43 protein-coding genes and 2 pseudogenes are annotated in these 57,671 nt (G+C 43.1%); 37 read left to right on the forward strand and 8 right to left on the reverse strand.

Annotation, left to right across the window (positions count from 1 at the left end):
- The 4 genes and pseudogenes from R8N47_RS00560 to R8N47_RS00575 all read left to right on the forward strand — a co-directional run.
- Window positions 1-591 (forward strand): annotated as a pseudogene (locus tag R8N47_RS00560) (hypothetical protein); the annotation flags it as partial.
- A 768-nt stretch (window positions 592-1,359) separates the two neighbouring features.
- A complete protein-coding gene (locus R8N47_RS00565) occupies window positions 1,360-3,078 on the forward strand; it encodes a hypothetical protein (RefSeq protein WP_064354666.1) in 1,719 nt (572 codons plus the stop codon).
- Window position 3,079: 1 nt separating this feature from the next.
- Window positions 3,080-4,315, forward strand: a complete 1,236-nt coding sequence (locus R8N47_RS00570; RefSeq protein ID WP_064354667.1) for a TolB family protein — start codon at window positions 3,080-3,082, stop codon at window positions 4,313-4,315.
- Window positions 4,308-8,999: an OmpA family protein gene (locus R8N47_RS00575; protein WP_064354668.1), complete on the forward strand. Its 4,692-nt coding sequence runs from the start codon at window positions 4,308-4,310 to the stop codon at window positions 8,997-8,999. The genes R8N47_RS00570 and R8N47_RS00575 overlap by 8 nt, the downstream gene beginning before the upstream one ends.
- A 133-nt stretch (window positions 9,000-9,132) precedes the next feature.
- On the opposite strand, the gene R8N47_RS00580 is transcribed toward R8N47_RS00575, so the two are convergent.
- A complete protein-coding gene (locus R8N47_RS00580) occupies window positions 9,133-10,761 on the reverse strand; it encodes a sigma-54-dependent Fis family transcriptional regulator (RefSeq protein ID WP_064354669.1) in 1,629 nt (542 codons plus the stop codon).
- Window positions 10,748-13,426: a type VI secretion system ATPase TssH gene (gene tssH / locus R8N47_RS00585; RefSeq protein ID WP_154204443.1), complete on the reverse strand. Its 2,679-nt coding sequence runs from the start codon at window positions 13,424-13,426 to the stop codon at window positions 10,748-10,750. The genes R8N47_RS00580 and tssH overlap by 14 nt, the downstream gene beginning before the upstream one ends.
- 456 nt (window positions 13,427-13,882) lie before the next feature.
- Between tssH and R8N47_RS00590 the strand changes: the two genes are divergently transcribed.
- The 13 genes from R8N47_RS00590 to tssG all read left to right on the forward strand — a co-directional run bounded on the left by R8N47_RS00590 (window position 13,883) and on the right by tssG (window position 29,403).
- Window positions 13,883-14,401, forward strand: a complete 519-nt coding sequence (locus R8N47_RS00590) for an Hcp family type VI secretion system effector (RefSeq protein ID WP_005373415.1) — start codon at window positions 13,883-13,885, stop codon at window positions 14,399-14,401.
- Between the two features lie 72 nt (window positions 14,402-14,473).
- A complete protein-coding gene (gene tssI, locus R8N47_RS00595; RefSeq protein WP_064354670.1) occupies window positions 14,474-16,552 on the forward strand; it encodes a type VI secretion system tip protein VgrG in 2,079 nt (692 codons plus the stop codon).
- Window positions 16,553-16,554: 2 nt separating this feature from the next.
- Window positions 16,555-17,037 (forward strand): hypothetical protein, encoded by a 483-nt coding sequence (locus tag R8N47_RS00600; protein WP_064354671.1) that lies wholly within the window; start codon window positions 16,555-16,557, stop codon window positions 17,035-17,037.
- A gap of 94 nt (window positions 17,038-17,131) precedes the next feature.
- A complete protein-coding gene (locus tag R8N47_RS00605) occupies window positions 17,132-18,451 on the forward strand; it encodes a hypothetical protein (RefSeq protein WP_064354672.1) in 1,320 nt (439 codons plus the stop codon).
- Window positions 18,432-19,424 carry a DUF2169 domain-containing protein gene (locus tag R8N47_RS00610; RefSeq protein ID WP_064354673.1) on the forward strand — a complete coding sequence of 331 codons (993 nt, stop codon included), beginning with the start codon at window positions 18,432-18,434 and terminating at the stop codon, window positions 19,422-19,424. Before R8N47_RS00605 ends, R8N47_RS00610 begins: the two co-directional genes overlap by 20 nt.
- The gene (locus R8N47_RS00615) at window positions 19,417-20,361 is read left to right on the forward strand and encodes a hypothetical protein (protein ID WP_033906406.1); all 945 of its coding nucleotides are present in this window, start codon (window positions 19,417-19,419) and stop codon (window positions 20,359-20,361) included. Before R8N47_RS00610 ends, R8N47_RS00615 begins: the two co-directional genes overlap by 8 nt.
- Before the next feature lie 237 nt (window positions 20,362-20,598).
- Window positions 20,599-22,599, forward strand: coding sequence for a serine/threonine protein kinase (locus R8N47_RS00620; RefSeq protein ID WP_053307564.1), 2,001 nt, complete (start codon window positions 20,599-20,601; stop codon window positions 22,597-22,599).
- Window positions 22,586-24,160, forward strand: coding sequence for a type VI secretion system protein TssA (gene tssA, locus R8N47_RS00625; protein ID WP_064354674.1), 1,575 nt, complete (start codon window positions 22,586-22,588; stop codon window positions 24,158-24,160). The genes R8N47_RS00620 and tssA overlap by 14 nt, the downstream gene beginning before the upstream one ends.
- A 26-nt stretch (window positions 24,161-24,186) precedes the next feature.
- The gene (tssB, locus tag R8N47_RS00630) at window positions 24,187-24,693 is read left to right on the forward strand and encodes a type VI secretion system contractile sheath small subunit (protein ID WP_005373381.1); all 507 of its coding nucleotides are present in this window, start codon (window positions 24,187-24,189) and stop codon (window positions 24,691-24,693) included.
- A gap of 8 nt (window positions 24,694-24,701) precedes the next feature.
- Window positions 24,702-26,177: a type VI secretion system contractile sheath large subunit gene (gene tssC, locus R8N47_RS00635; protein ID WP_005373378.1), complete on the forward strand. Its 1,476-nt coding sequence runs from the start codon at window positions 24,702-24,704 to the stop codon at window positions 26,175-26,177.
- Window positions 26,178-26,238: 61 nt separating this feature from the next.
- Complete coding sequence (gene tssE / locus R8N47_RS00640; RefSeq protein ID WP_005373376.1) at window positions 26,239-26,649, forward strand: type VI secretion system baseplate subunit TssE; 411 nt, start codon at window positions 26,239-26,241, stop codon at window positions 26,647-26,649.
- A gap of 10 nt (window positions 26,650-26,659) precedes the next feature.
- Window positions 26,660-28,408, forward strand: coding sequence for a type VI secretion system baseplate subunit TssF (tssF, locus tag R8N47_RS00645; RefSeq protein WP_017820373.1), 1,749 nt, complete (start codon window positions 26,660-26,662; stop codon window positions 28,406-28,408).
- Window positions 28,405-29,403: a type VI secretion system baseplate subunit TssG gene (gene tssG / locus R8N47_RS00650; RefSeq protein ID WP_042523537.1), complete on the forward strand. Its 999-nt coding sequence runs from the start codon at window positions 28,405-28,407 to the stop codon at window positions 29,401-29,403. Before tssF ends, tssG begins: the two co-directional genes overlap by 4 nt.
- A gap of 54 nt (window positions 29,404-29,457) precedes the next feature.
- Here tssG and R8N47_RS00655 read toward each other — a convergent pair whose 3' ends face one another.
- The 3 genes from R8N47_RS00655 to R8N47_RS00665 are packed head-to-tail and all read right to left on the reverse strand — an operon-like array spanning window position 29,458 to window position 34,672.
- Window positions 29,458-29,910: an Lrp/AsnC family transcriptional regulator gene (locus R8N47_RS00655; protein WP_005373369.1), complete on the reverse strand. Its 453-nt coding sequence runs from the start codon at window positions 29,908-29,910 to the stop codon at window positions 29,458-29,460.
- Between the two features lie 31 nt (window positions 29,911-29,941).
- The gene (gene tssM / locus R8N47_RS00660; RefSeq protein ID WP_054574681.1) at window positions 29,942-33,331 is read right to left on the reverse strand and encodes a type VI secretion system membrane subunit TssM; all 3,390 of its coding nucleotides are present in this window, start codon (window positions 33,329-33,331) and stop codon (window positions 29,942-29,944) included.
- 27 nt (window positions 33,332-33,358) lie between these two features.
- The gene (locus R8N47_RS00665; RefSeq protein WP_005386112.1) at window positions 33,359-34,672 is read right to left on the reverse strand and encodes a type VI secretion system ImpA family N-terminal domain-containing protein; all 1,314 of its coding nucleotides are present in this window, start codon (window positions 34,670-34,672) and stop codon (window positions 33,359-33,361) included.
- A 503-nt stretch (window positions 34,673-35,175) separates the two neighbouring features.
- Here R8N47_RS00665 and R8N47_RS00670 point away from each other — a divergent pair.
- The 10 genes and pseudogenes from R8N47_RS00670 (at window position 35,176) to R8N47_RS00715 (ending at window position 45,570) form a co-directional block, all read left to right on the forward strand.
- Complete coding sequence (locus R8N47_RS00670) at window positions 35,176-35,775, forward strand: hypothetical protein (protein ID WP_053307569.1); 600 nt, start codon at window positions 35,176-35,178, stop codon at window positions 35,773-35,775.
- 9 nt (window positions 35,776-35,784) lie between these two features.
- Window positions 35,785-37,278 carry a type VI secretion system-associated FHA domain protein gene (locus R8N47_RS00675; RefSeq protein ID WP_064354675.1) on the forward strand — a complete coding sequence of 498 codons (1,494 nt, stop codon included), beginning with the start codon at window positions 35,785-35,787 and terminating at the stop codon, window positions 37,276-37,278.
- Window positions 37,271-37,771 (forward strand): type VI secretion system lipoprotein TssJ, encoded by a 501-nt coding sequence (tssJ, locus tag R8N47_RS00680; RefSeq protein ID WP_005386118.1) that lies wholly within the window; start codon window positions 37,271-37,273, stop codon window positions 37,769-37,771. Before R8N47_RS00675 ends, tssJ begins: the two co-directional genes overlap by 8 nt.
- 11 nt (window positions 37,772-37,782) lie before the next feature.
- Window positions 37,783-39,108 carry a type VI secretion system baseplate subunit TssK gene (gene tssK / locus R8N47_RS00685; protein ID WP_064354676.1) on the forward strand — a complete coding sequence of 442 codons (1,326 nt, stop codon included), beginning with the start codon at window positions 37,783-37,785 and terminating at the stop codon, window positions 39,106-39,108.
- Window positions 39,105-39,896 carry a type IVB secretion system protein IcmH/DotU gene (gene icmH, locus R8N47_RS00690; RefSeq protein ID WP_064354677.1) on the forward strand — a complete coding sequence of 264 codons (792 nt, stop codon included), beginning with the start codon at window positions 39,105-39,107 and terminating at the stop codon, window positions 39,894-39,896. The genes tssK and icmH overlap by 4 nt, the downstream gene beginning before the upstream one ends.
- Window positions 39,897-40,043: 147 nt before the next feature.
- Window positions 40,044-40,611, forward strand: a pseudogene (locus tag R8N47_RS28820) (DUF4150 domain-containing protein); the annotation flags it as partial.
- 902 nt (window positions 40,612-41,513) lie between these two features.
- Window positions 41,514-43,670, forward strand: coding sequence for a hypothetical protein (locus R8N47_RS00700; protein ID WP_318070293.1), 2,157 nt, complete (start codon window positions 41,514-41,516; stop codon window positions 43,668-43,670).
- A complete protein-coding gene (locus tag R8N47_RS00705; RefSeq protein ID WP_064354680.1) occupies window positions 43,663-44,421 on the forward strand; it encodes a hypothetical protein in 759 nt (252 codons plus the stop codon). Before R8N47_RS00700 ends, R8N47_RS00705 begins: the two co-directional genes overlap by 8 nt.
- A gap of 31 nt (window positions 44,422-44,452) precedes the next feature.
- Window positions 44,453-44,956, forward strand: a complete 504-nt coding sequence (locus R8N47_RS00710; protein ID WP_005373343.1) for a hypothetical protein — start codon at window positions 44,453-44,455, stop codon at window positions 44,954-44,956.
- A 203-nt stretch (window positions 44,957-45,159) separates the two neighbouring features.
- On the forward strand, window positions 45,160-45,570 hold the full coding sequence (locus R8N47_RS00715) for a hypothetical protein (protein WP_005373341.1): 411 nt from the start codon (window positions 45,160-45,162) through the stop codon (window positions 45,568-45,570).
- Window positions 45,571-45,684: 114 nt separating this feature from the next.
- Here the strand turns inward: R8N47_RS00715 and R8N47_RS00720 are convergent, their stop codons facing one another.
- The gene (locus R8N47_RS00720; protein ID WP_064354681.1) at window positions 45,685-46,821 is read right to left on the reverse strand and encodes a multidrug effflux MFS transporter; all 1,137 of its coding nucleotides are present in this window, start codon (window positions 46,819-46,821) and stop codon (window positions 45,685-45,687) included.
- Between the two features lie 99 nt (window positions 46,822-46,920).
- Between R8N47_RS00720 and R8N47_RS00725 the strand changes: the two genes are divergently transcribed.
- Complete coding sequence (locus R8N47_RS00725) at window positions 46,921-47,694, forward strand: AraC family transcriptional regulator (RefSeq protein WP_213913550.1); 774 nt, start codon at window positions 46,921-46,923, stop codon at window positions 47,692-47,694.
- 90 nt (window positions 47,695-47,784) lie between these two features.
- On the opposite strand, the gene R8N47_RS00730 is transcribed toward R8N47_RS00725, so the two are convergent.
- Window positions 47,785-48,693, reverse strand: a complete 909-nt coding sequence (locus R8N47_RS00730; protein WP_005373334.1) for a LysR family transcriptional regulator — start codon at window positions 48,691-48,693, stop codon at window positions 47,785-47,787.
- Between the two features lie 135 nt (window positions 48,694-48,828).
- Here R8N47_RS00730 and R8N47_RS00735 point away from each other — a divergent pair, with 135 nt between their 5' ends.
- From R8N47_RS00735 to mnhG, 9 genes are all read left to right on the forward strand, one after another.
- Window positions 48,829-49,548, forward strand: coding sequence for an SDR family oxidoreductase (locus R8N47_RS00735; protein ID WP_064354683.1), 720 nt, complete (start codon window positions 48,829-48,831; stop codon window positions 49,546-49,548).
- A gap of 393 nt (window positions 49,549-49,941) precedes the next feature.
- The gene (locus R8N47_RS00740) at window positions 49,942-50,877 is read left to right on the forward strand and encodes a universal stress protein (protein ID WP_005373330.1); all 936 of its coding nucleotides are present in this window, start codon (window positions 49,942-49,944) and stop codon (window positions 50,875-50,877) included.
- Window positions 50,878-50,986: 109 nt separating this feature from the next.
- Window positions 50,987-51,178, forward strand: a complete 192-nt coding sequence (locus tag R8N47_RS00745) for a hypothetical protein (protein ID WP_005373328.1) — start codon at window positions 50,987-50,989, stop codon at window positions 51,176-51,178.
- A gap of 164 nt (window positions 51,179-51,342) precedes the next feature.
- Window positions 51,343-54,012, forward strand: coding sequence for a hydrogen gas-evolving membrane-bound hydrogenase subunit E (mbhE, locus tag R8N47_RS00750; RefSeq protein ID WP_141135669.1), 2,670 nt, complete (start codon window positions 51,343-51,345; stop codon window positions 54,010-54,012).
- Window positions 54,012-54,365, forward strand: a complete 354-nt coding sequence (locus R8N47_RS00755) for a Na+/H+ antiporter subunit C (protein WP_017633704.1) — start codon at window positions 54,012-54,014, stop codon at window positions 54,363-54,365. Before mbhE ends, R8N47_RS00755 begins: the two co-directional genes overlap by 1 nt.
- Complete coding sequence (locus R8N47_RS00760) at window positions 54,362-55,858, forward strand: Na+/H+ antiporter subunit D (protein WP_053349220.1); 1,497 nt, start codon at window positions 54,362-54,364, stop codon at window positions 55,856-55,858. Before R8N47_RS00755 ends, R8N47_RS00760 begins: the two co-directional genes overlap by 4 nt.
- Window positions 55,855-56,331 carry a Na+/H+ antiporter subunit E gene (locus tag R8N47_RS00765; protein WP_005373320.1) on the forward strand — a complete coding sequence of 159 codons (477 nt, stop codon included), beginning with the start codon at window positions 55,855-55,857 and terminating at the stop codon, window positions 56,329-56,331. Before R8N47_RS00760 ends, R8N47_RS00765 begins: the two co-directional genes overlap by 4 nt.
- Complete coding sequence (locus R8N47_RS00770; RefSeq protein WP_005373317.1) at window positions 56,324-56,602, forward strand: cation:proton antiporter; 279 nt, start codon at window positions 56,324-56,326, stop codon at window positions 56,600-56,602. The genes R8N47_RS00765 and R8N47_RS00770 overlap by 8 nt, the downstream gene beginning before the upstream one ends.
- The gene (mnhG, locus tag R8N47_RS00775; protein ID WP_005373314.1) at window positions 56,602-56,895 is read left to right on the forward strand and encodes a monovalent cation/H(+) antiporter subunit G; all 294 of its coding nucleotides are present in this window, start codon (window positions 56,602-56,604) and stop codon (window positions 56,893-56,895) included. The genes R8N47_RS00770 and mnhG overlap by 1 nt, the downstream gene beginning before the upstream one ends.
- Window positions 56,896-56,914: 19 nt before the next feature.
- Here the strand turns inward: mnhG and R8N47_RS00780 are convergent, their stop codons facing one another.
- Complete coding sequence (locus tag R8N47_RS00780) at window positions 56,915-57,622, reverse strand: GntR family transcriptional regulator (RefSeq protein ID WP_047101298.1); 708 nt, start codon at window positions 57,620-57,622, stop codon at window positions 56,915-56,917.
- Window positions 57,623-57,671 lie beyond the last annotated feature (49 nt).

The raw sequence follows: 57,671 nt of genomic DNA on the forward strand, positions 1-57,671 counted from the left end.
CAAAGCGTGACGGTGACGCTGGAATTCGATAAAGATCTGCAATCCGCCGCAGCAGAGTTAGGTGGTACGACGATCACCTCGTTAGTGGCAACCGCGGACCCAAGTGTTTGGACTGGTGATGTAGTGGTACCAGACTCGTCAGAGCTCAATGTGGCGTTACTAGTTCGTGACTACCAAGACTTATCAGGGAATACCGGTAGCCAGAACACGGCTTACTCCATGCCAATTACACCGACAATACACCTAGACGTTATCAACGATGTTACTGGAGTGGAAAGCGTGACAGTAAGTGGTAGCAGTGAACGGTTTGAAGATGGTGAGTTCATAGATATTAAAGCAGTCGACGCTGATGGTACAGAAGCCACAGGCATGGCTACCGTGCTTTCAGACTCATGGACAACTGATTTAGACCTTTCAGGACTGAAGGAGGGGGTAGTGACGATTTATGTAAATGGTACCAACAAGCTTTCCGCCTCTGCCGAAGAGGCTCAAGCAACATTTAACTATGATCGTTTCGCAAGTACAGCCTCCTTAGGTGCTGTTTACAACCGATATTTTAGTGAGAACAAAACTTTAAAAAATGCGGCATAAATAAAGCGAGCGTTTAGCTCGCTTTATTTCTTTGGGACTTTTTGTGATATTTATCAAAATAATTGCCTTTATTGATAAGTTACTCGAATTAATGAATCGTCTTAATACAAGGCTGAATAACTATAATAACTAGGCCAATGTTGCTTTTAGGTGTGTATGACGTGATTGTGATGGTCGCTCGGCAGGTGCTGTGGTGAATGTGTCGCGTTGAAAATCTTTTTAAATATTATATATTTACGCTCGTTTCTATACTCTGAGTATAGTGTTCTGCATGAGGTCGATGGGTAATACCTCACCTCTTTAACTCGCGATGAAGCAAATTTAATCCTAGCAAGCTTCAGAGCAGTTACTTTTGTGAGTGCGTAATGCGCTCACCTTTTTATTTAAACTTCCTCAGTAACAGTCAATTTGTTGTTTGTTGCTGAGGAGGGCACCTCATAAACTTCTGAATTTCCTCGTGCTTACCTGAAGCGCACGTTACTACGATTTTTGTTAACTTCAGTCCATAAATTAAATTTTTTTAGATAGTAAGATTTTACCATTTTGACAGAGTGGGTGATGTTACTGGCTTTTATTGTGGTCAAATCGCATGTTTTAATAGTAAAAATCACCATTTTTTTTGGTGTTTTTGATTTCGGGCGATTTTTCTATCTCGTTGAAAATAAATGGCTAAGTAAGTAGGATACGCAGACCAAATCGTACTTGTAAGCCTTATCAGCTTAATTGTCACCGCAGCCATATTTACGATGTTGGTTGTGGAGAATTCAAATGCATTTAGTTTGCAAATTTATACCTAGCTCGAAGCTATCCTCCAACGAGCTATCTTATGTTCTTACACCGGACGAGTGTATAGGACAGCTTTCGCGTTTGCGAAATTCAGATGACATCCTTAGAAACCTCCCTAAAGAATTGGCGCAAAAGATTTCCATCTCTGCCAAAAAAACGACCAGCGCATTGCTAGCTGCGATAAGAATCGAATTGGGGAAAGGCAATTGGGTGTCATTATCTACCGTTGCTCGTCGTTCGCCATTGACGGACTCTCAGCTGCAAAGCTTCCCTAGACTTAAATCACTCGTTGACTCTGTATCTGCTTCGAATGAAAGCAAAGCTTTTAAAGCAGGATACAATCAGGTTACCGAAGATGTTGCTTTAGTTCGTAGTTACACGCATGTCCCCTCTGAGCCAAGCCCAGATCAAAAAATCGTTGTCGAGTTTGCAGGGCAGTGGTCTAGCAACGCGGCATGTTTGATGTTGGGAAAAACCGAAGCACAAAAAGAAAAAGTGACTGTAGGCAAGGCTGATACAGAAAACAAACACCGCAGCCTCGCGATATTTAAAGATCTCGAAGCTGAGGGCAAAACGCTCTATATCAAAATCCCTTGCACTGACCAGCCTCAGCCAATTTTGCTTAAACTCGCCCAAGACCTGCAACCCGTTGATAAAGAAACTCAGATGGATGAGTGGGATAACGTTTTGGTGCCTTTGGTTCCTGTTCATAAGAGTGATTCAGGGTATGTATCTATCGATCGCGGTTACATTTATGTCGTTTGGCAATCAGAAGTTTGGCGAGAAATCCAAGTTCAAAACGACGGACGCTTTTCTGATGTCGATCTATCACTCTACCAAAGCACTAAGTCCTCGCCTCAGAGATCGGTCGATATTAGTTTATATGATGAAGACTCCGAAGCATTTCTGTCAGGGGAAGCGTTTCAGTTGTACCAAGACGGTAAAAAAGTCTATGAGGGTGTGTTGGACGAATATGCTTGCGCCCGTGTTTTTGGTCTTACTGCAGAAGAAGTTGAGGTAGTGGTCGCTGGTTGGCCTAACGAAGGCGAAACATACACAGAATTACTTCAAACCGAATTGAGTCCATTTAAGGCTGGAAGTAAAACAAAGAGAGAGCCGCTTGGTGTTCCTTTGCCTCATATTTGGCTTCCATACAAAATAAACGGTAGCGTACAAAGTGATGTTGCTCTCTACTATTCTCGGACTCAACTCAATACTCAGCAACTCAATGAATTAAAGAGTGGGAATAATGAAAAAGCGGTTGAAGTAGACCTCTGTGATTATTCTTCTGCTCACAACTTTGATGCGAGCTCCGAACCTGTGATTTCGTTGCCGAATTTGGATACTCAAGCGCCAAGCAAATCAGATTACAATGCCGTCAGTCAAAAAGAGCAGGGTGTTGCTGCCGTTGTTGTTAACTCCCCAAGCGAAGGCGTCGTAATTACTTATAAAAGTAATCCCCAATGCGATCAACCAGATGATTATTTCCAACTGACGTGTGTTGATGAAACATGGAGCCAAAAGATTTTTTTGCGCGAGGCTGAGTTTGTGGATCAGTACTGCAAAGAAGTCGTGTTTAGTGGTTGGTTACCAGAAGTTAAAAGGGTCAATCTAACCCGTCATTGCCGATCTCATAACTCAGATAAAACGGTCTTAATGTCAGTAATTTATCAAGACATTGAACTCACGGAACTATTATAAAATGAAACGAACAACGTTAAGTATCACGCTTCTTTCGACAGTTATGTTATTAACAGGCTGTGGTGAAGAAAGTAATCAAACTTCGAATACTGCAACAACACAAACCGCAGAAAAAGAACCCGCTCAAAAGGCTTGTTACAACGTTGGTGAAACAACGTCATTCGAACGCAAAGATGTGACAGGACCACGCTGCCAATGGCAAAGTGAGCATAACTTTATTGTTTACTCTGAAGATCTGTCTAAGCCTGAATACCCAGGTACGCTTCCTGTCAAACCAGGTTATGCCGTACGCCGAGCAAAAGAGTGGCCTCGTGAAGATTTATCTGATGCGAGCTCTTATGACAAACCTCGAATTCAGTTTTGGTGGAATAATGTTAAGTTTAACGACCCACTCGTAAATGATTACGAAAACGGCTACAAAATTTGGAGCGTGAAAATTGATGGGACAGATTTACGCTTAGTCACAGATGATATACCAAGTACAGCTTCACCACAGAACTATGTGACGAGTCGTTCACCCAATAATCGTTATGTGGCTTATGCCTATAGCTTTGGTGGGCCTTTGATAAAGGCAATCTTTGACTTAGAAACGCAACAGACCATTCAGCTGGGTAGCGCGAGTACTAAGCCATATTTGGTCTGGGCGGACGATTCTAGCTACATCTATTTCTCAGACGGTTTTAAGCGCTTTAAATACACACTCGCGACGGGAACCAAAGAAGAGGTAGATGTACCGTTGTCTGAAGATACGGTCATTGTAGATGGCAAGTTAATCAATGCCGCGGGCTTGGGGGTGGGAGTTTATGACGCCAAGACACTCAAACGCTTATACACGATTTTACCTGAAAAAGAGTTTGAAGACTCCATCGATATTGAGAAGCGCATCTACCGCCAAATTGCTATCAGCCCCAATGGTAAATATGTATGGGGCATAAACTCGTATCGTAAGGTGCTGATCAATGTTGAGGAGCAAACTTGGCTTGCGTTTTCTAAGGAAGGCGATGAAAAGAACGTTTATGCGAAAGTTGTAAATATCAGTAACAACGGTAATGAAACACAGAGAGGAGCAGCAAAAATAACCATTAGACGTTATGGGTCAGATTACCGTTATGAAATGAATGGAAATGGCGCTCAGTCATGGAAGGTGATTCATTCTGGCAGAGTTGCTAAAACCCCAGTGCTTTATAATGCCGATGCTGACGGCGGGCGTTTTCTGGAGGTAGAAAACGATGAGTAATGACCTTAAGTATTTACCAACAGATGTCTATTTGTTTGGTGTCGATTTTCCTAATGTTGGGGATGCACAGAACCCTCGATATAAAGCACTCAATATCGAAAAAGACCTGACCTCATTAGAAGAGTTGAAAAATATCCGCCCTATGTCACGGCTTCCCATTGCAATAAATTTAGGTGAGGAAAGCGCAGCCCTTTGGGCGACAGACGATTTAGGTCGTTTACATGTACTGGGTGATTCTACTCAGAAAAACCAAAAAACCAATATCAATCAGGTTTTGGTACTGCGTTCGCCAGTACATGAGTTAGCACAGAAGACGTACAAGCTGTCTTTTCCTGAATGGTCAATGCTCACAGAGTTGGCGATTGGTGCCCAGAGTAATGCTCGGCCAATCAAAAAGGCGTGCTCAGAACTTGCCTCTATCTTAGGAAATCTAAAGGGAAATGGGAGCAAGAAAACACTGAACTCGCTAGAAAAAAAAGTGGAATACGCTGTCACAGAAGTAAAGCGCTCACAACTTGCGCCTAAATATGAAGCGGGCACTCAAGCACTAACTGATGAGCAAGTTGCGTATAACAAGTGGTATGACTCTGTTCCTGAAGATAAGCCCATTCGTGGCTTTATTGTACCCACGTTCTCATTTCTCGCAGTAGCATTTTCAACACAAGAGTATGCTGATGCAATTGTTAAAGTTACTCGTTTTGATGAGGAGAGCGGACAGCACCTCAACCTGCAAGACGAAGAAATCATAACGCAAGCACAACTTGACCGAAACAGTGATTCGCATCGTCCAATAGCTTTGTTTCCGTTGGCGTCGGAGGTTTTTACTGATGGCATGTACACCATTGAAGTGGTTTTTGATGTTGACCTCATCGATGAGATACCTGAGTTTGCACAGAATGCCACTAATGTAACCAAAGAGTATGATGAATTTGGTGATGCTACTAGAGTCAGCTACGAGCTACGAGAATACATCACGCTTAGCCAAACGACACCGTTTGGTAAGATCGCGGTTGTTGCGGGCGACATGATCTCACTTGAAGAGTCTTTGATATACCAATTTCCTACGCAGTTTAAAGCTCTACAAGCCTTCCGAATGGGGGAGCTTGAAAACCTAGAGAATAGCGGAACGACTGCCAGTATGAGTGCTGCACTGTGGGAGATTGGCACAAAAGTGACACCAAGTTTGGTTAATGCTGGCATTAATATTCATCAAAACCCATCAAGTAAACATGATGTGATTGGGAGTTTAGCAAACACGTTTTGGGGGCAAGTAGATAAGGGCGCATTACCTCCAGCCATGATTTCGGCATTGGAGTTTTCATTTGGGGTATCGGCTACCGCAGCAGCTTACCAAACTCTTCAAGATTTACGCCAAGCGGCATCTGAATCCGAGCGTGCAGCTCAAGTGGGCTTAAAAGCGCTCCTCAAAGAGAAAGGATTTGATAAAAGTAAGTTCTTTACCAAGGTGATTGAACCTGCGAGAAATGGCAATGCCCACGTTGTGGCGGGGAGTGCTGCTAGAACGTGGTTGACAGGTAACGGCAGTGTCAAAAGCTTTTTGTCGCCCTTTGCTGGGGCCGGGCTCAATGCAATTAACACCTTCTATGAGATAAAAGCGATCACTGACAAAAGCGAGCAATTACGCTTAGCAGAAGAGAAAGCTAAACTCAGGAAAAGTTATTTTGAGCAGGTATCACGCGATTATCTGAACTGGGTACCTGTCTGGAAAGAAAGTCTGAAGAGCGGGGAATTACTGCTTAAGCAAATCATAGATAAGTTAGGCGACAATGTAACGTTTACTGACAGTATTCCGAATGACGTTGCTGAAGACAGTGCAATGTTTGTTAAAGACCATAAAGGTGCCGGTTTACGCTTGGTTTTTCCTTTTGATAACAACCAGGTTCAAGCCCCGCACTTGTCGTATTTGGCTGCGGTCGATAAAGAATTATCTAAGATTCCAAATGCCGTTGTTGAAATCGAAGGGCATGCCTGTCAAAACGGTGATTCAGAATATAACCAAAACCTTTCGCAACAGCGAGCGCAGCATGTTGCTGAGTTCTTTTCTTCAGTCAGTGGTATTCGTTTTTTTGGCGAACGTCGACCGATAGTCGAGGTACCAAACAACGAAATCAAACGCGAAAACGCGCAACTTAATATTAACCGACGTGTTGAAGTTCGCATCTATCTACAAGAGTTTGCGGCGAGAATTCCACCGAGTCGACTCGGCTTTAAGGCTATGGAGCAAGCGCGTTTAGCTCAGTTAGATGCGAACTTGGGAGAAGAAGCAATTGCAAAAGAGCTCAAGCTAGCTATCTTCGAGATGATCGTTGGTATGGCTTGCTATGTTCCGATAATAGGACAGGCAGCAAGAGGCTTTTTCGTTGTCAAAGAAGGCGGGAAAATGCTGATGAGTGGCGCCCAGTTGCTAGACTCTGTGCTCTTCGATTATTACTTGTCTTCCTACAACGAAGTTAGAAAAAGCATATCTGCAATTGAACAGCTTAGCCATGAAACCACAGAAATTATTGATTCACTGGCTGAGATTGATACCCAATTGACTGAGTTGTATTTTTCGTCTTCAGATGCGTTAGTTGAGCACTTAGGAAAAGCTACGGGTGCAAAGGAGTTGATTAAGCGCTATCAACGCCGTGCACTTGCTATTAATGGTTTGGTGCTTTTGATTCAAAGAGCTTGTTCTGAGGGCGAACAAGAGTTCACAGAACAGTGGCGAACACTAGCCATCGATGAATACATTCAGCGATTTATAGAAACCGATGGCTGGGTATTAAACACAGAGTTAAAAGAAAATTTGTGTAACTTGTGGCTCCAAGAACTCATGCGTCGTGAGGGACACAAGCAACTAATTGAAAGTTACGGTGAAGAAATCGCTGAACAAGTCATCACTCGTAATAAAGCAAACTATATTGCTCCAAAAAGGAAAGATGTTTCTGGGGCGTTTAATGTTGCGTTTCCAGTGCAAGACAAGCTCTATAATCGCGATCAACAACGAGGCTTAGTGGAGTTTGCGACACAGTTTAATGTTGAGTCTAAAAAATTATCAGAAGAGGACCTAGGGTTCGTTAGGTTATTAGTCTCTGAGCCTCATGACAACTCTAAATGGGTCACCTTTGATGAGTGGGAGAAGGTACGATTAAAAGCAAATAAAAAGGTGCGATTATCGCCTTTCCACCGTTTGAAGTGGCAAATGGTGTTAGGCAAACAAAGTCTGAAACAGATGACGTCAAATGTGTTTCAGTGTGAGATGTCTTATCAGCGCACTGACGGTTTACTTAATACCAGTGGACCTAAGTTTAATTTGATGTTCAAGCCGATGAAACACGAGGAATTTAGTGTAGATCCCAAAGGTGAGTTGGCCGAATTTTTTGAGGCGGAAAAAGCAGACGGCAAAGTCCTTATTGGTTGTGAGTTTGAACCGTATTTTTACTTTGGCGATGATGTCTTCTCTGGAGTGAAGCCTTTGATCGCTAAGCACGATTTAGTCGATTATAGCGGATACTTATCTAAAGTTGCTCTCGGTCCGATTTTTGGGCAGGTGATAAAAATTGACTCCCAACAAGATGTACTCAAAGAATATGTAAACAGCGGTGGCTTCAAAAATATGACCTATGAGTTCACTCTATCTGGAAGCAACTATAAGCTACCAGTACGAGTGGACAAGACAGTCGGACGATTTATTACGTCACCTAGACAGATTCCTGTAGGAGTCGATACAAACCATAACTATACACTCTCTGCTAAATCGGGCTTTATTGCGAACGGAAATAGTGTGTCAGAGAAAGACTTGTTAACGCTAGATTTTGTCTTACATAGTAAAGTTCATAAAGGCCCGACAAAGCCTATTATCGAAGACATTAAGCACAGTGCGATTGCGGTCAACTACGGAAATAAACGACAGTTTATGAACGAGGACAGTATGTTCACTACTGCAGATGAGCTCAAAGGCTTTGATTGGACTTCGAATAAGTCATTCGCTATGGAAGTTATGCTTATTGGTGGCAAGCACAGAAAAGAGTCGTATGAGGGACAAAACCTCGAATGGCAGAGTGTTCCAGTTTCACTAAAGCTATCTACTACTTTTGATAATGAAGCCGTATTCGGATCTGAAACTACCGCTGGTCCTGAGTATCTAAGTAACCTTACTTATATTGGGATACTAAAGAAGAACGGTTCTAAATGGACGCTAGATGACAGCGATGTGGTTAACAAAAATATAGATGCAGATTTTGTCTCTGAGGCTCTATCCAACATAGACATGGATGAAGATTTCGATGGTAAGGTGGTCTACGCGTCTCGTTTTGAGTTCGCATTTAAAGCGCTGAACGGGCAAGAAATCAAGGGGCTTCGACCATTTGGACCCGTTGTTTCGACATCTGGTCGATTCCAAGAAGCAGTTCTAAAGGTGTCCTCTCTAGTACAACGTAATACAGCGGAAAAAACACCGTTTAAACTTGGAAGCTTTGAGATGTCGTTGGGCAGGCAGTATAAAAATGTAGATGAGTTATCTTATTTTTCTGATTGTGAAGACCCAAGCTATAAAGTTGATAAAGATATGTACGTCAACTGGGCAAAACTGAAACCAGAAGAGCGTACAGAACGTTTAGTAACTTGGATTAGAGACCCATACTTGGCAACCATCATTGAAGCGTCGATTCTCAATAAATAAAAAAACCGCCTTCGGGCGGTTTTTCTTTTCTTATCAATGGAAACTGAAGTAAGATTTTCTCGCTTCTCGCTTCTCGCTTCTCGCTTCTCGCTTCTCGCTTCTCGCTTCTCGCTTCTCGCTTCTCGCTTCTCGCTTAACCAGCTGCAGAAATATCGTATTTCTTCATTTTATGGTTGAGTGTGCTCATTGGAAGTGCCAATTGCTCAGCTGCTTTCTTGGTGTGCCAATTGCAGGCATTTAAGCAATCGATGATCACTGTGCGCTCGTATTGGCTGACAACGTCCTTAAGGCCCATTGAAGCGTCTTCTAAATCCGCTTGTGCTGGCTCGTAGGCAGGTTGTTCTGGGGCAGGTGACGCCGCTGTTACTTCAACACTTGGCGTATCTTCTGGGATTTGTTCACCAAACTCAATGTGAGTGATGGTTTCAAAATCGGACAGTAGCACTGAGCGTTCGATGATGTTTTTAAGCTCACGCACGTTACCTGGGTATGGGTACGCAAGAAGCTGTTTACGGACGTTGGCACTTAACCCTGGTGCTTGCGGTAAACCTAGCGTGTTGGTGGTGTGTTGCACGAAATGTTCGGCAAGGGGAATAATGTCTGACTTGCGAGCTCTCAATGGTGGTAATGTAATAGGGAACACATTCAAACGATAGAACAAATCGGCACGGAATCCGCCATCTTTGATTTGCTGCATAAGATTACAGTGGGTTGCGGCGATAACGCGAACGTCCACCTCAATCTCTTTGCTGGTACCGATAGGGCGAACTTTGCGTTCTTGCAGTACACGCAGTAACTTTGCCTGCAGTAGCATTGGCATATCGCCAATTTCATCCAGGAAAAGCGTGCCGCCGTTGGCTGCTTCAAACAAACCGACTTTGTCTTTATCTGCGCCCGTAAATGAACCTTTCTTATGCCCAAAAAGCTCAGATTCCAATAACTGCTCTGGAATAGCCGCACAGTTCTGAACGATCAAAGGCTGTTCTGAACGATTAGAGTTTTCGTGAATGTATTTCGCGATCACCTCTTTACCAGCGCCCGTTTCACCACGCAACAGAACGTCGACAGGAAGAGATAGCACCTTATCAAGACGATTCAAGACATTGAGCATTTCTTCGCTCTCTGCAATAGGACCTTGATAGGCTTTCTGGGTACGTTTTTTGAGCTGAGTATTCTCGCGCACTAGGGCTTGATTGTCTGCATTGAGATTTTTAATCACTTGCCCGTATTGCTCTAACCACACAGCTTGGCGAATATTACTCGCGGCCATACGACAAAACTCAGTCAAGGCTGCCTCGTTATCGATGACGTTCAAATCGAGTAAGACTAACAGTCCAATGGTTTTGCTTTCGCTATCAATCAAAGGCCAAGCCAATAAGTTCTCGCTTTTTAATCCCAGTGTCTGCTCAGTTTGATAGATGCTTTCGCAGTCATAGCCGTTGTACTTATACAACTCGTTAATCAACACCACTTCACCATTACGAATGGCAAAGTTAAATGGGTCGTTCTCACTGGCTGAGTCTAACTGTAATGCTTCCCAAGGGTGGGAAACGATAGTTTTATCGTTATGGTGAGCGGTACTTGGAATCAACGCCTGTCCAGTCTGGTCCAAAACGTAAATGATGCCGTGCTTTGCGAGGGTCATTTGTCTCGCAGCAGTCAACACAGCATCCAAGGTTTGGGTAAGCTGGCTGCGATCAGCCAAAGACTGACTGATCGCAAGTAGGGCGTTACTAAGTTCGCTATGGTTAGCTGAACGCATAGGTTAGTGTTCCTTGCTCATCGACAGACACTTCGATTTGCGTATGTGAATCATCCTTGTCATGCACTAATAGCTGAGTCGATAGTTGCGGCAGCAACTGACGGTTGATGACCGCGTCGATATTACGCGCGCCTGTTTCAGCAAGGCGGCAGTTACCTAGTACGAACTCAACCAAACTTTCTTCGTAGCTCAGAGACAATTTGTGATGGCTCTGTAGACGCTGAGAAACTTTGTTCAACTTGTGGTGAATAATTTCTGTCATTGCTTCATCAGACAGAGGAACAAATGGTAGTACCGACATACGTGCCAATAGCGCCGGTTTGAAGTGTTGGTTCAAAGTAGGGCGGATAGCTTCTGCGATGATGTTTGCATCGATGTCTTTTGATTGATGAACTAAAGATTCGATCTCGTGCGTAGCAAGGTTACTGGTCATGATGATCAGCGTGTTCTTGAAGTCGATTGTGCGGCCTTCGCCGTCGTTCAGCGTGCCTTTGTCGAACACTTGGTAGAACAGGTTCAACACTTCAGGGTCGGCTTTTTCCACTTCATCAAGAAGAACAACAGAATATGGACGTTGACGAACCGCTTCTGTCAGCATGCCGCCTTCGCCGTAACCTACGTAACCCGGAGGTGAACCGATTAGGCGAGATACCGTGTGCTTCTCTTGGAACTCAGACATGTTAATGGTCGTCATAAAGCGCTCACCACCAAACATTTGATCAGCGATCGCACGAGCTGTCTCGGTTTTACCCACGCCACTTGGGCCAACCAGCAGGAATACGCCTGTTGGTGCGTCTGGGTTACCTAGACCAGCTTTCGCAGTTTGAATGCCTTCAGACAGTGCATCGATAGCGTATTCTTGGCCTTTGATGCTTTGTGTTAGGCTTTCTTTCAGTTTTAGCGTGGTTTCTGCTTCGTCTTGAAGCATCTTACCCATTGGAATACCAGTCCAGTCCGAGATCACATGGCTGACTTCATCTGGGCCCACTTCAAAGTGAACCAGTGGGTTGCCATTGCGGATTACATCTAGCTGTTCTTGGCAGGCCGAAATGGCAATGCGAACGGCTTCTTCATCCATTTCTGCATATGGAGAAACGTCTTGCTCTTGTTCTGAATCTTCGTCTGCAGCAAGCTCTTCTTCATTTGTTTCGCCAAAGACCAGTTCATGTAAGCGAGAGCGTAGAGCAATCATCTCTTGGATCTGCTCTTTTTCTTTGTGCCATTGCGCTTCTTGTTCTGCTAGCTCTTCTTTCGTTGTTTCCATTGCCAGTTTTAGGTCTGGAATGTTAGCAAGGCTGTGCTTGTCGCCAGTTTGCTGCAGAGCATCACGCTCAAGAGCTTCTAGCTCGCGCTGTTGAGCTGCAAGTTCTTGCTGCAGAGTTTCAACAGAAGCAGGAGTGGCATTAAGGCTGATGTTCACTCGCGCGCATGCTGTATCTAGAACATCAATGGCTTTATCTGGCAGTTGACGACCAGAGATGTAACGAGCAGAAAGTGCTGCCGCAGCAGTGATAGCATCGTCACGCACGTAAACGTTATGTGATTTTTCATAAGCAGGGCGCAGACCACGAATGATCAATGCTGCTTGTTCAGGAGATGGTTCGTCGAGTTTCACCAATTGGAAACGACGTGCAAGGGCAGGATCTTTCTCGAAGTACTTCTTGTATTCCGACCATGTTGTTGCGGCGATGGTTTTCACTTCACCACGTGCTAGGGCTGGTTTTAGCAAGTTTGCCGCGTCGCTGCCGCCCGCTTGGTTACCGCCGCCAACAAGGGTGTGCGCTTCATCGATGAAAAGAATGATAGGGGTTGGCGAGTTTTTCACTTCATCCAATACTGCGTTTAGGCGTTTTTCGAATTCGCCTTTTACGCTTGCACCAGCTTGCAGAAGACCCATGTCCAGGCCGTAAAGCTCAACACCTTTGAGGTTGTCTGGTACGTCACCTTGTACAATCTTAAGTGCCAAACCTTCTACTACTGCGGTTTTACCAACGCCCGGTTCACCAACAGCAATAGGGTTGTTTTTACGGCGACGAGCAAGGATGTCCACGATTTGGCGGATTTCTTGGTCACGGCAGAAAACAGGATCGATTTCGCCTTTGCGTGCTTTACCAGTGAAGTCTGTCGTGAACTTGCTCAGTGCTGAGCCATCCTCACGAGCTTGTGTTTTCTCTGAAGTAGCAACTTGCGCCTCAATAGAGTGGCTTGTTAGCTCTGCAAAGTTACGCTTAAGGCTGTCAGGGTTTACCGCTTCAAGGATAGAGGCGTAACCATGTTGGCCGTAACGGAGAGGGTTACTAACAAGAGTAAGGAGTAGGGCACCAGAGCGGATTTGTGTTTCGGATAGATCTAAAGAAGAAACCAGCCAGCTTTCTTGTAACCATTCGATTAATAAAGCAGAAAAAACAGGTTTGCTGCCATTTCCTTTGGCGTTGGTGTCGAGTGTGGATCGAACCGATTGTCTTAATAAGTTCTCAGAACAATCAAAATGACTTAATAAGACGTCAAAATCACTATTTGGCCTTTCTAATAGACTCAGTAAATAATGCTCAATTTGAACTTCGTTTGCTTTTTCAGAGACTGCAAGTGCAGCGGCGTCTTCTAATGCTACTTTTGCAATCGGGTGTAGACGCTGAATTAATGAAGAAAGGTTTATATTTATCATAGCCATTTTATTCTTTAGAGGAAAAGAGGTAGCGGCTATTATACTAAAAGTGATTGCGTTCTTTTTTTATCAAGATATTTTGACTATCGTTTGTTGGTTATTTTTAATGATTATTGTGACATTAATGTTTGCGGTTATTTTAATGGCGTTGTCATTCTAAATTAATTGATAGTAAAAGTGTCGGATTTATTAGTTTTAATGACTTTATTTACACAGTTTTATATGGTTATTTTCACTTTTTAAAGTTAGAACAATTTATTATTATCTTAATCCAACTTTTTGGTTTTTTATCCAATAAATTGTACTCAATATATTAGTGAATAATGCCTGATATTGCTTAAGTTGTTGTTTTTGTTTGATTTTTAAAGTTGGCACGGACTTTGATTATACCAACTAGTCGCGGTGATAAGCGATTTGGTGATTTAAACAAAACAGATTTTAGAAAAGGAAATAGCGATGCCAACTCCAGCATATATGTCTATCCAAGGTGAGACTCAAGGCCATATTACTAAAGATACTTACTCTGCAGATTCAGTAGGTAACACATGGCAAGAAGCTCACGTTGATGAGTTCCTAGTACAAGAACTTGATCACGTGCTAACAGTTCCACGTGATCCACAAAGTGGTCAGCCAACTGGTCAACGTGTACACCGTCCACTTGTTGTAACTAAAGTTCAAGATCGCTCATCTCCACTACTATTCAACGCACTAGTATCTGGCGAAAAACTTCCTGAGTGTGTGATCCGCTTCTACCGCACTTCAGTTCAAGGTAAACAAGAGCACTACTACTCAATCAAATTGATTGATGCGCTACTTGTCGATATCCAAACTCGTATGAACCACTGTCAAGACGCAGCAACAGCTGACCGCGTGACAGAAGAAGTGCTTAAGTTCACTTACCGTGCGATCGAAGTAACTCACGAAAACTGTGGTACTGCGGGTAACGACGACTGGCGTGCTCCACGCGAAGCTTAATTGCTCGTCGCGTAAAGATTCAGGGCCAACGATTGTTGGCCCTAATTCGATTATTTGTATCAGGTAAAAGATATGGTGAATGACGTAGAATTTAAATTTGAAGTGCCTGGATGTGGGCATGAATTTCGGGTCGAGAGCTTTCATGTTCATGAAGAGTTATCTAAGCCTTTCCACATCAATCTCTCATTACTTTCACTTGATCCAGATATCTCGTTCGATGAGTTAATACGTAAAGCAGGAACATTGACACTTTACGGACAAGGTGTTGGGGCTGCGCGTGTGTTCAACGGCGTGGTGAATGAAGTTCGTTACTTAGGGACTGGACGTCGTTTTTCTCGTTATCAATTAGTCTTGGTTCCTCAAGCTTGGTTCTTATCTCAGCGCCAAGATTGTCGTATTTTCCAGCAAAAGTCAGCGCAAGACATCATCACAGAAGTACTCGATGATGGGGCAGTCACCGATTACCGATTTGAAGTGTCGGGTACTTATCCTCCAAAAGAATACGTTCTGCAATACCGTGAGTCTGACTTGCACTTCGTGCAGCGTATGATGGCTGAACACGGTATGTGGTATTACTTTGACCATAGCGATTCAAATCATACGATGGTCATTGTCGACAGTAATGACTCGATTGCACCTTTGATAAGCTCGCCACTAAATGCTTCTTACATTGGGCCGATTGTTTATCATGCCGATGGTGGCGGTGTTGCCGATCGCGAACATATCTCTGATCTCGAGTTAGTTAACCGCGTTAGAACGGGACAGGTTACGTACACAGATTACAACTACGAACACCCTAAAATTCCACAAGAGATGACACAGGCTGGCGAGCTAGACCAAGATCTCAAGCAGTTTGATTATCCTGGACGATACGTCGACCCGCTGATGGGGCAGGTGAGAACCACGGAGTGGATGTCGGAACACATAGTCGATAATCAACAAGTGGAAGCAACGAGTGACGTAATGCGCTTAGCATCTGGTTACAGCTTTAACGTCAGTGACCACCCGCGTTCTGAGATTAACCGCGATTACCTCATGTTGTCTGTAATGCACACAGGTCAAGATCCGCAAGTGCATGAAGATGAAGCGAGTGGTATGCCAACCACTTACTACAACCAGTTCTCATGTATTCCACGTGATGTGGTGTTTAAAGCGCCTAAACTAGCAGCACCAGTGGTTGATGGCCCTCAAACGGCGGTTGTTGTAGGACCAGAAGGTGAAGAGATTTACACCGACAAGCTTGGTCGAGTGAAAGTACAGTTCCATTGGGATCGCTACGGTGATAACAACGAGCATTCAAGCTGTTGGATTCGTGTAAGCCAATCCATGGCGGCGCCAACATGGGGCGCAGTTTATTTGCCGCGTATTGGCCACGAAGTCGTAGTAACTTTCCTTGAGGGGGATCCAGATCGTCCGTTAGTTACGGGCGCAGTTTACAACGGTTTGCATTTCCCACCGTACTCTTTGCCAGAAAACAAAACTCGTACCACGTTCCGCACGCAAACGCACAAAGGAACAGGTTACAACGAGTTGAGTTTTGAAGACGAAGCGAACCAAGAAGAAGTCTATATTCATGCTCAAAAAGACATGTCGACCAAGGTGCTCAACAACCGTTACCGTGATATCGGTCAAGATGAATTCTTGAAGGTTGCACGTCACCAAACGAATGAAGTTCATGGTGACCATAAAGAAACCATTCATGGACATAAAACGACACAAGTAAACAGTACGTTTACCGAGACAGTCGAGCAAGACGTTACCGTCACATACAACGCGAACGAAGCCCAGTATGTGAAAAACAATTCTGACTTAGAAATTGGTGATAACCGTACGACTAAGATCGGTAAAAATGATGACTTAGATATTGGCGAAAACAGTAACCTTACTATCGGTGCGTCTAAGAGTTCAGATATTGGTGCGGATGATAACCAGACGATTGGTGGCAACTTAACGGTATCAGTGAAAGGGAACACCGCTTATAAAGCCGATGGTGCAACGCAAATTATCAGTGGCGACAAGATTGTATTGAAAACGGGTGGTTCCTCTTTAGTGATGAACAGTGATGGTTCAATAAAGTTATCAGGCTCGGCTATTACGATCGAAGGCAGTGACAAAGTCGTCGTGAAAGGTGGCAACGTAGTGGTTAACTAACAATGGAAAAACAACCTCTTACAACAGAAGTAATATCAGAGCAGCAAGCCGAATCAACGGCTTGCTTTTCGCGTTTTGGAAGAATAGTGGCTATCAATGAGTCTACGGGCAGTGTGCGAGTTGATTTTGATGGTAACCCATTTAAGCAGCCACTCACTGCGAGACTAGGACGTGGCTTTCGTCGTTCTGAGCTGCAAATAGCTATCGATAATCGATTAAGTTGTCGAGTTGAATTTTTGAACGACGACTTAAGCTTGCCTCTTGTGACGGACATTTTCTTCTCCATTCTGGATGACTCTGACGAGTTTGTATTGCGAGCGAAGAAGATGGTTATCGAGACAGAACAAGAGTTGGTAGTCAAAAGTGGTGAGACAGAAACTCGCTATAGCGGGCGCGATGGACGAATTACCACTAAAGCGAAGTACGTCACCTCTCAAGCAGAAAAAGCACAAAAAATTCAAGGCGGAACGATCGCAATTAACTAATTACCTAGCATTAGCTAATTTACGTCGAGTTAGCTAATTACTTTGTATTAACTAATTGCAATCGCGTTATGGCACGCTAATAACGGATAACTAGATGCGACAAAGAATCGGTGTCGAGCACCTAAAGGCACCCATAACCAATCAAGAAGTCGAAGGCGCGTTAGCAAAAGCTGAGCGCGCTGTGAACGACCTTTCCCAATTGCCAGTAACATGGCTGGATTTCTGTAATGAAAAGCTGTCCATTGCTTCTGAAAGTATCGGTTTTTTAATCAGGCAGCGAGTTCAAATTCACAAAAGGGGTTATCCAAGTCGTGAGTTGGCGTATCTCAAGCTGATTGAACGCCAAATTGAAGAACTGAAGCAGGTGTACTTGTCGTTTTATCGGTTAGCACCGGGGTTGATTCATCAATTAAGAAGCAAAGAGCCAGAAATCTACAGCTGGCTGATGCTACAAGGCGAGTTGGGCTCAGCGTTGGATAACCTTTTGTGCGGCTTGAGTTTACTCGAAGATATTGACGCTAAAACCGCAATGGTCATTGCCGTACAATCTCCGGTTGAATCTATGGATAGTACGCTTTCGGAGCTTATTGAGGGTAATGCGACATCCAGTGCGTTTTACTTTGAATGCTTACGTGTACGTCAAACATTAAGTGTTTCTCTCATCAAGCGTTGGAACAAAGCCAGCATCATTAGCTCTCATGTTGCTTTGCCACTACTCGCTTTACAAGACGTGAAAGAGGGGATTGATTGGCTCAATGACAATGCAGGCAGCGAACAATATCTATTTGAACGTTTGATTACCAAACGTGACAGAGGCACTTGGTTCCGTCAGAGCTTTGGCATCGAACCAAATGGATTACCATCAGCGCAAGTGCTCACTTATGCCAAGTTGCTTGAGTTAAAAGAGTTTGAGGCGTTTGATATCTCTTCTTCATTAGCACCTGTTGATTTTGCGCTGAGTGGCGATTGGAAACTGGTGCCCCAAATCATCGAGCACTTGGAAAGTCTGGAGGAAGCTGAGGGTGAAATTTGGCTTCAAGCTTTGTATGTCGTCTACGGAAAGCTTCTTCCTCTGACTCCGCAAGATGTTGGTGTCGAATATGAATGGGAAGAGATCGTCGATCTGCTCAATGAGTGGGTGGAAGATGAAAAATATATCCAAAATCTACCAAGCCGCTTGGGTTACGCATTGAGCTTCGAGTCTACGTTAGCTGCGATGCAAGATGCTAACGTTGATGTGCTGTTCCGCGACTGGCTATGGCGCCAAATCTGTATTCAATCCAGAGCCTACGTGCCTTGGGATATGGCAATGCCGATTCATCAACAAGACTGGAACTTTAACAATTTAAAGGCCGCACCTTCTGCGAGCGAACGATTCAACTTAAGGAATAGCAATGCAGTTATGGGATATTGAGGCGCACCCTGAGCTATCACTTAAAGGTCGTTTTCAACGTGACGAAAACGGCGATGAAGTGTGGGTTGTCGTTGCCAAACGCACATGGCAATTCGATGGTGTGGTTTGGCACGAATTAGGTGAAAGTGAAATCTTCGATGATCCCCAATATTTGGGCGAAGAAGGCTTCTCTGCGATGAAAGTTGACCACGAGTTCGCGTATACCAAAGACAATACAGATGTACTTGTTTACGGTAAAGCGCGCAGTTACGCGAAAAAGCCAGTGACATACCAAGAGTGTCGCGTGTTGATTGATGGTCATATCGATAAGACTCTCGCTATTCACGGGGAACGCGTATGGGTTGAGCATGCTGGCAGTATCACGCTGAGCAATCCAGTCCCATTTATTGAAAAAGACATTGATTACACTTGCGCGGTAGGCGGTGATTTACGTAACCGAATAGGTGGTGGGGTTGCCGACTCCAATAAAGAATTGCTTGAACAGAAAGTACCCTCGGTTTTTTATCCCCGAGAGGACTGGAGTGCCGCCGCGAGAAAACTACGCGTTGCGGGGTTCGGGCCAGTGCCTCCGTTCTTTGAGTCGCGCCAGAAGCTGGCCGGCACGTTCGATGACGATTGGATTGAGAATCGCAAGCCAATGTTGCCACTCGATTTTGATAAGCGGTTCTTCCAAAGCGCGCCTATTGATCAACAGTGCAAAGGCTTTCTTCGTGGGGGGGAGCGTTTGATGATGAGTGGTTTTTGTCATGATGACACGCTTTCATTTCGAATCCCTAAAGAAAAATACCGTGCGATCGCGACGTTTAAAGGTCAAAGTTATCAAGCTGATATGGCGATGTACACCTTATTCGTTGATGCGGAAAAGAAAACTATATCAATCAGTTACACGGCTGCGTTTCCTTGTCAGGGCAAGGAGCATTTGTTGGTGTCGACATCGATCACTAAGTTGGAAGAGGTAAGCGAGCATGCATAATTCAACAGGCCGTTACGTGCTAGGGATGGAAGTGATGACGCCAACCGGTATGAATTTAGATATTGCTAGTGCAGTTTCGTATGCTGATTTAGGAAGATTCGACCAATGTGTAGGGGATGATGGTATCGAGCGTTTTACTTACGCCAAAATCGAATACACCAAAGAAAGTGAGCAGTTTGAGAAAACGTGTGAGTTAATCACCCACTTGCTTGATTCATTGTTAGCACAGTTACCACGTTCATTGAGACCAATACCTTTGCTTATAGCTGTGCCTGCGTCTGTTTCACTAGTAAAGGTGCAAGAATGGCTTGGTGAAAGTAACTATGCTGAATTTCTCTCTGTGGTGAATGCTGTTCATGCCAGTGGGCCCAGTTTCGTTCTCCAGGCCATGAAATCATTGGATAAATATGATGCTATGATGTGTATCAGTGTCGATTCCTTGGTGAGTTCGATGCAAACACTCATCGACGATGCGATGGTAATGAGTACCAATAATCCATGGGGCGTTATTCCGAGCGAGGGTGGGGCGGGTTTAATTCTTTGTCGAAAAAACACCGTAGAAACATTGAAACTTAAGCCTCAAGCGCAGCTTGGCTACATTGATACGGAATTAAACACTTCAGACCGAAGAGGCATGTTTCGACTTGTTCAACGTGCGAGTAAAAAGCTCGATTCATTTGGTGAAGTGTATTCCGATATGACGAACCTGCGCATGCATTCGGAAGATTACGGCTTTGCTCTGGGGGCGAAAGCAGAACGATTCACGAACCCAGAACAACCGCAGCTTATCAATGAGTTGTGGGGCACAATGGGTAGTTGTTCTTCTCTCGCTTTAATTGCCTTTGCGGTCAGAGAGCACCACTTTAAGCAACCAACTACATTGTTAATGTTCGACTTTCATGGTGACAAAGGAGTTCTCCAATTACTGCAATGTTAGTGGGCACTCATCGATCAAATGGCAATGAAAATATACTCATATTATTAGGTTGAAGTTTGTAACACGAAAAAGCGTATAACTCATGCAGTGAAAGCGTAAGTAAAAAGGTCTAATAAGTTAGTAATAATAACTAAAATAATAGGCTTACTGTTTGTTTTAAATACCAACCTTGATACAAGTACGTTCAAGAAAATATTATTCAACTCTAATAATATTTATTCTATGAAAGAGTACTAAGTGTCTAATAATCAGAGTACAGCCAAAGGATATATCGATCAGTTGGTTGTTAAAGCTATTGAGAAAAAGAAACTGAATGAGCAAAGGCTAGCAGAAAAAAATAAGCCGAAGCTTGAGTACGTGCTTTTTTCACAGTTTGATGTATTAGACAAGCTTCCTTCTAAAAATGGTAAGACAACGGTTTACCATCTTGCAAAAAAAGGGCAGCCAGAGAAGCAAATCTGTTGCAAAGTTATCAATGATGACTCGCCAGAATTTGCGAGCAAAATGTTGATTAACGAAGCGAGCAGGCTGGAGCTTTCTCAACACCCTAGCGTGGCTAACTTTGTAAAAATCGGCAACGAATTCGAACGCCCATATTTGATGTACGAGTGGATCCAAGGTGAATCACTGGCAGAAAAAATGGAGCGTCATTCTTCTAAAGGCTTCCGCCACGACCACATCGCTTGGTTGGTGTATCAACTCGCTGGCGCTCTAGAGTTTATGCATACAAGAGGTATCTGCCATCTTGATATTAAACCATCTAACGTATTAGTGAGTGAAGGCGATTACGTTAAGCTCATTGATTTCGGCGCTGCTCGTTACATTGGAGAGACAGAACCATACGCAGAGGCAAGCTTGAGCTACGCTTCCCCTCTTTATATAGAAACTGGCATCGCGGAACCGCAAGATGATGTTTACTCTCTCGCTTTGCTCGCTGGACATCTATTTTTAGGCTCAATATTTGGTGATGCTTGGAATAAGCAGTTAAAAGACCGAAAGCGTCCGGCTTTGATCCCGGTTCATATTTGGAAATTGCTGAAAGAAGTCATCAACAAACCAAGAGGGCATGGCTATACCGCTATTTCTTTTGCTCAACAGTTAGCGCGAATCGATACGCAATCAATTAGCTCAAATTCTAACGCACCAATTTTCAGTAGCTTGCGTAACGCGGACTTGCTGCTTACACACTGTAAGCCAAATGATAAAACGGCGTATGGTCGCTTTAAAATATTAGAGGCGAGCTTAGTGTTGAGTGTGCTGGCAACAGCAGGAAGTTATTTATATCAACAGAATAAAGATCAATTGGATGCCATTTTTTCCCGAGGTGTCACTACTGTAACTCACGTTATTACGCCCTCTGAAACGGCTTCTTTTTTGGCTCAGCCTCCATGGAAAATCAAAGAAGAATTGTCTCAAGCTACTCAGAGTATTGATATGACAGTAGCTTATCGAACAGCATATCAAGCTCAGCAGTTAAGCCTCTCGAATTTATATGAAGAAAAACAGGCTCAGTTAACGTCGTATCAATCGTTAGCGGATGGCTTACCAATGGCATTAGTCGAATTACGTAAGGAGCTTGTCACCTTGCGAGAAACCCTTGTTCGTGACGGTGCTCTGTTTCCATATGCGGATGAGGCGTTGACTAAAGTGATGTCTGGGTTAAATGTCGCGTCTATCGATTCCATGAAAGTATCTGCCATAGCTGGCAGTCGAGATAAGCAGATTGCTCGCTTAATTTTAGATGGTGAAGCTAAGCTCGCAGAAAATGAAATGAAAGAGGCATGGTTGTTAAACCAGTCACAAGCCTATTTCTACAACCAAATCTTACCAAAGGCTGTGATGGAAAATATTAATGACTCCATCGATAAACATGCAGAGGCGCACTTTTACACCAAAGCAATTGAAGAAGCCGAATTAGCCAAAGCCTACTTCGGTAATACGCCAGAACTAGACAAAAAAATAAAGGATTTAATCGTCGCAAGAAGCGAATTTATTTTGTTTAGCACCGTGATGGAGCAATCCGTTTACGACAAACAAAAGCTACATGAATCCCTTGCCGATTTAGAACGGAATGCACCAAGTAAATTTACAGAAATCACGAAAATTCTAGATAGCATGGCGTCAGATGCGATTGAGCAGAGCCATCGATTATCTAAGCCAGCAAATGGCGCAATTGCGGTAGCGCGTGCGTTGAGAGATTACTTGACTGAAGGAGACGTGAATTTTGTCCAACATTGATATCGATCGTCTGCTTAATCCTATTTCTGATGAATCTCCAGTGGGAAACGATGCCCGTTACGAGTTTTGCTACGAAATGATGGAGTCCGAAGTGAAGAAATTCGGTTCCTTGTTTGGCGAAACAGTAGATTGGAGCGTGGTAAAAACGCACGCGACTGAAGTTCTAGAGCACCACAGTAAAGACTTAAAAGCCATTTGTTACCTCGTTCGCGCGCTAACAGAAGAGTTTGGTCTGCAAGGCTTTGAACAAGGTCTAAAGCTGCTTAGTGAGGCGTTAAGTCGCTTTGGCGTTGAATTGTATCCTTCGCGAAAGCGGGGTCGAGATGGCGCGGTCGAATGGTTGAACCATCAGTTTAAACTGGTCAGCAACAAGTTAGCGGAAAGCGCTCAGTCATGGGATTTGGTATCAAACTGCATTTCGACTATTGAAGAAGTGCAGCGCCAGTACGACGAGGTTTACCAAGACTCAGAAGCGGATTTCTTTGAGATTCGCACTCAACTCAATGTTTTATCTCAACAAGCGGCGGCTGATGAGCAGAGCGATGATGCAGTCGTTAACGTTGAACAAGCGGCGCCTGCACCAGCTACGCAGTCTGCTGCCGAAGAAACGCCAGCGCAGAATGAAGTGCAAACCGCACCGGTGAAGGCGGTTCCGCCGGCCCCTAAACCTGCGCCAGTTAAGAAAGCGGTAGCAAAAGAAGTCGATGTCGATACGGACTTCTCTTCGCCTACGGCTTCTAAGCGCACCTTGAAGAAGGTTGCGGAAGTCATGCTTCATGCGAACCCAAGTGATCCGCTGGCTTACCGGATTTATCGTCATCTGACTTGGGATGACATTGATGGTCTACCCGACCACCAAAATAATCAAACGCCTTTGAGCTTGGCAGTGTCGTCCGATCAACAAGCGGAATACCGAGATAAAGCTGAACAAGAAAGCGACATCGACACCATTAAGCGTTTGGAGCGCACATTAACGGATGCGCCGTTTTGGCTGACGGGCCATTACTTCGTGTATTCGATGCTTAATAACTTGGGCTTTGATGATGCAGCGCTTGCTGTGAAACAAGAAGTGACGCGTTTTGTTGAATCGCTAGAGGGCATCGAGCACCTCTCATTTAAGAATTCTATACCATTTGCAGATGAAGCGACCTTGAGCTGGTTATCGACTCAAGATACTACTTCTTCGACTTCTCAACCCGTTGTTCAAACGGTTGTGATTTCGCAGGAAGACTCGCTGCCAATGGAGGATATCACTCTAGAAAATCTAGGGGAATGTGCCGCAGAGCTTGCCCACAAACTTGAGCTGGATAGCTCGGGACGAGGGCAGTTCATGCTGTATTTACAATTGATAGCAGCTTACCAGTCTGTTGGATTATACCCGTTGTGTTTGCCGTATCTTGAGAAGGGGTGGGAAGTACAAAAAGCGTTTAATCTCGCGAGCTGGGAACCCCACTTATCGTCACAGTTAGAAGACCTAATTCGAAAAACACTCCATCGGTTATTTGGAAGCAAGGATCTTCTACCTGAGAAGTATGAAGAGTGGAAAGCAATTTACGACTAATTAAAGAGTTAGATAAGGAACGAATTATGTCACGTGACGGCTCGGTGGCTCCTAAAGAGCGAATTAATATCCGTTATGTTCCAGCAACTGGCGATACGCAAGAAGACGTAGAGCTGCCGCTAAGCATGATGGTAGTTGGCGACTTTACTGCGCGTGCAGATGAGACACCAATTGAAGAACGTACTCCAATTAACATCGACAAAGACAACTTTAACGAAGTGCTAGAGGGCATGTCTCCAAACGTTAAAGTCAACGTTGAAAACCGTCTTTCTGATGAAGAAGGCGGCCAGATTGGTGTTGATCTGACCTTCCAAAACATGAAGGACTTCTCTCCTGAAGCGATCGCGAAAAGTGTACCTGAACTAAACAGCCTACTTGAGCTTCGCGAAGCCTTGGTTGCACTTAAAGGTCCTCTAGGAAACGTGCCTGCGTTCCGTAAGAAGATCGCATCGGTTCTTCAAGATGAAGAAGCGAGAAAGAAACTGTTGGATGAACTAAGCATTGGCAACGACCAAGACGCGAAAGAAGAGTAAGGGATATCATGTCTGCAGAAGCACAAGCGCCAGAACAAGAAGCAGCCTTAGTTGAATCAGGCTCACTTCTGGATAGCATTCTTAACGAAACACGTTTAAAGCCAAGTGATGAAGGTTTTGACGTTGCAAAACGCGGCGTAGAAGCATTCATCAGTGAGCTACTAAGCAGTTCGAACACAGAGAAAGTCGACCAATCTCTGGTTGATCTGATGATCTCTGAAATTGACCAAAAATTGTCTAAGCAAGTTGATGCAATTCTTCACAACGAAGAAGTTCAAGCGATTGAATCAACGTGGCGTGGCCTTAAGTACCTGGTTGATCACACTGACTTCCGCGAGAACATTCAAATTGAACTGATCTCTGCGAAGAAAGACGAAGTTCTTGATGACTTCGAAGACGCTCCAGAGGTGGTGAAGTCTGGCCTGTACAAGCAAATCTACACACGTGAATACGGCCAGTTCGGTGGTAAACCTGTTGGCGCCGTCATTTGTGATTACGCTATGTCAGCTTCGTCGCCTGACATCAAACTGATGGAATACATGGCTAACGTAGGTGCAATGTCTCACGCACCATTCATCACGTCGGCATCGGCTAAATTCTTTGGCCTAGACAGCTATGAAGAGCTGCCAAACCTAAAAGATCTGAAGTCTGTATTCGAAGGTCCACAGTACGCGAAATGGCGTGGTCTGCGTGAGCACGAAGATGCACGCTACCTAGGTCTATGTACGTCTCGCTTTATGCTACGTACACCTTACTCTGTTGAAGATAACCCAATCAAGGCGTTTGACTACGATGAGCAAGTAACAGACAGCCATGATAACTACCTATGGGGCAACTCAGCGTACGCGATGGCGTCTAAGATCAGTGAATCATTTGCTAAGTACCGTTGGTGTCCGAATATTATTGGTCCTCAAAGCGGTGGTACTGTACAAGATCTACCGGTTTACAACTTTGAAGCTATGGGTCAAATCGAGACTAAGATCCCAACCGAGATCCTGGTTTCTGACCGTCGTGAGTATGAGCTAGCAGAAGAAGGTTTCATTGCGCTAACCATGCGTAAAGGTTCTGACAATGCGGCGTTCTTCTCTGCAAACTCTGTTCAAAAACCAAAAGTGTTTGCGAACACGCCGGAAGGCAAACAAGCCGAGATGAACTACAAGCTAGGTACTCAGCTTCCTTACATGTTCATTATCAACCGTTTAGCGCACTACATAAAAGTGCTACAGCGTGAGCAAATTGGTTCTTGGAAAGAGCGTTCTGACCTAGAAATCGAACTGAACAAGTGGATTCGTCAATACGTTTCTGACCAAGAGAACCCGCCAGCGGAAGTTCGTGGTCGCCGCCCACTTCGCGCTGCGAAGGTTGAAGTATCAGACGTAGAAGGCGATCCAGGCTGGTACAAAGTATCGATGTCTGTACGTCCTCACTTCAAGTACATGGGCGCAAGCTTCGACTTGTCTCTAGTTGGTAAGCTAGACCAATAACCCATTACTGAAACCATCAAGCAGCCAGTGAAGACTGGCTGCTTTTTTCGTAGGATCGCATATGGAAAAAGGTTACCGTCTTTTAGAGCGGATCGAGCTAGGAGAACCAAAAAACTGCTACGAGAAAGTGGTGTCTCATAAGCATTTGATTGAATCCATTCACTCGCATCTCGCTGACTTGTTGAATACGCATTCCGGCAACGCAATGATCGACAATGAGTATGGTCTGCCAGATTTTAACGACGTACTTTCTAACAACACGAACCTCGTTCGCCATATTCAAAAAAACATCACGTCAACCATAGAACGCTTTGAGCCCCGACTGCTGAATGTCGAGGTTCACTACCGTGAAGACCACCATAACCCATTACAACTCGGCTTTGGTATTCGCGGCGAAGTTTCCCATAACGGCGGTAAAGTCCCAATGTCGATCGATGTCTACATGGGAACCGACGGCCAATTTAACGTTTAGTAGGTGCCACTTGAGTAACAGTAAATACTTTCAAGATGAACTCACGTATTTACGCGAGTCGGGTAGTGAGTTTGCCAAATATCATCCGAAGTTAACTCACTTTCTCTCTGAAGGAACTTTTGATCCAGATGTCGAACGACTGCTGGAAGGTTTTGCTTTTTTGACCGGACGCATCCGCGAAAAGATTGACGATGAACTTCCTGAGCTAACGCAATCTCTGATGACTTTGCTGTGGCCACATTACATGCGTTCGATTCCGTCTTTGTGTATTAGCGAACTAAAACCGCATACCGGAAGTGTTACTGAGAAAACCGTGGTGAAACGTGGTGCGGAAATGGCCAGCGAGCAGGTAGAAGGCACGCAGTGTTTGTTCCGTACTTGTTATGACGTCAATCTATACCCAATTACGATTACTAACATCGAACAAACTAACAGCCGCACCAGCTCGATGATTGATGTGACGTTATCGACGGAGCATGGCCTTGAGCTGTCTCGGATAGGTTTAGACACGCTGCGATTGCACCTGCATGGTGAGATTCATATTACTCGCACTGTCTTCTTATGGCTGTTCCGCTATCTAGATCACGTCGAGTTGGATGTTGGTGGCGGCTACAAACATCGTTTAGGGCCAGAATACGTTAAGCCAGTCGGGCATGAAGAGGACGAGGCGCTGTTGCCTTACAGCAAAAATTCCTTTGCAGGCTACCGTTTGCTGCAAGAATTCTTCTCTTTGCCAGATAAGTTCATGTTCTTCGACATTAAAGGCTTAGAGTGGCTAAAAGGCATTCCACAGCGCAGTACGGTCAAAATCAAATTCCACTTTAAGCGTGCTTTGCCTTCAGAGGTGGTGCTTAAAGATAAACACTTAAGGTTGCACTGCACACCTGCCGTTAACTTGTTTGAAAAAGACGGCGATCCAATCCGTTTAGAGCATCGACGAAACGAGTACAAGGTGCGTCCACAAAGTAACACTCAAGAGCATTACGAGGTTTATTCCATTGAGCAAGTGGAGAGCTGGAGTAAAGACGAGCGTCGCCGAAAACCACTGATTGAATTTGAATCGTTTGAGCACCAAATCAACCAGCGTGATAAGCGAGAGTTCTACAAATCCAAAGTGGGCGAGCGAGTAAGCGGAAGAGGGTTAGAGCGCTATATCTCATTCCATACTCACAATGGCGACATCGCGGATTTAGGGACTGAAACAGTATTGATGAAACTGCAATGCAGTAACGCGGACTTAGCGGAGCGCCTGTCAGTAGGAGATATCACGTACGCGACGCACAAGTCGCCAACGTATGCGACGTTTAAAAACATTACTAAGCCAACACAGTCAGTAAGTCCTCAGGTTAATGGTGAACTTCAATGGCAGCTGATTGCCAATATGTCGCTTAACTACTTGTCTTTAGCGAATATCGATGTGTTGAAAGTGTTGCTCTCGACTTACGACTTCCATTCTCGTGTTGATAGACAAGCCCACCGCGCGTCGATTCATCGACTTGATGGCATTATTTCTTCAGAGATGAAACCAATCGATCGCGTATTTCGTGGTGTATCTGTGCGTGGTAACCAATTCAAGCTCGTGACGGACTCTAAGTTCTTCGTAAATGAAGGCGATATGTTCCTTATGGCCACGGTATTGAATGAATTTATCCGTTTGTATTCGAGTGTGAACTCCTTTACCGAACTAGAGGTGTTCGATGAAGCGACGGGCGAGGTTTACAACTGGGCAAGCCTAATCGGGCAGCAGACGATACTATGATTAACACACTTTCTGATAAGTCGAATGAGTTTAGTTTCTACCAAGCGGTGTTGCTGTTAGAGAAACACTACCAGCTGGAGCCAAACTCAAATTTTGTTGCCGTGGGCGAGAACAAATACTTCCATCAAGAGCGAATTGAGTTCAGCGTGTCGCCAAACCTGTGCTTTCCAAAGAGTGATATGGACTTTATTACTCATATGGAAAGAAACGGAAAGCAATATTCACGTATTGAGACGAACTTTCTTGGCTTGCATGGTTCAAGCTCGCCCCTGCCAGCGTCTTACACTGAGAAACTCGTCGGTCGTGATCCCGATGATAACCCAGTGAAGGATTTCTTCGACTTTTTCCACAACCGCTATACAAGCTTACTGTATCGTGTTTGGAAGAAATACCGATATCACGTGCAGTACAAAAGCGGGGCAAGCGATGCGTTTTCTGGGCGCATACTGCATTTGGCTGGTCTCTCTAGCGTTATGCAAGATTGTGAAGTCGCGGAGTTAGATCGAGCGAAAGTTCTGTCTTACGTGAACCAGTTATCTACGCGTACACGTTCACCTAAGCTTATTTCCGGTATTGTTTCGCACTACTTTTCACTGCCGAATGTGCGAATCGAAGAATGGGTTTATAGACGCGTAGAAATCGCTGAAAGCCAGCGTAACAAACTCAATCGTTCCAATTGTGTATTGGGGCAAAGCTTACACTTGGGACAAAGCATTGCGGATTTGAACGGCAAGTTTAACTTGTGTATCGACAACATTGATTTTGAAACGTTTAAGCAGTTTTCCTACGATGGTGAGTTACATAAGACGCTGGTGGGCTTGATGCGCTTTATTCTGCGTGACCCAATGTCGTGGGACCTAAAGTTGACAGTTAACCTAGACAGTATTCCAGAAAACAAACTGGGTAATGGAGAAGGGAACCAACTAGGTCAAACGTTCTGGCTTGGTAACCCAGGTGATAAAGACGCCAAAATTCGACTTATCGGAAGCATATAAGAAAGCCGCTCAACGAGCGGCCCTTTATGTTTTCCTCGAAGAGGTCAGAAACGCTTAACGACTGATCGGCTGGTGCAGTACAACGGTAGTATCAAGCCTTTGAATGCCGTTAAATGATTCAATTTCATTACAAAGATGATGAATAGACTGCAGGTCGGGCGCTTCAATTAGGGCAATAATATCAAAGTTGCCACCAACAACGCTCGTTAAGCGAACCTCAGGGATTTCTTTAAGTGCATTCGTTACATCATTCTTCTTACCCTTTTCACAAGAGATCAGTAGATAACTAGCGGCTTTTCGCCCTTCATTTTCTACACGAATCTGTGCGGTATAGCCTTTGATAATACCGGTCTTTTCTAAACGATTAATTCTTTCTGCTACTGCTGTTCGAGACAAACCAATGTTTCGGGATAGATTCGCAATCGACTCTCGCCCATTCGACAATAGACTTGAAAGTATTTTTCGATCTAATTTATCTAAACCTTGTAAAGTCATGTTTGAAATCATGTGTTCTGCCTATTTTGTTTTTATATTGTTATTAAATCGACTCAGGGAGCGTAAAGTTATACAGCTCAGCAAGAGTGAATGGGTTTTTCTGTGTCAACGGAGTGATGCGTAAGCTCAAGTCCCTCCCTGACACTTTTATGTCACTGACAAAGCTGCCGTTATGAGTGTTTGTCAAGGTCGAGTCACCTAGCAATCTGTATATCGCCCATTGACCACTCTTATTTAAAACGTGCTGTCTGCCTTCATCGGTTACATCCTGGAGTGTGATACTAATATTGAAGTCACCATTTTGCGGTGGCCATGCCATTTCACGAATGCGGCTTGGACCGTGGTAGTAACTTATATTGGTATCTGCAATTTTTAAGCTCGCTCTAATCGCACTAGAATCAAGATCGAGTACTCTTGCACTAAACGGAATATGAACGCGGTTAGTGCTTTTATTAATTAATGTGTCTCGAATAACGTTATAGTTACGCAGTTGCACTAACAGAGCCGGAGAGATTGGCATCGTCTCGCCATCCACCTGTTTTGGCGTCCACAAATTGGTATCGTAGAACGGTGCAAAATTTTTCTGAATAAATGTGTCTAACAAGCCACCTGAAGCAAACAGTAATTCAAAATCTTCAATTGAGATTTCCTCGGTCGCTGTTAGATCAAATGGGTATCGTCCTAGCCCTATCTCTTTAAACTTGGTGTAAATCTCGCTGTACCATTGGGTTTGAATGCCTTTAGCGGACTCTTTAATCATGACTGACCAGCTTTGTTGAACCACATCTAACAACCAGCTACGAACGGGTTCCGGTGATTTTTGGGCAATCTGTTTAAGTTTTATTAATGGGTCAGCTTCACTGCTGTTCATTCGATGCTGAGCTGCCGCTAGCGCCGCCATTTGCGGGTCAGGTGCATCAGCAATGTCTTTCATATACGTGCGAACACGGCTTAGCGCTGTTACGGTCTCATCCCAAGGAGTAGGGGAGTTTGGTGTTTCACTGACCTGAAGTTGGTTTAATAAGTGAAAAGCTTGTTCAACACGTTTCATTAACAAGTAATCAGGCTTAACTACTTCCTCTACTGCGTCTGATGCGGAGTCTGCCGCTGCCACGAGTTTCGGGTCTAGCTTTGAAATCAGAGCATTTTTTTCACCAACGGGTGAAAATTGTGTGTTGGCATAGACCTGCTTCAGTACGGTTGTCATTGGTGAAGAAGGGCCCGAGATTAAGTCTATCGCGTTCGTTAGATCGCCGACATTGTCATAGTTCTGGACTTTTAGTTCACTCAGCGCATTGCGCCAATTACTGATGTAGTCGTCAGTATATTTTTTACGTACTTCCTCTTTGAAGGCTTCTTGTTCTTCACTAGTAGGAATAACGTGTTGTGACAGACCTAAAACCCAGTTGTCACTGATGACTTGTTGTGACATTAGGTCCACGCGTGGTCGATAAAAAGTGCTAAAACCAGTAGAGGTATAGATCTTATCTACGATCAAGCGTTCGCTATCGATTGGTGTGTTGAACACATTGCTAAACTCAAAACCCACAGCTCGTTGCAGATCTAGGGTTCCTAAATCAATCGAATTTGCTTCGTTTAAAATGCCTGCATAAACGAGATCAACATTCGAATTTGCTAGCAATGAGCGACGTGTTGCGCGAACAAGATCCATATTGATATCAATTGGATCAAACTGTGTGCGAAAGTAAGCGTCCAAATAGCGCATCGCCTGATTGACGACGTCATTTTGGTTGCTCAAGTCGTTCATCATTTGGAGAGTTTGATGACGCAAAAAACGGATATCACGCTTTGTTGGATCGTTTAGCATTAGATACCCCTTCAATAGAGGTAAAGCGCGTGTAAAAGTGTTTTGATTTTGTGTCAGTTGTAGACGGTAACCTTTCTCAATGAGAGGTATCAACTGTTGAGCAACGTCCTTAAGTAATGCTTCGTAAGCGATGCGAGTGCTTTGATCCAAACGGCTAATGTTGAGTGGTAATATCTCTTCATCCAAAGCCTTAGAACCTTTAAGCCACGCCCCATAAGAAGGCTCTATTGCTTTCGTCGCCTTCGCTAAAAGCTCATCGAATCTTGCATCTTGCTCCACTTGTGATTTGTCATCGATACTCAAGAGTTGATTCATCACATGTAAGTTACTGTCTAATGTCGTGAAAAAGAAGTAACTGCCCCCAGTAAGCAGGATAATAGAGCCGAGTATTGCCAAACGGCTTTGTCTCTGAATTAGACGAAGATACGTCTTGTTTTCGCCCGCAAAGTCGCTTTCCGGCAATATTTGTGAATCAATCAGAAAGCGAGAGAAATAAGGCGTTTCTGTTAACTGAGTATGCTCTGACGCGATAATAGGTAAGTTGAAGTAATTACTACAACTTTTTGCAAGTAAATTGTACTTGCGACCGCCTTGCAGACTCGAACTAAAGAAAATCTCACGGATGTCTAGTGAATAGACACCGTTGTTAACATCACATAGACGCTCAAGCACATAGCTGACTTCAGACTGACATAGCTCAAACTGCTTAGGGAAAGCGAGTATTGCTTGTTTCTCATCAATGTCCGTTGAATTAGCGGATGCATCTAGCGCATTACTTTCAAGCACTCTCACTAGATTTCGATAGCTATCGCGGTAGTACTCTGCAAATACACCTTTGGCTTCTTTTAGTGGGATAGAGAGGAACTCAACACGTGTCTTGAGAGAGCTAAAGTGCATGTATTCTTTAAAGCCGTCTAACTTGTCTAGCTTTGACATAATCAAATAGATTGGCAATGCTGAAGACGTTTTAGAGTTGATGGTACTCAAGCGCGCCAATAACGACGAAATGGTGTACTCTTTTTGCTCTGGCTCAGAGACGATCATGAACTCGAAATCGGTGAAGAATAGACACCCAGAAAATGGCTTTCGAGGTCGATGATGAATAACTTCTTCAATGAACGTATTCCATAAAGAAGCATCACTGCTTGATACTTCCTGGAACACTAAGCGTTGGTCTGGTTTGATGTACACAGCGCTGTCAGATTCGTACCATTCAAAAAAGTCATTCTTAGCGGTTCTAGTGCGATCCATCGGTTTAATTGCACTAGAATTAAATAAAAATTGACGTCGCCCTGACCCTTTATTACCAAGCATCAGGTAAATTGGTTTCTTGCCTGAGTTAGCAAGAAGAGGCTGGATAACCATAGAAAGTGCTTCTTCCTCGGTTTCCAAATGTTGAGCTTTAGCGTTGTTCTTTTTCTTCAACCATAATGTGAATTGAAAAGTGACGTAAACAATGGCGATAGCACCAAGGGTCAGCCAAAGATAAAGTTGATCGATTTCGTCAAGAAAAAGCAGATAAATAGTGGTGATAATTGCAACCACTAAAAACATCAATATAGTAGAAATCACCACTGGATTTTTAAACAGTTTTTGTTTGAACATAAGCCTAAAACTTCTTTAATTGTATTGTTATTTATTGTCAGTTTTTTCAGCTTGTAGCTGACTCAATTTATATAGGTAGATGTTCAGTAAAAGGGTTGCGCGGTCAATTTCCTTTTGCTGTGAATACTTTTCAGCGTATTCAATACGACCTAAAAGCGGGAATAACGAGTTACTGTATTCGTACGCCTTTTCAGAGTTCTTATCTACATTCTGTCTAGCTACGTTGGCAAACACCGTTCTTGCGTCTGAGAATCGCTTATAAACATCCATAAACTGGTCTTCTAAATGGGCGCTCTGTGTCAAAAAGTTTTGACGTAGCTGCTGTGCAGAAGACGAATCCGGATAGATTGCGATTAATTCATTGGTCAAGCTATCGAGCTCGCTGACGTTACTTACTTTTGCCGAGTCTAAAAACCAGTTATTCATCATAATATCGACACGATTAATGGCCTGCGTTTTCAATGACTGAGCATATTTTTTATTTTCGTAATCTAACGAGGCGACCAAATTTACAAGTTCATTAAGTGAAGCTTGATTAATTTTTTGCTCCAATGTTCGATAACGTTGTTGCTCGTACATGAAATGTGAACATATCGCAGTAACAATCAAACCAATAACGAAGTAGATCATAAATCGACCAGACTTTGCCGGTGATGCTTTCTCTTGGCTATTTAGGTTGGGTGATGACACCGGTGCGGGAGAGGGAGACACATTCACTTTAATTTCAGGTGCCTTCTGCGTTGCTGCAGGAGCGCTAGTGTTGGCTTGTTTTTTCTCGCGTAACTCAGCCGCAATTTGTTGTTCTTTTATCTGCTCAATCCATTGATTCAAAATACGGCGAATGCGACCTAATGACGGCGCTTCAATACCGTAATGAAGACGAAGCTCTTCCTCAATCCTCAAGCATAATTGATGTGCTGCCTCTATCAATGGAAGCTCTTCTGGTAACGCCCGATGCTTATTAATTCGTTTTTCAGTATGCTCTACCATCCATTCAATAGCGCTCATTCGTGCCTTTGACTTTGAATGCTCTGGATACGCGTTGAACCAATATACGACACACACATCAAGTATTGAGTTTAACCCTTCAACAAGGCCTCTTAAGCCGTCGTTATAGGTTGACGCAACGGTAAAGTAACAGCAACAACGTAGGTCTTTCGCTTGGGTACTCAAGATCTTTTTTGAGAGTGTTTGAACCGTTTTCCACGAGACTCTCCCTGTGACTTTATTCAGGTTGTTTATTTGACGTTTAATTTCGTCAAAATCCTCAGAACCATTAGGATTAGAGCCGCTTGGGTTATTTTCATCGATTGGTCTTCGAGCGAAGTCGGTAAAAAACATAAGGAAAGTTCCAACTGATCATATAGAAGTATTAAGTTATATAGGATTTCACTACTGTTATATTAAATTATAAGCAGTGCACATCTGTCGCAATTCTATAGACAAAATAAGCGGATTAGATAATAAAAATTCATTAAAAGAAATTAAATTACTTTTAGTGTGATCTTTGTTCATAATATTAATATCAATAGTTAAGTCTATTTATAAGAAGAAACTTATATATGAAGATGAGAACGTTGATTAAAAAGTAACTAAATTGTTATCGGAGATTACGTTTTGTCCAATTAGCAATCAAATTCTGTTACTTCTATTTAAATAGAAAGATTTACTGTCTCGTCACTTAATCTGCAGTCGGTTCTTTAGTTTTTGTTTGTAGGTAAAACAACCAACCTGATAGTTGAAATGTATTAAATTATAGGTGTTTTTTTAGGCTTATTGAAAAAGAGAATATAATTGATATCTTTCGCCTCTAAGTAGAATATCGGTTTTCCTAGAGGGACGAAATGCTAAAACCAAGTCAAATTGGGCTGATTTCAGCCATGTGTCTATTTTCTTCTGTTGTAATGGCAAAAGGGGAGCGATTTGGACTCTCTACCAGTATGTTGACTATCGATAGCATTAAATACGATGAAGGTAAAAGTGGTGAGCAGGATACGCTTAGGTTCGGCTTGGTTCATACTCGTCCTATTGATGAAAACAATAACCGTTGGCGTTGGTGGTTAGGGCTAAACTATCTAGCAGAAGATATTGAAGCGCCAGCAAACGGCTTATATCAAGAAGCGACGAACTATGAACTTCGTGTTGTTCCTCAATATGCGTTGACTTCTTGGAGTGTTTTCACGCCATATGTTGGTGCGGGCTTGTCTGTCGGTTACTCGCAATATTCTAATCGCTGGCAAGTAGACCAAGAGGGCTATCGTTATGAGAGTGTTGAAGACATCGACCAGTTTGAGTTAGGTGCGGTTGTGACCCTTGGTACTGCTATAAAGTTAGGCAGTAATCCTGACGCCCATATACAAATTATCCCGCAGGCCTCTTATATCCTTCCGGTTGTAAATGATGGAATTGGTGGGCTTGAACTATCAGTTTCTTTGCTCTTTTGAGGTTCGTAAATGTACTCAAATCAGCTAGTTTTATTTATCTCAAAGTGTCCAGAGGAATACACCGGTGCAAAGCATATTGAAATGCCTGAAAGTGGTGGTTCGATAGGTCGTTCCCCAAGCTGTAGCGTGTCTTTAGCCGATCACAACCGCTTTATATCGGGCACTCATTGTTTGCTCAGCGTGTATGGAGATACCTACTATATAAGTGACGTATCAACTAACGGCACAATGGTAAATGGGAATAAAATACTGAAAAATCAACCCGTTGCGATAGTTGATGGCGACATCATTTCTTTAGGGCAATATGAGATTGGTGTTTCTCTTGAGCACGTTACCTCAACACTAGACATCGCCGCTGATATTGCTCCTGAGCGAGTATCTAGCGATCCTCTGGTTAGTCTAGGAGATGCGGTTGTCGAAGAGGAAGAAAAAGTCGGTGCCTTAGAAGATTTGTTTATGGAGACTAAACAGGATGACATTGATTGTCATGATCCTGTTGCTCACCTTAACTTTTCGATGCAGCGAGATGACGATTACTTAATTAGTGATAATGAGCGTACAGAATCTGAACAACCTAGAACCGTGGAAAGCACGCGTCAGGTGGTCGATGACAGTTTCAGCATATATTCCGAATTCGATCAGCCAAGCCTAATCCCTGAAGACTGGATGGCTGCGGAAACCAAGAGTAACGCATCAGTCAATGATGCATTAGCGCCAGAAAGCGGTAAGGCACATAGAGCCGATATTGCCTCAGCTGAGGTGATGCAACCTGGCACGGTAGCCCCAGATAGCACGATTCAAAGACAACATCGTACGCATAATGTTACTGAGATGGTCGTAGAACAGGCTAACACAGGGTCAAAATGGGAAGAGATGACCCAATCTTTTACGCCTTCTCCTAACACTAATCAGCAACTTCAAATACCTACGGCAGAGCACGCGATAAACAGTACGACGAAAGCACAAGTCGATACTGATGCGGCCGTTTGCTCTCAAGATATAGCGCAAGCGTTTTTTGATGGTTTGGGTATTCGAAACCCAGAGTTGATGACAAACGAGGCGCAGTTATTCAAGCAAATGGGTACTTGCTTGCGTTTATGTATTGATAACCTACAGAAAGAGTTGCACGAAGTGGAATCGTTAAAAGATGAGCAGAGTGCGAGTGAGGCTAACTCGAACATTGCAGAGCTAATGCTTACTTTGAATAGTCAGCAATTACTGGCTCCAAATGAACTGGTTGAACAAATGCTCGATGAGCTGAACGACCACCAAGTTATGTTTAACAAAGCACTGAATGAGCTCATTTTAGAACAGTCAGAAACGAACGATCCCGTAGCATTTGCTAACAGGGTCGCTAGCCAGTCTTTGTTCTCAACTAAGTCAAAGCTGTGGGCCGAATACCTAGATTTCTACACTAATAATCGTCGCCTGCTTAATGAAACATCCTTAAAAGGGCTGATTAAGAAAAACTATAACAAAGTGATTAAGGGAAACCATGCGTAGTATCGCCGTATTACTCGGATTTGCCATGTTGTCCGGTTGTTCCATGTGGGATCAATTTAAAGAGTCCACTGGTATCACACCAGAAACTTCGTCGATTGAATTGGTTATTGAGGCATCACCTGTACTCAATGTGAGAAATGGGGGCCAGTCATCTCCAGTTATTCTCCGTCTTCACGAATTAAGTTCGCCAGTATTGTTCCGAAGCTTAGATTTCTTTGCCTTGTTTGAGAGCGATAAAGCGTCGTTGGGTGATGAGTACATCAAACGTTACGAATATCAAATACAGCCAGGTGGAAAAGTTCATGAAATGCTAACGCTAGACCCTGACACTCGTGCCGTCGGTTTTTCAGTGGCTTTTCGTGATATTGATGGTTCGTCATGGCGAAAAGTGGAAGTTATTGAAGAGAAGAGCGAGTACTACATCAAGCTCAAGTTAGAGGGCAGTGAGTTAATTTCTGATAACACTCGCGGCATTGAACAGGTTTACTTTTAAGGGATAGAAACATGTCTTTATACAATCCAGTTGTTTGGCAAGATGGAATGTTCATGAAGCCGCAGCATTTTCAACAACTCGATCGTTCGCAAAGTAAACTATCGAGCCTACTGAGTGCCAATGCATCGCCTTTGCATTGGGGAATTAAACGTTTAGAAATCAACTCTCAGTTACTAGCACTGGGTAAAATCGGTATTACTCGTGCTGAAGGTATTTTACAAGACCGGACACCATTTGAGCTTCCGTTGCTTGCTGAGCTGCCTGAAGTGAAAGATGTAGATCCTTCGATTGCCGATAAAGTCGTTTATTTGTGCTGTCCGTTACCATCGGAACGTTCTGAGTTATTTGGTACCAAAAAAGACGGTGCGCGCTATACGATGGAATCTCAAGAAGCGGTTGACGCTTGTTATGATTCGGAAGACATGGCAAATGTCGTCGTCGGTAAGCTTAACTTTTGCTTAATGTACGATCATGAAGATAAGAGTGCTTACACGTCTATTCCGATCTTAAAGATCTCAGAAGTGAAGCCTGATGGCAGCGTGATCTTAGATGATAGTTTCATTCCTACCTGTATCGATATTCATGCGTCGACAGTACTGAGTAAATTTGCGACCGAGTTTGCTTCTATGTTGAAGCATCGCGCGGAATCGATAGTCCAGCGATTAGGGGTGGTGGATCAACAAGGTGTATCATCGGTTTCTGACTTTATGCTATTGCAAGCGCTCAACCGATACGAACCCTTATTTTGGCATTTCGCCAGCACAGAAGCTGTGCATCCTGAGTCTTTGTATCGAATTCTTCTTCAGGCAGAGGGTGAGCTTTCGACGCTGTGCTCAACGACACGCCGACCTATTGAGTTTACGAAGTACAATCATGGTGATCTTACTAGCTGTCTTTCTCGCGTCCTAGACAGTGCGAAAATGACATTGAGCGTGATGTCTGAGCAAAGAGCAATTCCACTGACCTTAAAAGATCAGAACTATGGCATCAGAACGGCAGCAATCCCTGACAATAAGATCATTGATACGACAACCTTTATCCTCGCAGTTAAAGCCGACGTGACCTTGGATGTTCTGCATACCCAGTTTGTCAGCCAAACGAAGATCGGTTCTATCGATAACATACGTGACTTGATTAACCTTCAACTGCCTGGGATTGAGATCAAACCAATGCCAGTTGTGCCACGCGCGCTGCCGTATCACGCTGGCTACACCTATTTCGAGCTCGATAAAACGGGCGAAGAGTGGATGGCATTGAAGAACACTGCTGCGATTGCGATTCACGTTGCGGGCGATTTCGCTAACTTATCATTGCAACTTTGGGCCGTTCGTCTATGAGTTACGCAGAAACCGACGTCACCGTAGTCTTATTCCAACCAGAGCCTGGCAAACCAATGGAGGTAATGCCAGCGCCTGACTTGTCGAGAAACATCGCAGTACAAGATCTATCTATCGACAACATGGGTATTAACCCGCTAGTGGACCAGTTCTCATGGTTGATCGCCAGTCTGTCTTGTATGTCTTCGATCCCTTGGCTTGATGACCCGATGCCATTTCGTGAACAAGTGGCACGTGAGATTCGAAAAGGTGAACGAAAACTTAATGAAATGGAGCTCGATCGTGCTTCGGTTCTTGTTATTCGTTACTGCTTGTGTGCGGCGATTGATGAATCTGTTTGTCGACAAGAGTGGGGGGCAAATAGTCACTGGAGCCAGAACAGCTTACTGTCTGAATTCCACAGCGAAACATCTGGTGGTGACAAGTTTTTCGTTATTCTCGACCGCTTAAAAGCCGACCCTCGCAAATACCGTCACGTTATAGAGTTTCTCTATTTATTGCTTCAACTTGGTTTCCAAGGCAAGTACGGCCGTGAAGAGCGTGGCAACGAAAAGTTAGCGGAAATTGGCAGCACCATTTATCGATTAGTGCGAGATGACCGCCTAGCAGAACAAGAAAAAGTTTCTTTAATCAACCTTAAAGCTAAATATCTAAAGAAGCCGTTAAAAAGGGTAATTTCACCCAAGCTGATCTTAAGTCTTAGTGCGATGACGTTTGCGCTTATGTATGCGGCAACCTACATCGTCATAGACTTAAAATTTCAGCAACTGCTTGAAATGTATAGATAACCAGAGATCTAAAATGAGATCTTCTGCCAGTTTTAGGGCTTATTGTGAATATCACTGGTCTTTTAGTGAAATTCACTAGTCATTTAGAGAGGTTGCAGTTTGCGATCTCTTTTATCATTCAATCAATAAAATTCAAATGGATTGGTTATGGGCGTAACAGTTGGTGCGAATGGACTTTCGATAGTTCATAAAGGCTCAGGTGGTGAAGCGAATGCAACGCTCCCAGATGTTTGTTTAACTAAGGTCGGCAAGCCAGTCGTCCCTATCCCTTATGGCAACAATGCTAAATCAGCAGACCTTGCTGGTGGGACTACGACAGTCTCTATGGATGGCGGTAACAGTGTCGCTATCAAGGGCAGTACGTTCTCAAAAAGTACCGGCGATGCGGGCGGTGACAGAAAAGGCGTTTCCTCTGGCACGATAGAAGCTGAAGCAAAATTCATTTCAGCCTCACCAACGGTTAAATTTGAAGGTAAGGGCGTATGTCGCCTGTCCGATCAAATGACCATGAACAAAGCCAACACTGTGTGTCTTGGCGGCGCACAAAACCCATCGGTTTCTGTGACTGAAGAGCAGGAAGGGACGTATACGCTGGATATAGAATGCAAATATCCAAATGGGCTCCCTTACTCTAATGCACAATTTTCTTTAGTCGAACCTTCAGGTGCTGTCATTGGGAGTGGAGTGCTGGATTCTAGCGGAAAAGCATCTGTTAATGGTCTCGCTCTAAAAGAATGCAGGTTAGTGCTCAGCGAAACTCAAGACTCTTACACCCCGAACCAATCTTTAGCTGAAAATATTGTTACGGAAACTTACCCTGATCCGAATGATTTTTGTACGTTTGTCGCAGGTCGCCGCTCGCCATTTTGGGAAGATCGTGTTGGGGTTGCTAATGACTGGGGCATATTGATGTCCCCATCCTTCAGTGATGATGACTTTAAAGATATTGTGTTAGAGCAAAGCCGTATATCGTCTCCTTATGCGATTAGTCAAAATCACTCTAAAGATTTTTCTGATGCTTATGTTTCGGCACTTTATCACATCCAAACTGATACTACTGCGCTAGAGAAATATGAACCTTTAGTTGAACTGCTCTTGGAGCAAGTGCACGAAAATGGCGATATATTGAGAGTCTTATATCAAGCTGATGTGTTTGAGCCTCCCTATGAATTATTAGCGAAGCTTCGCTTTTTAGGGACTGGGAATACTGTGAAGTATTTGCAGTTTGTTTTATGGACGTTGATAAACAATCAAATCTGTTCATACATCGATGAGCTAAACAGTGAAATCATCGGTCGTTTAGATTTCATACAAAGCCAAGCTTCTGCAAGATCGTTGAGTTCTGTTGAAGAGGGTATAAACGGTTATAAAAAAGCACTTAACCACTTCAAACAAGCACTTCCTGACGTCATTAGCCAAATTTTCGAAACCAAAAATGACACCCTAATTTCTATATCGGCAATGGCCCTTGGGAGTACCGTTAACATAGCGAGCCAATCTAGCTTTGCTACTAATTTAGGTAGGGTTAATGCGGTGGTGTACACGAAGTCAAACAACTTGAACCGCCCATCATTTGTCACTTTTGACGATAACTTTTCTGACTAGGACATTTAAATCATGGATGCAGTTTTTCCGATAGCGCAACGAGAAGGTGACGCTTACTACACGCTCAGTGATTTTACGAAATTGTTTGATCAAGCTAAGAGCGGTCGTTATTTAATAGGACAAGGGTACGGTTGGCATAGTGGCATTCACTTAACATCAAAAATGTTACCGTGGGGGAAAGGGCTCAGACCTATTCAAGCGATGCTTGATGGAAAAATAGTGGAATTTCGCATAAATCCTGATTACCTAACATCAACGTACCAAGAGCAAGAGTTTAAGTATAGTAATAACTTTGTGCTTATCGAGCATGAGGCTGTAAACCCCGAAGATAATGAAGATGTATTTAAGTTCTATACACTTTATATGCACCTTGCGCCACCTTCAGATATTGGCGCCAATTCATCTATAACCACGCGTTACCGTTTACAAGAAGCGAGAAATGTACGCACTTTCAAACATAGTGATGTGCCTACTAATTCTAGTGAAAAAAAACAGTCGATGTCTAAAGGAACATTACTTGAATACCTGTATGCAGAAGAGAAGGAGACCCATCCATACCAGATCGACAAAAATACCTACAAAATGATAAAGTGCCGTGTGGTAGAGAATGGTAAATCGGCAAGTGGTAGCGAAAAAGCACTGTTAAACAAGATTGTTTGGTTTGCTTCGGGTCTCAATAGTGACTTTGACATTTTAGAAGATTCCTCTGCTGTCCTATCAGAACCAGTTTCAGAACCTAAATGGATGTCGGACAAGGCGGCAATGATTAGGGACGGTAGTGTGGTTTCTTTACTCCCACTCCTATTTAGAGAGGGGATAAAGGTTTCAGCTGGGGAAGATATCGGTTACATGGGACTGCATGAGTACAGTAACGATGCAATTGGAACTAAGAAAGAAGATAATCGTGTGCATATCGAGATGTTCTCTTTTGAGGAGCCGCCCGAATTTTTCAAAAAACAGATTTCTCCCAAAAATGCGGAAGAAAATCCACTTGTTGTTCTCGATGGGGCCGATAGTAGCGGTGCCGTTGATATGAGTAATTCGTTTATTCAGCAATTACTTGAATCTGTGACAGAAGATCAAGTAACGGACTTCTCCTCGTTCACTGCTCGCGATGCCAAAGTATACTTAGACGGTAAGCGTAAACACTTTGAGCGATTTATTGTGAAACATCCTACAGATTGGCATACAGAGTCGTCACAAAGTCTTTATGAATCAATCCATCAGACCGCAAAGGAAGCTCTAGATATTAAGTGCTCCGCTGGTTTTGTGACTATAGAGGACTACCGTAACTCCCCATGGCGCGATCAAGTGATGGATAGCTTTGATCTTTTCTCGCAATTCGAACTGGAAAGAGCAGATAAGTTCTCATGGATGCAAGATTTACAAGGTGATTTGCAACTAAGCGATGATAAGAGCCTTTGGCATTATTGGCCTTTTGTAGGAAATCACACCCAAAGTAAATGTTTCTGTAATCGTGATATTTCCAAGAGTTTTTTACTTGAAGTCTTAGGTGGAAAAGAAACTATTTTTGAGAACTCTCATTATGACAGTATGAGAAATGTTTCTTTAGAAGAGTTATTAAATAGCTTGAATGACATGTTTAGGACGTATGAAATCGATGATTGTTTGAATAAAATCCACTTTCTGTCTCAAGCATTTCAAGAAAGTGATTTTTTCAAAACGACGGAAGAGTACTATTATAACGGGAAATATCCAGAGAAATGGAATAAGTACAGAGGTGGTGCATTCTATCATGGACGTGGTTTATTACAGATAACACATATAGAAAACTATGCTAAATACTTTGGTGTGAATACTAAAGATCTTACAAAAGAAATGGTAGAAAGCGTTGCTAAAGATTTACACACGGCAGTAGATTCTTCAGGGTGGTTTTGGGTAAAAGGTAGTGCTTGGGGAGATATTCGTCCATTCGCTACCAAGAATGATCTATTTCGTGTAACGATCTCAGTAAATGGTGGTTACAATCATTTGTTAGAGAGAAAAAATAACTTATTAAAACTTTCAAAGTTGATTAATTGTAATTCAATATCCGATAACTATGACTTTAGTAAGTTTTATCTTAAGGATAGTTCAATGATCAATAAAAATTACTATAAAAGAAGTAAGAGTTTACATCACAAGCTGGAGTTAATGATAAATGAATAAAATGATTACATTTAGTTTAATCTTTTTATCAACATATTCTTTTGCGGAAAGCAGTATTACGCAAGAGCAAAAATTCACAGAGGCTGAGGGGCCTTTTTGTCAATATTCTCTAAAAGCAAATGGAACTTCATATGATTTTAGCTTTTTTGACTCATGTGGCACAAGCGATTTAATTAAATTGAATGAAGAGCTTTATTTGGTTGACTTGACTAATGGTAATATAAACAGCGAAGCATACTTTATTTTTGACACAGAAAAAAAAGAAGTTCCAAAAGAGATTGGTAGTTTGAACCTTAGTTATGACATTTACGATTATGGTTTTGATATTATCGATCATACATTATTGGACAGAGATAATGGTAAAATAATAAAAAACGCTAATAATAATTATACTGGCGTGTTGTCTTACATTTTTCAGAGAGATAATTTTAATATGAACATACCTAAAGATAGGATTTTGTATTGGAATAGAAATGGAGAAGAGAATTATTGTTCTTCTACAATAGTTTTTTCTGCTAATTATGACGAACATAGGCGAGATGTTTGCTGGAATAGTTTTTCATCAAGATATGAATATATTGAGATTATTGAAGGTAGAGTAAGTTTAAGGATAAAGGGAGAGTTTGATGGAAGGCAGTTTAAGTTTGATAATAATGGTGAAGAACTGACGATTAATCCATATAATGGAAAGTATAGTACTAACAAAACCAACGAAAAATTCCCTGATGAAGACTATTTTAATATAAAGTGAATATATTGTTTTTATTTTTAATGTAGTTGAAATGCTTAAATTCAATGAAATTTATAAATCAATTGTGATGGTCGGGTTTTCATTTATTGTGTCGTTTTCAAATTTTGTAAGTGCAAGCTGCAACCAAAATTCTGTCATATTTACGTGTGATTTAGAAAATAAAGGTGGCAGTTTGAAAGCTTGCTTTAATCAAGCCGAGAATTCGATGTACTTCGTTGTTGACGAAAATGGGTTGAAAACAGTTTATGCCCCACGAAAGGGGAAGAGTTTAGATAACTATAAATGGATAGATATTTCTCTTGAAGAACCTGAATTCATTCCTTTGAAATTTGAAGTAAATGAAAACAAGAATGCGTACTTTTCATTGACTAGAGGTGGTGGACGGTTGAGTGTCGTTGCTAGCTTCGTTGACATGATTGAAGATGAAAATGCTGTTGAGTACTACTGTGAATTGGGAACTGAAACAGCTCTGGATCCCAACGTTAGATTAAAAATAAAACACGTAAAGCCTAATGAGTTTGAAGCTTGGGGTTAAATAGCAATAGATTCCGGTGAGAGCCTAAATAAAATTCATTGTAATAAAAAGTTAGCTTTTCTAGAAAATCTACTCGAGACGTTTGGATAAGAAATGTTCAGATAAAAAGCGCCGAAAGGCGCTTTTTATTTTCTTTAAAATAAAGTATGGTCTCCCTCCTTTTAAAATGGTAAGTGTTGAATAATTCAACAGTGGTTAGGTAAATGAATAAAATAACTAAACTCGCTTTGGCTTTGTCCGTATTGACATCTGTTGTTGGGTGTCAACTGGTCTCAAATACGCCGATGCAATCGACAGCAACGAAGGAAATAATTGAAAAAGCAAAGACAGAGTTTGATGGACAACGTTTTTATAAGTTGAATGAATATGATGAAGAAATCAACGTTTCAGATGACGGGGTCATTACCTTCAAGTCTTACTTACCACGCAGCGGCGGCTATGAATGGGTACCAATTGTTATACGCGATACTAGTTTTCGTGTTTCTTGCGATTATTTCAGTGAATATGTTGAAGCTGGAATGGTTGTTCAGGTTCAGTTTGTAGGTAAACGCGGGCGCATTGAAAATTACGACAAGCAACGTTGTGAAGAGTTTGGCGAGCCAACATGGCAATAAGATCTATGGATAATTAAAGCGCCGACAGGCGCTTTTTATTTACGTTTTAGTTAACCGTTAGAAAAGATGTAGACCAATCTTCGGAAGATTAGGCAAGCAATGCGTAGTATCTGGTCACAAGTTGGTATGAACTTGCCTTTTAGAAAACGCTAATAAAATCGCTAAACAGCTACATGCTAATAGAACGACACCTAAGTTTTGTGCTGTTCCAGCCATCGCTAATCCCGTCCCGATCATGATGTAGTACATGAGCCCAAATAAAGCGCCTGCGCTACCTACCTGTTGTTTATAATCAACGAGTGCGTCACTGAGTATATTGGGTATCGCAATCCCATAAGACATGACGACTAACACCATTGGAGCAACAAACCAGATTGATTGGCTCAGAATCAACACACCGACTGATCCCAAACTAAGCAATACTGCTGAGAGCCAAAGTAGTTGGCTTTTTCGAACATTTTTAGACACTAGGGATTTGTTTAAACAACTCCCAAGCAGAGTGCCTAACCCCAGTACCATGCCACTGTATCCAAATTGTTCGGAGTTATACCCAAGTACCGAGAAAGTAAATGCGCCAAGCTGGTAATAAGAAAATAGAGCAATGTTATACAAAGCAACCAATAATCCTGAGCGCCAAATTCGCGCGTCTCTTACCATTTCCCAGCTAAGTTGATGCAACCGTACTGGTGTCTGTTCCTTCTGTGTTTCAGGAAGCTTAATAACGTTATAAGCGAGCAATACTAACGTGATTAAAAACAAGGCAAAAAACACATAACGGTATCCACCAAGCGCTGTAAGCTGCCCGCCTAATAGCATGCCAACTACCGGGCTGATTGATATACCCATCCCCATTAAGCTAAAGACTTTACTCAGTTCTTGACCGTCAAACGCGTCACGAAGCATGGTCTGTGTGACAACGGATCCTACCGCGATACCAAATGCGCTTAGGGCTCGCGCGGCCATGACAACAGCAAAGCTTTCGGTTTGAGTTGCGAGTAAAGATGCGCAGCCATAGATAAAGAGCCCAATAAGCATGGTGGGCCTTCTTCCCAGTTTATCTGCGAGAACTCCCCAAACTACAACGCCAATGGCAAAAGCTAGGAAGTAAATCGACAATGTTTGGGCTGCTTGTGCGTGGTTTACATCAAATGATAGAGCGATTGAGCTCAACGCTGGGCTATAGATGGTTTCTACAATTTGCGGAAACATCAACATAACCAGCATGAGCCATAAAGAGGGCTTAGTATTCATATTGTTACCCATCGTTAATGAAGTTGGCGGGCAGTATAAATGAGGCTATGATTGATCTAATAACAACATAAAAACCAAATACATCAACATTCGGACAAAATGGCGCTTATTAACGAAAAAACACAATTTGATGCAGACAAAATTTCTAATTGTGTAGTGGGAATTGCTGCGGATATTGGCAAGCACGACTCAGGTATGCATATGCACAAGAAAGGGCAGTTATTGTACGCACCTCAAGGTTGTATGAGTTTTGCTCTGGAAGACTCGATTTGTATTTTGCCACCGACAAAGGCGGTTTGGATCCCACCTAATACGCCGCATCGTGCACTAATGACGAATGTGGTGGCGTATCGATCTTTGTATTTTGATTGTGAGGAGTTTGCCTGTCCGAGTAAGATCGCGATGATAGAAGTGAATAATTTACTCCAAGCTCTTATTGATAAAATGTTATTTTGGGAGTGGGATAAGCCTAGCAGCGAGATGGTAAATACGACGGCGCTTTTTTGGGAGGAGTTTTATGCTGCGAAACGTTATTCGTTTCAGTTGCCTTTGCCATCGCATCGGCGCTTAACAACGTTTCGTCGAGAGTTGGTTGAACCTTCATTTCTAGCTCCTTCGCTTACTACTCTTGCAAGCAAAGTTGGGGCAAGCACCAAGACGGTAACACGATTATTTAAGTCGGAAACGGGCATGAATTATCAAGATTGGCGGCAACAGTGGAGGCTTTTAAAAGCAGTTGAATTGTTATCAACGGGCATGCCAGTCAGCGCAGTTGCCGATTGGCTGGAGTTTTCGTCAGACAGTGCATTTATTGCATTTTTCAAAAAGCAAACTGGACAAACACCTCTGACGTTTATGAAAACCAAGCCTTAAGAGTCAAAATGCTCACACTCTTTCTAGAACAACCCCCAGGTTCACAGGCTCAGCCTATAAAGCATACATAGACAGGTACCAACGTGCAGGTTACTTGTCTTTACTCTGCAGTTTGCGAAAGTATTGCGTGGTAAAATCAACAAAGGCTCGGATGCGTTTTGGTTGATGTCGGTCGTGATGATAAAGGAGTGAAAATTCCACACTCGGAATGCTCCAATTGGTAAACACTTCTTTTAGCTTGCCTGTCTGGAGTTCTTGTTGACAATAAAGTGCTGGCACACGGATGATGCCATTTCCCGCCAAGGCTGCTTTTATCATTACTCTGCCACTCTTACATCGTAACTGTCCACGTATCTGGTGTTCCGTTGACTGCTTTGTATTCGTGTTCTCAAATGCCCACCGTGTCACACTACCTGTCAAACAAACGTGTTTTTCTAAGTCCTTTGGATGCGAAGGATAGCCATATGTTTCTAAATAGTTTGGGCTTGCGTATGTCCCCATTTCCACATCGATCAGTTTGCGAGCGATAAAGTTGGAGTCGTCTAACTTTCCCATTCGAAAAGCGATATCGAATTCATCCGCGATTAAATCGACACGATGGCTACTAAAATCTAAGTTAATGCTCACTTGTGGGTGTTGGATTAGAAACTGAGCAACGATATCTGCGACAACGTCTTCTCCTAAATAGCCCCCCACACAGTTGATACGAATGTCACCTCTTAAGTCTTCTACATCATCAACCACTGCCATAACAGCTTGATCAATATTGTGAAGGGCAGTTTCACACTGTTTATACAGAACCTTGCCTGCTTCGGTGAGGTTCAGTGTTCGAGTGGTCCTTTGTAGCAAAGTGACACCAATCTGTTGCTCCAGATTTGTTATTTGACGTGAAACGTGTGAGCGAGAAACGCCAAGTTGCTCTGCTGCTTTCGTGAAGTTTCCTAGTTGAGCGATTAGGACGAAAGAGCGAATATCCGCAAGGTTGATGTGTGTTTGCATGATGACTTCTTCATAATTCAAAAAAGTATTGTTGCAGTATAACAACAGTGTTTCAACTAGGTCGGTATATATCAACAAACAAAGTTTTCTTAAACTTACCGCCACTGATGTAAACCGTTCGATTAAGGATTCAAAATGAAAAAGTTAATTGTTATTACAGGCGCTAGTTCAGGCATTGGTGAAGCGATTGCACGTCACTTCAGTGAACAGGGCCATGCTCTTCTTTTGTTAGCAAGACGTGTAGAACGTTTGGAAGCATTAAACTTACCAAATACGCTTTGTGAAAAGGTAGATGTGACCGACAAAGCTTCTTTTGAGGCTGCAATTGAGAAAGCTGAATCGTTGTATGGTCCGGTAGATGCACTTGTAAATAACGCAGGCGTTATGCTTCTAGGTCAGATAGATACTCAGGAAGCATCGGAGTGGAAGCGCATGTTTGATGTGAACGTAATTGGTTTGCTCAATGGCATGCAGTCCGTCCTAGCACCTATGAAAGCACGTAACAGTGGTACGATCATTAACATCAGCTCTATCGCGGGCAAGAAAACATTCCCTGATCATGCTGCTTATTGCGGTACCAAATTTGCGGTTCATGCTATTTCTGAAAACGTACGTGAAGAAGTTGCGTCATCGAATGTTCGCGTTACGACGATTGCACCTGGTGCAGTGGAAACGGAATTACTTTCACATACAACGTCTCAAGATATTAAAGATGGTTATGACGCCTGGAAGGTGGATATGGGCGGCGTGTTGGCAGCAGACGACATTGCACGAGCAGTGCTGTTTGCTTATCAGCAACCGCAAGGTGTATGTGTTCGTGAAATTGCTTTGGCACCGACAAAACAACAACCTTAACATTGAGTTACGGCGATTTTAGGTCACTAAAGCCGTAAAACTTTGCATATCGATTCGTGATTGAGATGGCATCTTTAAACTAAGTTGCGTGAAAATTTAGGTCATCCATTTAAATCCGGACACTAAGTGTGTTATTGCTTATACCCAAGTTACTCAAGGTGAGAAAAAACTTTGAGTAATTTGGGTTTTTATTTGGTCTCAATTTTAGGTAGCGGAATTTATTTAGGTCGAAGGCGATAGTTGTGAAGAAAGGAGAGTGTGACGTAAAACAAAATGAAGCAATATCCGTCTCTTAATGAGAATTGATTTCATCAACGTCACAAGCCGTTACAATTATCCGTTAGGTATTATACTTTGTGGATGGTTAATATTTAACCAAACAAGGAGGTGTGTATGAAACGATTCGCAAACATACTTTTTGCAACACAAGGATTGCCAGGCCATAGTGACGCCCTCGAACAAGCGATGAGGATTGCATCTAGCAACAAAGTGCCTGTCTCAGGGCTAATAGCGTGTCCTGATTTCCCAACAGACATGATCCAGTATCAGCAAAGTTATGAGCAATCGCTGCAAGACTCCCTCAAACAAAGTATTCACGAATACAGACAGAAGCTGGGACTCTCTGAAGAGGATCTCGCATTTCCTCTTACTGTGAAAAGCAGTGAAAAGCCCGCTGTCTGTATTATTCAAGAAGCATTAGCTGATAACAAAGATCTCATCATCAAAGAAGCTGAACCGCTCGGTGAAGGTGCTGAGGGTTTCAAAGCTATTGATATGACTCTGTTACGAAAATGCCCTTGTCCGCTTTGGTTGCACCGACCAATTGATAAGCCAAGAGATAAGCGCCGTGTTGCTGTGGCTATCGACCCATTAACGGCAAGCGATGAACAGCACTCATTAGCCGTGCGTTTACTCGAATTATCGCGTTCGATAGCCGACACCTGCGATAGTCGTTTACACGTGATTTCTTGCTGGGAGTATTACTTAGAAAACTACCTTAATGGTAACGCTTGGATTCAAGTCGATGATGCTGAGTTGAAACATGAACTCGACAAAGCAAAAGCCGATCATAAACAAGCTCTGCAACAGCTGTTGGAGGAGTCTGGGATTACAGGTGAAATTGTGATTCACCACCTGCATGGAAAACCCGACGAAAAGATTCCAGATTACGTAGAGAGTATTGAGGTAGACGTGCTGGTAATGGGAACCTTAGCGAGAACTGGTATATCTGGCTATGTCATTGGTAATACGGCTGAAAATATTTTGCAATCGATTAACTGTAGTTTGGTCGCTCTTAAGCCCGATGGCTTTGTCTCACCGATTCAGTAATTGGGGTGTAACAAAGTTGGGTTTAAGTGATGTTTTAGGTAAAGGAGGGAGATGGATCTCTAGAACATGGAATTATCAATGTATCAATAAGTTATCAGAGGAGAGTGACATGAAAAACCTATGCCCGAAATGCCACACAGAAATGATAGAACGTTCGAATGTTTATGTTTGTCCGAGAAATGATATCGGTGACTGCACCTACGATGCATTCGAGTTAGCTGATGACGATAATCCATATACATTCAGCCAAGAACACGTAAGTAGTGACCTACGTTCTTATGCCGTAGCAGACAGCAAATAGCGGTTTGTATCGGCGTTCCTCTAAGTAGCACTCAGTGATTACTGTTTGCTACTTTTCCCTTGGTTTCATGATCGTTTTTGAAGCGCTTGGGTTAAAACAATACAGTGGAGTTTGTCATTTGCGCCGAATAGGGCGTACCTTCTTATAATAACGAATGGGCTGCGATGTTGAATAACATAACGGGTAAAGAAAACCTGCCGAAAAACCTAGATAATCAGTTGGTCTTACTGATTTTCCCTGCGCTGCCAGTTTTAATCTTCTCTTTTCTCTTCTATATCTATACTCCTGCAGGCGTGAGCTGGAATGCGGAATGGATACCAAGCCTCGATATCAACCTTAGCTTTAGATTAGATGGTCTTTCATTTCTTTTTGCGGGACTGATCAGTGGGATTGGCGCACTGATTCAAATCTACGCTTTGGCTTATTTACGAGAAAGTGATAGCCGGTTTTCCTTTCATTTGTATCTAACCCTATTCATGCTTGCCATGCTAGGGATTGTGATGAGCGATAACATTCTGTTGTTATTTGTTTTCTGGGAACTCACCACCATCACTTCTTATTTACTGATCGGGTTTAATCACGAAAATAAAACGTCTCGGAAAAACGCCTTGCAGTCGCTGATTGTTACTGGTGCTGGTGGACTAGCGTTGCTAGCTGGTCTTATCTTGCTGGGAGCAATGGCAGGGAGTTATGAGCTAAATACCATTATCGAGCAGGCAGACACTATTGCGCAGCATGAATGGTTTATCCCATCTCTAGTGCTCATACTACTCGGTGCATTTACTAAATCTGCGCAATTCCCGTTTCATTTTTGGCTACCTAACGCGATGGCAGCTCCCACTCCGGTCAGTGCGTATTTACACTCGGCAACAATGGTAAAGGCAGGCATTTACCTATTAGCACGTTTATCGCCAGTTTATGCCCACAGCGAGATCTGGTTTTATGCTTTAGTCATCACTGGGAGTATCACGGCCATTTGGTGCACATTTGTCGCATTAAAACAAACTGACTTGAAGCTGATGCTAGCCTACAGCACGAATGTTGCTTTGGGTAAATTAACATTATTACTAGGTATGGGCACAGATTTGGCCGTTAGTGCAGTATTGATGTTTATTCTCGCTCACTCTTTCTATAAAGCTGCGCTGTTTATGGTGGTGGGTAATATCGACAAAGCGACAGGAACACGAGATATTGATCAATTGTACGGCCTGAAGTCAGTTCTCGTCATCAGCATGGTTGCGGGGAGTTTGGCTGCATTGTCTAAAGCGGGGTTCCCGCCGTTGTTAGGCTTTTTGAGCAAAGAATACATGTACAAGTCCGCAGTAGAGCTCAATAACTGGATCGCCTTTGTACTTTTAATCGTGAATATACTGATGGTCGCGCTAACCATTATGCTTATTGCGAGACCATTCTTTGCTCGCCGTGATCTCGCGCCGATTGAAACTAAGCCAGTTGAGACAAAAAAAGCCATGTGGATCTCGCCTTTGCTCTTGGCAGTTGGCAGCCTCCTAGTTCCGTTATTCGGTTTGAATTGGTTAGATCGCAATATTATTTTTCCGGGCTCTGCTGACATTCTGCCCACAGCAACTCTTAAAGAGACATCACTATGGCATGGCGTGAATGTACCGTTAGTGTTAAGCGTTATTACGCTAGCGTTGGGGTATGTGGTGTACCGTGTTTATCCTACTGTGTCTGCATTTTTTCAGCGGCTACATCTATTCGTCCCCAAAGCGGAGAATATTTTTGAACGACTATTAGATGGCATGATGACAGTGGCGAAGTGGCAAACGGCGCGGTTACAGCAAAAGAAATTGAGTCGCTATGTCCTATTATTTTTCACGGTACTTGCCGTTGCGTTACTGAGTCAGGTAGCGCTTATTCCTCTGCCTTTGGTTGGCGAACTTTCAAGTGTCACTTTCTATGAGATTGGTATTGCCTTATTGTTGATTGGTGCTGCGCTCGTATGTACGTTGTCCCACGCAAGACTTCTTGCGATTTCTGCGCTTGGTATGATTGGCTTCATGACCACGCTTGTTTTTATGATTTATAGCGCCCCGGACGTTGCGAAGACTTTACTGTTAGTGGAAACATTAATGGTGGTCTTTCTTGCATTGTTAATGCGTCATATGCCACGTCTAACCACCGTGCCTAAGCATTCAATAAAACGTAAAGTAGCGAATATTTGCATAGCAGGTGTGATAGGTGTTTCGGTTACTTTACTTTTGTTAGGAATCACGTCTCAGCCGATGGACTCTTCGGTGTCAGATTTCTTTGCAGAAAACAGTGTCCCGGGTGGACATGGGCGAAACATTGTTAACGTTATTCTGGTCGACTTTCGCGCATTTGATACATTGGGAGAAGTTGTTGTCGTTGTTATTGCAGGGATTGCTGCAGTGAGTTTGCTTAAGACAAGAGCGAAAAAGCAAAATCGTATCCAATCATTAATTTTTGCAACCACGGCACACATTGTTTCGGCACTCATGCTCGTATTTTCAGTGTATCTGTTGTTACGTGGTCATAACGAACCGGGTGGTGGCTTTATTGGTGCGTTGATTGCCGTTATTGGTTTATCACTTCTCATGTTCGCGGAATCACCGAAATACGTTCGTTCTAGGTTGTATTTCAAACCGTTTCTCATTGCGTTATCTGGCATCGCATTGAGCTTAGTTTCTGGTGCTTTGAGCTTTGCGTTTGATAAACCGTTTTTGACCGGACTGTGGTGGAAAGACGTGATACCACTAGGGACGCCATTGGTTTTTGATGTTGGTGTTTACCTTGCCGTTATAGGTGGCGTGATGGGTATGCTGCTTCGTATTAATGAGGAGCTAGAGTGATGGAAATAGTCTGGAGTGTTGTCGTTGGAGTATTTGTCGCAGCAGGTGTTTATTTAATGCTTGAAAAGCATATCTTGCGCCTTTTGTTCGGCATCATGTTACTCAGTAGTGCGGTTAACCTTGCTATTTTTACCGCTGGAAGGCTGACGCCCGGAGAGCCGCCATTGATTGGCGATAATGCTCTTTTACCACCAGATAGCGCGGCAAATCCTTTACCTCAAGCGCTTATCTTAACTGCGATAGTCATCGGTTTTGGACTACTTATTTTTGCTTTAATGCTGTTCTATCGAGCTTATAAAGACACTGGAACTGCAAACGTCGATGAAATGCAACGTTCTGAGGAGGGTCAATGAGTTCGATTTTGCTTACGTTACCGGTTGTTCTCTCGCTGAGTACGGCGTTGACTATCTTCTTCGTCCGTCGCTCAACAAAAAGTGTTGAGTGGTTGAGCGGTGTAAGTGCGATTTCGAACCTTTTCGTTGCGGGCTTTCTCACAGAAAACATCATAAGTAATGGTATTCAAGCCGTTGCTTTTGGTCAGTGGAGTGCGCCATTTGGTATCGTGTTTGTCGCAGATTACCTCAGCGTTGCTATGGTGATGATAACGGCGGTGATTGGTGCGATATGTGTTTTCTACGCGATGGCGGACCTTCACCGAAAGCCCTCCTATAGCAATTACCATGCGTTAATGCACGTGTTGCTTGCTGGCGTTTATGGTGCTTTCCTGACTGGAGATATTTTTAATCTGTATGTTTGGTTTGAGGTCATGCTCATTTCATCATTTGGTTTAATGGTGTTAGATGCAACGAAAACTCAAGTTGATGGTGCAGTAAAGTACGTGATGTTGAACCTGATTTCGACGCTGGTATTTTTGCTTGCTATCGGTTTATTGTATGGAGCAACGGGCACCTTGAACTTGGCCGATCTCTACACCAAAGTAGGGGAAAATGAATTGAGCATCAACATGATGCTGTCCGCGCTATTTTTGTTTGCCTTTTCTATTAAAGCGGCACTCTTTCCTTTATTTGCTTGGTTGCCAGCTTCTTATCACACGTTACCAAGCGGTGTGGTGGCACTGTTTGCCGCGTTACTTACTAAAGTCGGTGTATACGCGTTGATAAGAGTCTTTACCTTGGTATTTCCGCTCGCCGAGAGTGGTTGGCAACCGACGTTAATTTGGGTCGCAGGGCTAACCATGTTAACGGGCGTTTTAGGAGCGGCTAGCCAATTCGACATTAAGAAAATTCTTTCTTTTCATATTATTAGCCAAATAGGCTATATGATCATGGGGTTGGCTATTTACACTCCCTTAGCTTTAGCCGGTGCCATTTTCTACATTGTTCATCACATCATTGTAAAAGCGAATTTGTTCTTAATAGGTGGATTCATCGAGCGCAAATATGGCTCTAGTCAACTTGAACATTTGGGTGGGGTATACAAAGCTATGCCTTGGTTAGCGTTCTTGTTTCTTGTCCCTGCGTTTTCTCTGGCCGGTTTCCCACCGCTATCGGGTTTCTGGGGAAAGCTATTGGTCATCAAGTCGAGCATACAGGCTGAGTATTACTGGTTAGCAGGTACCGCGTTATTGGTGGGGTTGCTTACTGTCTACTCGATGACGAAAATTTGGAGTGAGGCATTTTGGAAAAAGCCATTTAGAGAGAAGCCAGAACAGACTCTGCAGGCCAAAGTACATTGGTTGTACTGCGTTCCAATTATTGTATTGACAACGTTGACGCTAATCATTGGCTTAGTGGCGGAGCCTTTTTATCAATTTTCCGTTCAAGCTGCAGAACAACTGTTAAATCCGACTGAATACATCAGAGTGGTGTTAGGAGGAAATGCATGATCTATCTATTCCTCAATTTTTTCTTAGCGTTAGCGTGGATGATGCTTAATGGCAGCTATTCGAGTCTGAATTTTGTTGTCGGATTTACGGTCGGCTTTTTTGCTTTAAGGTTGAGTCAACCATTTGGATTGAAAACGAGCTATTTTCAACGTTTTGCATCTGCATTGAAGTTATTGGTGTACTTCGCTTATGAAATGGTTATATCGGTTGCGAAAGTGGTGTGGGACGTCGTGACACCTACTCATTTGAGTCAGCCTGATATCGTTTATGTCCCTCTGGAGGTCGATTCTGACCTAGAAATCACATTACTGGCGAACATGGTTTCTTTAACACCGGGTACGCTTAGTTTGGATGTTACGGCTGATAAAAAGTATCTTATCGTTCATGCCATGTTTGCACCTGAACATGAAGAGGTTATTCGCGGAATTAAAGATGGGTTAGAGCATCGAATTTTGGAGGTGACGCGTGGATAGTTGGCTGCAAATAACGGTCACTTTTGCCTATTCTGGGCTACTACTCAGCTTTGTTATGGCTTTTGCTCGTTTAATTCTAGGACCAACGCTAGCTGATCGAGTTGTGGCGTTAGATCTGATTTCATTTATCACTATCGGATTTATTACGGTTTACACCTTAGACAGCGGTGAGGACGCTCTGTTAGACATCGCCATTACATTAGGTTTGGTCGCATTTCTCGGCACGATCGCATTTGCACGTTTGATCGTTAAAAGAAAGGAGAAAGAATAATGGACGTGTTGATTGGACTATTTTTATGCTTAGGAACATTGTTGACCTTGGTTGCAAGTCTAGGTGTCCTGAGGCTTCCTGATTTGTATACCCGAATGCATGCAGCGACCAAAGCTGGAACTGTCGGAGTGAGCTGCTTGTTATTAGCGGTCGCTTTCTCACTCCCTGAAGTTACCGTGATCTCTCGGGTTATCGGTACGATGTTGTTTATCGTTCTCACTGCGCCAGTCGCCTCCCACCTGCTCGGCAGAGCAATGCGAGAGGTCGGATATAAGATTTGGCGCAATGATTAACCATTAGCGTCGAATAGTACTACGTCCTAGTTGAAATAAACTCGAAGCTGTATTGATGAAGTCGGAAGTAATTGACGGTATATTCAAATGCACGACCATCTTCTAGGTAACCAGTGGACTCAACTTTTAGAATAGGGGAAGCTTCTGATTCATTCAGGTATGAGGCCGTCTCTGTATCTAACAAATACGGTTTGACAGACTGACTGCTTTTCGCAATTTTCAATCCTTTGCTATTTTCAATGTACTCATATTTAGAACCATTCATTATGGCTATGCTCAAGTCTGGAAATAACATTGCTGGCATATGAGTGACTTCGTAAATTTCAGGCTCATCATTAATACATCTGAGTCTATGTATTTCATATGTATCATCATTGGGCGAGAGATTTAACTGCTTAGCAACCTGCTCATTCGGCTTTTTAAGTTCGAACTTTATGACTTGAGAGCTAGGCGTTTTCCCCTGTTTACTGACTTCCTCGATAAAACCCAGCAAATGTAAGGCATCATGTTGGGCTTTTAGATCGTTTACATAAGTTCCACTACCTCTTGTCCGACTAATTAAATTATTGTCGACCAGAATTTGTAAGCTTTTTCTGATGGTTACGCGGCTTACGGAAAACTCTTCTTGCAAATCACTCTCTTTTGGAAGCATCGATTTAGGTTGTAGTTCCCCATCTTTGATCTTTTTTTCTAATCGTTCCGCAATGTCTATGTATTTGGGTTTCATAATACCTCGCTAAGTCTTGGATCATGATAGCAAGAATGTGATCTGAGAT

It is taken from the genome of Vibrio sp. 2132-1 (genome assembly GCF_033344315.1).

What these genes read in the sequence shown, in the direction of transcription:
- R8N47_RS00755 (WP_017633704.1), top strand. Translation starts at nt 54,012, where the DNA reads ATGGAAATAGTCTGGAGTGTTGTCGTTGGAGTATTTGTCGCAGCAGGT.
- tssJ (WP_005386118.1), top strand. Translation starts at nt 37,271, where the DNA reads ATGCGTAGTATCGCCGTATTACTCGGATTTGCCATGTTGTCCGGTTGT.
- tssE (WP_005373376.1), top strand. Translation starts at nt 26,239, where the DNA reads ATGGAAAAAGGTTACCGTCTTTTAGAGCGGATCGAGCTAGGAGAACCA.
- tssG (WP_042523537.1), top strand. Translation starts at nt 28,405, where the DNA reads ATGATTAACACACTTTCTGATAAGTCGAATGAGTTTAGTTTCTACCAA.
- R8N47_RS00570 (WP_064354667.1), top strand. Translation starts at nt 3,080, where the DNA reads ATGAAACGAACAACGTTAAGTATCACGCTTCTTTCGACAGTTATGTTA.
- icmH (WP_064354677.1), top strand. Translation starts at nt 39,105, where the DNA reads ATGAGTTACGCAGAAACCGACGTCACCGTAGTCTTATTCCAACCAGAG.
- R8N47_RS00720 (WP_064354681.1), bottom strand. Translation starts at nt 46,821, where the DNA reads ATGAATACTAAGCCCTCTTTATGGCTCATGCTGGTTATGTTGATGTTT.
- R8N47_RS00610 (WP_064354673.1), top strand. Translation starts at nt 18,432, where the DNA reads ATGCAGTTATGGGATATTGAGGCGCACCCTGAGCTATCACTTAAAGGT.
- R8N47_RS00765 (WP_005373320.1), top strand. Translation starts at nt 55,855, where the DNA reads ATGATCTATCTATTCCTCAATTTTTTCTTAGCGTTAGCGTGGATGATG.
- R8N47_RS00760 (WP_053349220.1), top strand. Translation starts at nt 54,362, where the DNA reads ATGAGTTCGATTTTGCTTACGTTACCGGTTGTTCTCTCGCTGAGTACG.
- R8N47_RS00605 (WP_064354672.1), top strand. Translation starts at nt 17,132, where the DNA reads ATGCGACAAAGAATCGGTGTCGAGCACCTAAAGGCACCCATAACCAAT.
- mnhG (WP_005373314.1), top strand. Translation starts at nt 56,602, where the DNA reads ATGGACGTGTTGATTGGACTATTTTTATGCTTAGGAACATTGTTGACC.
- R8N47_RS00655 (WP_005373369.1), bottom strand. Translation starts at nt 29,910, where the DNA reads ATGATTTCAAACATGACTTTACAAGGTTTAGATAAATTAGATCGAAAA.
- R8N47_RS00665 (WP_005386112.1), bottom strand. Translation starts at nt 34,672, where the DNA reads ATGTTTTTTACCGACTTCGCTCGAAGACCAATCGATGAAAATAACCCA.
- tssH (WP_154204443.1), bottom strand. Translation starts at nt 13,426, where the DNA reads ATGATAAATATAAACCTTTCTTCATTAATTCAGCGTCTACACCCGATT.
- tssI (WP_064354670.1), top strand. Translation starts at nt 14,474, where the DNA reads ATGGTGAATGACGTAGAATTTAAATTTGAAGTGCCTGGATGTGGGCAT.
- R8N47_RS00780 (WP_047101298.1), bottom strand. Translation starts at nt 57,622, where the DNA reads ATGAAACCCAAATACATAGACATTGCGGAACGATTAGAAAAAAAGATC.
- R8N47_RS00725 (WP_213913550.1), top strand. Translation starts at nt 46,921, where the DNA reads ATGGCGCTTATTAACGAAAAAACACAATTTGATGCAGACAAAATTTCT.
- R8N47_RS00705 (WP_064354680.1), top strand. Translation starts at nt 43,663, where the DNA reads ATGAATAAAATGATTACATTTAGTTTAATCTTTTTATCAACATATTCT.
- R8N47_RS00565 (WP_064354666.1), top strand. Translation starts at nt 1,360, where the DNA reads ATGCATTTAGTTTGCAAATTTATACCTAGCTCGAAGCTATCCTCCAAC.
- R8N47_RS00600 (WP_064354671.1), top strand. Translation starts at nt 16,555, where the DNA reads ATGGAAAAACAACCTCTTACAACAGAAGTAATATCAGAGCAGCAAGCC.
- R8N47_RS00615 (WP_033906406.1), top strand. Translation starts at nt 19,417, where the DNA reads ATGCATAATTCAACAGGCCGTTACGTGCTAGGGATGGAAGTGATGACG.
- R8N47_RS00700 (WP_318070293.1), top strand. Translation starts at nt 41,514, where the DNA reads ATGGATGCAGTTTTTCCGATAGCGCAACGAGAAGGTGACGCTTACTAC.
- tssB (WP_005373381.1), top strand. Translation starts at nt 24,187, where the DNA reads ATGTCACGTGACGGCTCGGTGGCTCCTAAAGAGCGAATTAATATCCGT.
- R8N47_RS00675 (WP_064354675.1), top strand. Translation starts at nt 35,785, where the DNA reads ATGTACTCAAATCAGCTAGTTTTATTTATCTCAAAGTGTCCAGAGGAA.
- mbhE (WP_141135669.1), top strand. Translation starts at nt 51,343, where the DNA reads ATGTTGAATAACATAACGGGTAAAGAAAACCTGCCGAAAAACCTAGAT.
- R8N47_RS00710 (WP_005373343.1), top strand. Translation starts at nt 44,453, where the DNA reads ATGCTTAAATTCAATGAAATTTATAAATCAATTGTGATGGTCGGGTTT.
- R8N47_RS00580 (WP_064354669.1), bottom strand. Translation starts at nt 10,761, where the DNA reads ATGCGTTCAGCTAACCATAGCGAACTTAGTAACGCCCTACTTGCGATC.
- tssK (WP_064354676.1), top strand. Translation starts at nt 37,783, where the DNA reads ATGTCTTTATACAATCCAGTTGTTTGGCAAGATGGAATGTTCATGAAG.
- R8N47_RS00715 (WP_005373341.1), top strand. Translation starts at nt 45,160, where the DNA reads ATGAATAAAATAACTAAACTCGCTTTGGCTTTGTCCGTATTGACATCT.
- tssM (WP_054574681.1), bottom strand. Translation starts at nt 33,331, where the DNA reads ATGTTCAAACAAAAACTGTTTAAAAATCCAGTGGTGATTTCTACTATA.
- R8N47_RS00670 (WP_053307569.1), top strand. Translation starts at nt 35,176, where the DNA reads ATGCTAAAACCAAGTCAAATTGGGCTGATTTCAGCCATGTGTCTATTT.
- R8N47_RS00745 (WP_005373328.1), top strand. Translation starts at nt 50,987, where the DNA reads ATGAAAAACCTATGCCCGAAATGCCACACAGAAATGATAGAACGTTCG.
- R8N47_RS00740 (WP_005373330.1), top strand. Translation starts at nt 49,942, where the DNA reads ATGAAACGATTCGCAAACATACTTTTTGCAACACAAGGATTGCCAGGC.
- tssC (WP_005373378.1), top strand. Translation starts at nt 24,702, where the DNA reads ATGTCTGCAGAAGCACAAGCGCCAGAACAAGAAGCAGCCTTAGTTGAA.
- R8N47_RS00735 (WP_064354683.1), top strand. Translation starts at nt 48,829, where the DNA reads ATGAAAAAGTTAATTGTTATTACAGGCGCTAGTTCAGGCATTGGTGAA.
- R8N47_RS00575 (WP_064354668.1), top strand. Translation starts at nt 4,308, where the DNA reads ATGAGTAATGACCTTAAGTATTTACCAACAGATGTCTATTTGTTTGGT.
- R8N47_RS00730 (WP_005373334.1), bottom strand. Translation starts at nt 48,693, where the DNA reads ATGCAAACACACATCAACCTTGCGGATATTCGCTCTTTCGTCCTAATC.
- R8N47_RS00590 (WP_005373415.1), top strand. Translation starts at nt 13,883, where the DNA reads ATGCCAACTCCAGCATATATGTCTATCCAAGGTGAGACTCAAGGCCAT.